Origin of the sequence: Cupriavidus sp. YR651 (genome assembly GCF_900101625.1) — a bacterium.
Classification (GTDB): domain Bacteria; phylum Pseudomonadota; class Gammaproteobacteria; order Burkholderiales; family Burkholderiaceae; genus Cupriavidus.
Map to the genome: position 1 here is coordinate 280304 of NZ_FMYZ01000001.1, position 57671 is coordinate 337974.

Consider the following 57671-nt stretch of genomic DNA (forward strand, 5'->3'; position numbering starts at 1 on the left):
GACAACGAATCGCGCCCGCCGCGCCGTTATGGTGATGACGAGCGCCGTCCGCCGCAGCGTGGTAGCGATGACAATCGCCCGCCGCGTCCGCGTAGCTTCGGTGACAACGACTCGCGCCCGCCGCGTCCGCGCAGCTTCGGCGACAACGAATCGCGGCCACCGCGCCGTTATGGCGACGACGAACGCCGTCCGCCGCAGCGTGGTTTCAGCGATGACAATCGCGCGCCGCGCCCGCGCCGTGCAGGTGGCGACGACTCGGCTCGCCCGGCCGCGCCGGCCCGTCGCTTTAGCGACAATGCGGATCGCGCACGCCCGGTCCGCACCGAGCGTCCGGCACCGCGCACCGAGGCCCACGAACAGCGCGAAGCGCACGAGACCGATGAAAGCGGTTTGGTTCGCCTCTCCAAGCGCATGTCGGAACTGGGCCTCTGCTCGCGCCGCGAAGCTGACGAATGGATTCCGCGCGGCTGGGTGCTGGTCGACGGCAAACCTGTCACCGAACTGGGCTCGCGCGTCCGCCCGGACGCCGAGGTCGAGATTCTGCAGGCCGCCCGCTCCGAACAGGGCGAACGCGTGACCGTGCTGCTGAACAAGCCGGTGGGTTACGTGTCCGGCCAGGCGGAAGACGGCTACGAGCCCGCCGCCGTGCTGTTCGCGCCCGAGAACCAATGGGCGGAAGACCCCACGCGCAAGCGCTTTGCGCCGTGGCAGCGCAAGAACCTGGCCCCGGCTGGCCGCCTGGACATCGACTCCACGGGCCTGCTGGTGCTGACGCAGGACGGCCGCGTGGCCCGCGCGCTGATCGGCGACGACTCGAACGTCGAAAAGGAATACCTGGTGCGCGTGGTCTGGGAATCGCCGGAAGGTCCGGTCGAGCGCAATATCAGCGCCGCATTCCCGGCTGACCAGTTGGAACGGCTGCGCCACGGCCTGTCGCTCGACGACGTCCCGCTCAAGCCCGCGAAGGTCAGCTGGCAGAACGAGGAACAGCTCCGCTTTGTGCTGCGCGAAGGCCGCAAACGCCAGATCCGCCGGATGTGCGAACAGGTGGGCCTGAAGGTGATCGGCCTGAAACGCGTGCGCATGGGCCGTGTGGTGCTGGGTGACCTGCCGCCGGGCCAGTGGCGCTTCCTGGGTCCGTTCGAGAAGTTCTGAGCCGTTTGGCCAACGGACGGCCGCGAGAAATGAAAAAAGCGGAACGCGCGTGCGTTCCGCTTTTTTTATGCGTCATCCCTTCTGGCCATTCCTGGAACCAGCTATCGCGGCCGTACGGGCGGCAGGCGACGCAGCGCTGCCTCGGTCGCCTCATCGGCAGGCACATAGACCAGCAGCCGCGCGCCGTTGCGCGGCGCCGTCCACCAGTTGGTCTGCGTCAGGCTCAGCACGCCCGTTTCCGGATGCGTGAACTGCTTCACGTGATTCTGGATGCCGCGCACCTGGTAGCGCTGCCAGAGATCGCGGAACAGGTCGGAAACCGCCAGGTAGCGCTGCAACTGGGCTTCCCACAGCGGGTCGTTCATATGCTCGGCCATGGCCGCACGGTACAACGCCACCATGTTGGCCACCATCCCCTGCCAGTCGACCACGATCGCCCGCCAAACCGGCTGTGTCAGCGCCAGATAAATGCAGTTGCGATCCTCGACGGGCAGGTTTGGCACGTCGATCTGGAGCAGTCGGCAGTAGGCGTCGTTGTGGGCAACGATGTCGAAACGCGCATTCTGGACCAGTGCAGGAATCGGATCGAGCTGATCGAGAATGCGCTGCGTGCTTGCCGCCACCGTCTCGCAGACAAAGGAAGCGGACGGCGGCACCGGACGCTGCATGCCCGCCAGCGTAAAAAGGTGTTCGGTCTCGGACTCGCTACATTGCAGCGCCGCCGCCACGGCACTCAACACCTTGACGGAGACCCGGATCGGGCGCCCCTGCTCCAGCTTGGTGTACCAGGTGATACCGATGTCCGCGAGCGCGGCCACTTCCTCCCGACGCAGACCCGGCGTGCGCCGCCGGCCGATACGGGCCATGCCGACCCGCGACGGGTCCAGGCTCTCCCGGCGGGCGCGCAGGAAGGCGCCAAGCTCCGCTTCCCGGCCGGTGGCCGTTGGCAGGTCGGCGTCGGCCGGATCGGCCAACTGCGCGGGATCGTGGCGAACGTTCATGATGCGGCACTCCGGATAGGGGCTGGGGCGGCCTGAAGGTGGGTCGAAGGTGGCTCGAAGGCAGGTAGACGGCTGCCCGACGGCTGGCTGAAGCTAGGCTGGCACCATTTATACCAGTCTATCCGGGCTCTTGTACCAGTCTCGATCGGCCACCATACTCCGGTCCTCTGTTTCTGTCGAGGCGCGCATCGCCATGCATTCCGAAGCATCTCCCACCACTCTCCGGCAGGCCGGGCTCTTTGTGCTGCTGGCCGGCCAGCTACTTCCGCAGATCGATTTTTCCATCGTCAACGTGGCGATGCATGCCATCGCGCACTCGCTGCATGCCACGGCCACCGAGCTGGAACTGATGGTGGCGGTGTACGGCGTCGCGTTTGCCGTCTGCCTGGCCATGGGTGGCCGTCTCGGCGACAACTACGGCCGCCGCCGGATCTTCAATATCGCCGTCTTCCTGTTCGGCGTGGCCTCGCTGCTCTGCGGCGTGGCCAACTCGATGTGGTTCCTGCTGGGCGCCCGGGTTCTCCAGGGCATCGCGGCCGCGTTGCTGATTCCGCAGATCCTGGCAACGATCCACGTCGGCCTGCGCGGCCACGCACACTCGCGCGCGCTGGCGCTGTTTGCATCGATCAGCGGGCTGGCGTTCATCATCGGGCAGGTGCTGGGCGGATTCCTGGTCGCGGCCGATATCGGCGGGCTGGGCTGGCGCAGCGCGTTCCTGATCAACTTGCCCGTATGCGCCGCGATTCTTGCCCTGTCGCGCCGGCTCATCCCGGAAACGCGCCGCGACAACGCGGCGGGCATCGACGTGCCCGGCACCATGCTGCTCGCGTTCGTCATTCTGGCCGTCCTGCTGCCGCTGGCCATGGGGCCGTCGATGCACTGGACGTGGCCGGTGCTGGCCGTGCTGGTGGCCGCCGCACCGCTCACGCTGTGGCTCTGGAAGACGGAGCTGCGCCAGGAGCGGCGCGGCCTGCATCCGTTGCTGCCGCCGTCACTGGTGCGGCTGCCCAGCGTGCGCTTCGGCTTCTTTGTCGCCATCCTGTTCTATGCGTGCTGGAGTGGCTTCATGTTTGTGCTGGCGCTGGCATTGCAGGCGGGGGCCGGCATGGCGCCGACGACTGCCGGCAATGCCTTTATCCCGCTGGGCCTGGCGTTCTTTGCCGGATCGCTGATGAGCCCGCGCCTGGTCGGGGCATGGGGCCGCACGCGCGTGCTGATCCTGGGTTGTCTGATCCAGATGGTGGGGATGGTCGCGCTCGGCTACACGCTGCACCATGTGTGGCCGCATCCGGACATCCTCGACCTGGCCGCGCCGACCATGCTGATCGGCATCGGCAATTCGCTGGTGGTGGGATGCTTCTACCGGATCGGGCTGGCCGATATTCCCGCCGATCAGGCGGGCGCCGGCAGTGCGACGCTGGCAACGGTGCAGCAGGCAGCCTTCGGACTGGGATCGGCGCTGCTGGGCTCCGTGTTCGCCCAGTCGCTGCACCAGTCGGCCCACCTTCCCACCGAACTTGTGGCCCGATACCTCGATGCCACGCTGGCCAGCCTCGGCGCCGAGCTTTGCCTGATGGCGATACTGGTGTGCGGCGCAATGGTCTATCACGTCCGCCACGGGCAGCCGGCGCTGGTGGCCGGTGCCGCCCCCGCTCAATCGTCGTAGTTCGGCGGCAATTCCGGGAACAGCACCTCGGTGAACCCGAAGCGCGTGAAGTCCTTGACGCGCATCGGGTACAGCACGCCGACCAGGTGGTCGCACTCGTGCTGGACCACGCGGGCGTGGAAGCCTTCGGCCACGCGCTCGATCGGGTTGCCCAGCAGGTCATAGCCGGAATACTTCAGCCGCGTATGCCGGGGCACCACGCCGCGCAGGCCGGGCACGGACAGGCAGCCCTCCCAGCCGTCTTCCATCTCGTCGGAAAGCGGCTCCAGCACCGGGTTGATCAGCACGGTCTTGGGCACCGTGGGTGCGTCCGGGTAGCGCGGATTGCGATCGAAACCGAAGATCACCACCTGCAGGTCCACGCCGATCTGCGGCGCGGCCAGTCCGGCGCCGTTGGCATGCTCCATGGTGTCGAACATGTCATCGATCAGCAGCCGCAACTCCGGCGTGTTGAACTGCGTCACCGGCCGCGCGATCTGCAGCAGGCGCGGGTCGCCCATCTTGAGAATGTCTCGGATCATTGTGCGTTCTCCGGTTCCGCACCGCCCTGTTGTTCCATCTGCGCCACCTCGGCCAGCAGCGCCAGCATGCCGTCCTCGTCCAGCACGGGCACGCCCAGCGCCTGGGCGCGTTCGAGCTTGCTGCCGGCTTCCGCGCCGGCCACCACGTAGTCGGTCTTCTTCGACACCGACCCCGCAACCTTGGCGCCCGCGGCCTCGAGCCGTTCCTTGGCATCCTCGCGCGACATCGTCGGCAGCGTACCCGTCAGCACAAAGGTCTTGCCGGCCAACGGCAGCGGCGCGCGCGCCATGGGCTCGGTCTCCGGCCAGTGTACGCCGGCGGCGCGCAGCTGTTCGATGACCTCGACGTTGTGCGGCTCGGCCAGGAAGCCGGCGATCGACTGCGCCACCACGGGGCCAACGTCGTTGACTTCCAGCAGCGCGGCCTCGTCCGCCGCCATCAGGTTGTCCAGCTTGCCAAAATGCTTCGCCAGATCCTTGGCCGTGGCCTCGCCCACATGGCGGATGCCCAGCGCGAAGATGAAACGGTTCATCGTCGTCTCGCGGGACGCCTCGATCGCGGCAAGCAGGTTGGTTGCGGACTTGTCCGCCATCCGGTCCAGCGCCGCCAGCTTGGCCACGCCGAGCTTGTAGAGATCGGCCGGTGTGTGGACGATGCCCTGGTCGACCAGTTGCTCCACGACCTTGTCGCCAAGGCCCTCGATGTCCATGGCGCGGCGCTGCGCGAAATGCAGCAGTGCCTGCTTGCGCTGGGCGGCGCAGATCAGGCCACCCGTGCAACGCGCGATGGCTTCGCCCTCCAGCCGCTCGATATGCGATCCGCATACCGGGCACGCGGTGGGCATCACGAATGCGCGGGCACCCTCCGGGCGGCGTTCGAGCACCACGGCCACCACTTCGGGAATCACGTCGCCGGCGCGGCGCACGATCACCGTATCGCCGACATGCACATCCTTGCGCCGGATTTCGTCCTCGTTGTGGAGCGTGGCATTGGTCACCGTCACGCCACCCACGAACACGGGGGCGAGCCGCGCCACGGGCGTGATCGCACCTGTGCGCCCGACCTGGACCTCGATGTCCTCGACGACCGTGGTCATCTCCTGCGCCGGGAACTTGTGTGCCAGCGCAAAGCGCGGCGCGCGCGAGACAAAGCCCAGTTGCTCCTGCTCCGGCACCGCATTGACCTTGTAGACCACGCCGTCGATGTCATACGGCAACTGGTCACGGCGCGCGCCGATTTCTCGATAGAACGACAGCAGGCCCTGGGCGCCCTTCACCACCTGGCGCTCGCCGCAGACCGGCAGGCCCAGCGTGGCAAAGCCGTCGAGCATGACGCTGTGGGTCGGCGGGCGCTCGGCGCCCTGCAGTTCGCCAATGCCGTAGGCGAAGAACGACAGCGGTCGCCTGGCGGTGATGCGCGGGTCCAGCTGCCGCAGGCTGCCAGCCGCCGCGTTGCGCGGATTGACGAAGGTCTTTTCGCCGGCCTCGGCCTGGCGTTCGTTGAGTTTGTCGAATTCAGCGCGATACATGAAGACTTCGCCGCGCACCTCCAGCACTGCCGGCGCCTTGCCACGCAGTTTCAGGGGAATCGCCTTGATCGTGCGGACGTTGACCGTCACGTCCTCGCCCGTTTCGCCATCGCCACGCGTTGCGGCCTGGACGAGCTTGCCGTCCTCGTAGCGCAGCGACATCGCCAGACCGTCGAACTTGAGCTCGCAGGCGTACTCGACGGCACTGTCAGCCACCTCGGCAGCGCTGAACAAATCTTCCGCGGGCGCGGCGGCCGCCGTACGGCCAAGACCCTGCGCGCAGCGACGGTCGAAACCGATCACGTCCTCGTCGTCGAAACCATTGTTCAGCGACAGCATCGGCACCCGGTGCCGGACGGTATCGAACGCGGACAGCGGCGCTCCGCCGACGCGTTGCGTCGGCGATTCGTCGGTCAGCAGATCGGGATGCTCGGTCTCCAGCGCCTGGAGTTCGCCGAACAGCGCGTCGTATTCGGCGTCCGGAATGGTGGGCGCATCGAGCACGTAATACTGGTAGTTGTGGCGTTCCAGCTCGTCTCGCAACCACTGCACGCGAGCGGCGGTGGCCGCGGGCGCGGCGGTGGCCGGCAAAGCGCCGGCTGGCGCGGAGGCCGGAGCCTGCGCGCCCTGAATCTTCGCGGTCATGGCAGGCTCCGTTACAGGCTGAACAGTCGAATGGCCACGGGTGACCCGGCTGGCATGCCGCGGGCATCCAGCGTCTCGTACAGCTTTTCCAGCTGGCCGAAGATCGCGACGAATGACGCCTCGGTCAGCGGACGCATGTTGTCGTCGACCAGTTGCGCGCCCATGCGCTGGGCCAGGCTGTAGCCGTACTCGCAGACCAGCTTGAACGGCTTGATCGACTGCGGCGCCTGGGGCACGTCCAGCAGCAGCGTGATCTGGCGGCCGGCATTGAGCGTCAGGTCATCGCGGAGGAAGTTGGTGTCGCCAAACTGCAGCGTAAACAGCGGCTTCTGCACGCCGTCGGCACCTGGCGCGTAGCGGATGAAGCGCGTGCCGTCGCGAGAGAGCACCAGCCCGTCCTGCGTGGCCACGGTCTGCACGTAGGCGGCGGACCACGGTGCGCCATCGGAAATCACGTTGACACCCAGCTGGACGTCGGACGCCGCCGCGAAGCCATCGAGCTCTCGCGCATTGGCCACGGTCTCGGTCATGTCCGGCAGTTCCGCCGATGCATCCAGCGCTTCAGCCAGCGCCTCGACGGCGTTGACGAACTCGGAGAACTCGAGCGCATTGAGCGGACCGCTGCGGCTGGCCAGCTGCACGGCCACCTGAATATCCTCGTACTGGTGGCCCGCGGTCACGGGTTCCCAGGCGTTGGCCTCGGCGCGCAGCCCCTCGATATGCACGGGCTTGGTGCCGGCGCGGCGCAGCCGGCCCGTCAGGGGCAGGATGCGGTCACCGGACGCCTTGCGCTCCAGGTGCATGGGCACGATGCAATCGATCAGCGGATCGATCATGGCCGGCGTGGGCTGGCCGTCCAGCAATGCGACGGGGGTCTCCACATCCGGCTGGGACTGGGGCTGGGCCGGGGTCGAAGACGAAGACGATACCGGCTGCGCGTGGGCCCGCGCCTCCAGTTCCGCGTCCGCCTCGGCTTCCGCTTCGTGAGCGGAGGCGCCGCGACTCACGGCCGGCGATGCGGCCACAGCTACTTCGTCAGCCACGATCTCGTCGGCATCGGCGGAACCCGCTGCCGCGCTCGCGGCGGCAGCCACCACCTCGTCGTCGTGCCGATGATCCTTGCCCGCGCCCAGCGTCGGCTCACGGCGCGAAACATGCTCCGGTGGCGTTTCCTGCAGCCTGGCCGCCGTGTCCGGATGGGTCGTCTTGCCGACCACCGGCTCGCGCATCGGCGGCAGGTCATCCTCCGGCATCAGCGGACGCACACGGCGCGCCTTGTGGATCTGCCAGCGGTTGTACGCCACCAGCAGCAACAGAAGAACAGCACCTGCGATGATCAATGCATTCTGCAGTTCCATCTTAAGCGGCCTCCGCCATCGACACTGCTGCATCCATATCCACCGCCACGATCCGCGACACACCCTGCTCCTGCATGGTCACGCCGATCAGCTGGTGGGCCATCTCCATCGCAATCTTGTTGTGGGAAATAAAGACGAACTGCGTCTTGTCGGACATGCGCGCCACCATGTTGGCGTAGCGTTCCGTGTTGGCATCGTCCAGCGGCGCGTCCACCTCATCCAGCAAGCAGAACGGCGCGGGGTTCAGCTGGAACATCGCGAACACCAGCGCGATCGCCGTCAGCGCCTTCTCACCGCCGGACAGCAGGTGAATCGTCGAGTTCTTCTTGCCCGGGGGCTGCGCCATCACCTGTACGCCGGCATCGAGGATTTCCTCGCCGGTCATGATCAGGCGCGCCTGGCCACCGCCGAACAGCGACGGGAACAGCTCGCCGAAATGATGATTGACCTGGTCGAACGTGCCCTGCAGCAGCGCGCGGGTTTCCTGGTCGATCTTGGCGATCGCGTCTTCCAGTGTGTTGATGGCGTCGTTCAGGTCGGCGGACTGCGCGTCCAGGAACGTCTTGCGTTCGCGCGCGGCGGCCAGTTCGTCGAGCGCGGCCATGTTGACCGGACCCAGCGCGTTGATCGCGTTGTTGATCCGCGTGACTTCGCCCTGGAGATACGACGGCTTCAGGTCGCCAGTCAGCTTGTCCGCCAGCGCCGCTTCATCGACCTGCGCGGTCGACAGCTGCTCGGTGAACTGCTCCTGGTTCAGGCGCGCGGCCTGCTCCTTCAACTGGCATTCCGTGATGCGGTCGCGCAGCGGCTGCAGGCTGCGTTCCGCAGCCAGGCGTTGCTCGTCGTACTGACGCAACTGCGCGGACAGCGCATCGAGTTCGATACGCGCGGCAGCCAGCTCTTCTTCCTTCTCCGCACGCACCTCGAGGGCGTCCTGCAGGCCGGTGTGGGCGGTCTGCTCGTTGATCGTTTCCAGCTCGACGCGCGCATTTTCCAGCGACTCGGCGATGCGCTCGGACTGGTCGGCGGCCATCTGGATATTGCGGCGCAGTTCGTCGATGCGACCCGACAAATTGCGCTCGGCAAACAGCGCCTCCTGCGCGGCACGTTCGAAATCGCGCAACTGGTGGCGGGCGGACGACAACTTGCTATCCAGCGCCTCGAAGGCCATCTGGTGGTCCTCGTGCGAGGCCTGCATCTCCGCCAGCTGGGTATCGTGCTGCTCGAAGCTCGCCTCGGATTCCGCGCGCACGGCGCGTTGCTCCTCGATCTGCGCGCCGATCTCGGCCAGTTCCTCGCGGATCTGGCCGCTACGCGCCGAGAAGCGCTCCATCGCCTGCGACAGCTTGAGCACGTCCATCTGCAGCGTATGGACGCGGCGCGTGGCCTGCTCGGCACGCGAGCGGGCGTCGGCCAGCGTCTGGCTGGATTGCGTGTAGGCAGCCTCGGCCCGCACGGCCTGGGTCTTGGCCTCGTCGGACAGCAGCGTCTGCGCGCGGGCCTGCTTCTGCAGGTTTTCGATTTCCTGCTCGCGGGCCAGCATGCCGGCCTGCTCGGAATCGGCGGCGTAGATCTGGATGGCGTTGCGGCCGACCAGGTGGCCATCCGCCACGACGAACTGCGCGCCTTCCGGCAGCGTATTGCGCGCAGCCAGTGCCTGCGCCATGTCGGTGGCCGTGTAGATATCGGCCAGCCAGTCCTGCATCACCGCGCGGATGCCGGGTTCGGTGATCTGCACCAGCGACATCAGCGGACGCAGGCCGGCCGGCGCCTCGATGGGGCGGGCGGCGGGCGGCGGGGAATAGAAGGCCAGCTTGGCCGGCGGCGCGTCGGACAGGAAGGCCTTGACCCAGTCCAGGTTCGAGACTTCCAGCGCGGCGAGCTTTTCGCGCAGCACCGATTCCAGCGCGTTTTCCCAGCCCGGCTCGATATGGACCTTCTTCCAGAGACGCGGCAACTCGGACAGGCCATGGCGTTCCAGCCACGGCTGGACCTTGCCTTCGGTCTGGACGTTTTCCTGCAGCTGGCGCAGTGCCGCCAGACGCGCTTCCAGCGAGGCGATGGTCGCGGCTTCGCGCTGCACGCGCTCCTGCGCGCCACGGCGCTCGGCGTCCAGGCGCGGCACGGTGTCCTCGCTGTCCATCAGCACGGCCTGCGCTTCTTCCAGCAAGGCTTCCTGCTCGGCCAGTTCGGCGCGCTGCTCTTCCAGGCGCGTCTCGTCCGGGCGATCCAGACCCTTCTCTTCCTGAGACAGGCGATCCTTGCGCTGCTCCAGCTGTTGCAGCATCTGATCCGCGCTGCGCTGCTGCGCGGCTTCCAGCTTCAGTGCCTGCTCGGCCTGCATGATGCCGGCGCGCTGCTCGCCCAGCAGTTGCTGGGCGTCGCGCCACTGGCCTTCCAGGGTCGGCAGCTCATCGTTCTTCACGGCGACCGCTTCCTGCGCCTCGATCGTGCGGGCTTCGGCCAGCGCCAGGCTTTCCTCGGCCTGGGCCAGTTCCTCGGTGGCCTGCTCCGCCTTGCCCTGCCACTGCTCGCGCTGCGTGCTCAGCGCCGCGATCTGGGCCTGCACGCGGTTGCGCGATTCCACCACGTAGCGGATCTCGGCCTCCAGCTTGCTGACCTCGGCGTTGGCCTCGTACAGCGCGCCCTGCGCGGTGTGCATGCCGTCGGACGCGGCATAGTGCGCCGCGCGCATGGTTTCCAGCTCGGCTTCGACGTGGCGCAGTTGCGCGGTCTGGGCCTCCAGGTCGATCTGCGCCGTTTCAATCGCGCGCGTGTGGCGTTCCTGCTCGGCCTGGGCTTCGCGTTTGCGCAGCAGCCACAGCAGGTGCTGTTTCTCTTCGCCATCGGCCTGCAGCGTCTTGAAGCGTTGCGCCACCTCGGCCTGCCCCTCGAGCTTGTCGAGGTTGCTGCCCAGTTCGCGCAGGATGTCTTCCACGCGGGTCAGGTTCTCGCGGGTGTCGCCCAGGCGGTTTTCGGTCTCGCGGCGGCGTTCCTTGTACTTGGAAACGCCGGCGGCCTCTTCCAGGAAGATCCGCATGTCATCGGGCTTGGCCTCGATGATCCGGGAGATCATGCCCTGCCCGATGATGGCGTACGCGCGCGGGCCCAGGCCGGTGCCCAGGAAGATGTCCTGGATGTCGCGGCGGCGGACCGGCTGGTTGTTGATGTAGTAGGACGACGTGCCGTCGCGCGTCAGCACGCGCTTGACGGCCACTTCGGCGTATTGGCTCCACTGGCCGGCGGCGCGGCCTTCGGCGTTGTCGAACACCAGTTCCACGCTGGCGCGGCCGGCCTGCTTGCGGGCCGTGGAGCCATTGAAGATGACGTCCTGCATGGATTCGCCACGCAGCTCGGAAGCACGTGACTCCCCCAACACCCAGCGCACGGCGTCGATGATGTTGGATTTACCGCACCCGTTGGGACCTACGATGCCGACCAGCTGGCCGGGCACTTGAAAATTGGTGGGATCGACGAAGGACTTGAAGCCCGCCAGCTTGATCGAGGACAGTCGCACGGTTGTCGTGTGGTTTGGGCAATACGAAGATAGGAAAAGCCGGGCTGTCCCGGGGCGCTCGGCGCGGCGTGACGCCTGCGACCCTTCCTGCCCCCGGTGCCCGATAGATTGGCGGTAATCATACCATCGCCATACCCTCGTCCGGCCGCTTTATCGACCGTTGCGCAGGCCCCGAAACGGCTCCGGCCGGAATTGGAAAAGCCTTGCCATTCCATCGCTTGCGGACGTTGCTGCAAGCATTTTCTAGGCACCCGGCCTGTTACGCGGAAACGTCACCGTGCCAGCGCCGGCGGAAATGTCTTAGGGTTTTTGCTAATCCCTTCCAATGCCCGCGTGATCCCGGAGACTCTCCGGGCAAGCGCCCTCCCCGCCGCTCCGCCGCCATCGTGGCCGTCACATGCCACGGCCGGGTGCGGCTTGCTGTACGGATGGCGACCCGCCCACCACGTGGGCGGCTGGCGGGCCGATGCTATCCGCCGCGCGCCTGGCGTGCCTCGTAGGCCTTCAGGTGGCCATAAGCGAGGCGCAGCAGCGACAGCCCGCCGCGCTGCCCCTGCGCCGCCGGCCCGCGCCGGATCAGGTCGCCGAGGATATGGTCGGCTTCCGTGCGCGAGCGATTCTCGACATCGCGCAGCATGGATGCCGTCAGCGGCGACGGCGTGAGAAGCATTCTGTTGGCGCGCACATCGAATTCCGGCGGCATGACGTGGCCATTCTCCTGCGCAACGGCACGGCATTCGTCCAGCAAGCCCTCGATGAACGCCTTGCCGTCCGGCGTGCCGAGGATATCGCCGACCGATGCCCGCATCAGGCAGGTGCTGCCTGCCAGCGTTGCGAGGAATATCCATTTCTCCCACATGCTTTGCACGATGTCCGGACTGACCGCGATATCGAATCCGGCCCCCGTCATCGTGTCGGCAATCGCCTGCACGCGCGGCGACACGCCTCCCGCCAGTTCGCCAAAGGTGATGCCGTGGATGTCGTTCAGATGATCGATTTCCCCCTCGGGATTCAGCGTCGCCGCAATCACGCACTGGCCGCCAAGCACCTGGTCGTTGCCAAAGCGCTGTTGCAGGACATCGATGTGCCGCATGCCGTTCAACAACGGCAGGATGACCGTCGACGGCCCCACCATCGGCGCGAACGATGCCATCGCATCGTCCAGGCTGTAGGCCTTGCAGCTCAGCAGGACCAGGTCGAATGCCCCGGCGGCGCCGCCGGTCTGGACCGTCCTGACCTCTCGCAACGCCAGGTCGCCGCGCGGGCTCCTGATCACCAGCCCGCCGTGACGCAGCGTCTCGGCCCGCTGCGGCCGCACCAGAAAGGTCACGTCCCGGCCGGCTGCGGCAAGGCGCCCACCAAAATAGCCGCCGACGGCCCCCGCTCCGACTACCAGCACTCGCATGATCCACGCCTCCTGAAACAAGCGGACAAAAAGTGATTCAAAATCAACTCTAAAGTACCGATCCCTATGCGGCCGCCTCCACGCCCGGCGCCGCCGCCGTGCTGGCGGGCTTCGCCCGGTGCACCAGTCCCGACAAGGCGCCGGCCGCCACGATGCACAGCCCGCCCGCCGCCTCCTTCCAGCTCAGTGTTTCCGTCGCCAGCCACCACGCCGACACGGCCGCCACCACGATCTCGAACAGCATCAGCAGCGACACCCGGTTGGCCGGCAACCGCTGCAGCCCGTACTGGACGATGGCATTGCTCACCACCAGCACGACGGCCAGGCCGAGCACCAGCGACGCCACGGACACGCCGGCACCGCGTGCCAGCACCACATGGCTGCCATCCAGCAACAGCGCACAGGGCACGCCGACCACCGTGCAGCCGACATAGACCACGACCGTACGCAGGCGGGCGTCCATCTCCGGAAAGCGCTGCCCTGCGCGGCGTGACAGCACATTGTTGACGGCAAAGCCCATGCCGCCGGCGAGGCCCGACCATTCGGCGGCATTGCCCGGCAGCGGCACCCCGACCTCCGGCGTCCACAGCATCAGCCCGGCGCCAAAGAGTGCCAGCGCCACCAGCAGCAGGCCGGCGGCGGACAGGCGTTCGCCCAGGAACATCCGGGCAAACAGCGCGGTCCAGACCGGCGTCAGGTAGAACAGCAGCAGCACGCGCATCACATGGCCATTGACGCTGCCCCAGACAAAGCCGGCATTGGTCACGCCCGCCGCCAGCCCGATCGCGGCGAACAGCCACGACCCGCGCAGGCCCGACAGTTGCCGGCGGAACACGATCAGCGAAATCAGGGCGGCGGTGCAACTCACCAGCGCCGCCGCGCTCATGCCGCCCAGCCCCCAGCCGTTCAGCACGCGATACGGAAACCAGGCGATGCCCCAGACCGAGGCGCCAAACAGGATGGACAGGGACGATTTGACGGAATGCGGGTCGGCGTGGACATGCTGCGCCGCGACGTTGGATGCGCTCATGGAAATGGGAAAAACGGGGAAAACACGGAAAACACGGAAAACAGGAAAAGATCGCAAGGCAAGCGGGCAGGCAAGCCGCCGCACGAAGCACACAGCATGGCGGGGTGGCGGGAGCGACGGCGGCCAGTGCGGTGGCCATCACCGGTTGCCGATGCCCGGCATCGGTGCGCGAACCGGGCGCCAGGGCCTCGCCGACGCACGGAATGCGGTGCCATTCCTCTATAATGCGTGGTTTTAACCGGCCCCCACCAGATGAATCCGCGCCTCGACCTGCTCCAGTCCTACCCCTTCGAGAAACTGCGGGTGCTCTTTTCGGATGTGAAGCCTGCCGACAAGCCTGCAATCAGCTTCGGCATCGGCGAACCCAAGCACCCCACGCCCGAATTCATCAAGACGGCACTGGCCGGGTCCCTCTCGGGGCTGGCGAATTATCCCACAACGGCCGGTTCCGACGCACTGCGACAGTGCATCGCCCGCTGGCTGGAACGCCGCTACGGCCTGCCCGGCGTCAACGCCGCGACCGAAGTGCTGCCGGTGACCGGCTCGCGCGAAGCGCTGTTCGCCTTCGCCCAGACCGTGGTCGACGGCACCCGTCCTGACGCGCTGGTGCTGTGCCCCAACCCGTTCTACCAGATCTACGAAGGCGCGGCCCTGCTGGCCGGCGCCCGCCCGGTTTTCGCCAACAGCGACCCGGCGCGCAATTTCGCCCCGGCGTTCGACCAGATCGACGCCGATGTCTGGCCGAAGGTCCAGTTGCTGTACGTCTGCACGCCGGGCAACCCGACCGGCGCGGTGCTGTCCCTGGAGGACTGGCGCCAGCTGTTCGAGTTGTCCGATCGCTACGGCTTCGTGATCGCCTCCGACGAGTGCTACTCCGAGATCTATTTCGACGAGGCCCAGCCGCCGCTGGGTGCGCTGGAGGCCGCCCACAAGCTGGGCCGCGGCTTCGAGCGGCTGGTCATGTTCTCGAGCCTCTCCAAGCGATCGAACGTCCCGGGCCTGCGCTCCGGCTTCGTGGCCGGTGACGCCGCGATTCTCAAGAAATTCCTGCTATACCGTACCTACCACGGTGCCGCGATGAATCCGGCCGTGCAGACGGCCAGCGTGGCCGCCTGGAACGACGAAGCCCATGTGCGCGACAATCGCGCCGCCTACGTGCGCAAGTTCGGCGAAGTCACGCCGCTGCTGGCCGAGGTGCTCGACGTGGCGTTGCCCGATGCGGCGTTCTACCTGTGGGCCGATGTTTCGCGCACCGGGCTGACCGATACCGAATTCGCCGTGCGCCTGCTGGCCGAGCAGAACCTGACCGTGCTGCCCGGCAGCTACCTGGCGCGCGACGCCCACGGCACGAATCCGGGCCGGAACCGCATCCGGATGGCGCTGGTGGCCACGCCCGAGGAGTGCCTGGAAGGCGCGCGCCGGATCGTCGAATTCTGCAAGTCGCTGGGCTGACCGGCGCGAACGTTTGACCCTGATTCACCAAATGTCCCGGCGCCGGGGCACGCAAACCCCGGCGCCGCCTCCGCAAATTCACCACTGAAGACACAAACATGACGCAAGCACTGCAAGCCCTGATCGACCAGGCCTGGGAAGACCGCGCCAGCCTGTCGCCGAAGTCCGCCCCGAACGACATCCGCGAGGCGGTGGCCAACGTGATCTCCCAGCTGGACACCGGCGCCCTGCGCGTGGCCGAAAAGCAAGGCAAGGACTGGGTGGTCAACCAGTGGATCAAGAAGGCCGTACTGCTGTCGTTCCGCCTGGAAGACAACGCGCCGATGAGCGCCGGCGGCTTCGCCCAGTTCTACGACAAGGTGCCGACCAAGTTCGCCAACTGGACCGGCGACGACTTCGCAAAGGCCGGCTTCCGCGTGGTGCCGCCCGCCGTGGCGCGTCGTGGCTCGTTCATCGCGAAGAACGCCGTGCTGATGCCGTCGTACGTGAACATCGGCGCCTATGTGGATGAAGGCACGATGGTCGACACCTGGGCCACCGTGGGTTCGTGCGCGCAGATCGGCAAGAACGTCCACCTGTCCGGCGGCGTGGGCATCGGCGGCGTGCTGGAGCCGCTGCAGGCCAACCCGGTCATCATCGAGGACAACTGCTTCATCGGCGCCCGCTCGGAAGTCGTGGAAGGCGTGATCATCGAAGAGAACTCGGTCATCTCGATGGGCGTGTACCTGGGCCAGTCGACCAAGATCTATGACCGCGAAACCGGCGAAATCCATTACGGCCGCGTGCCGGCGGGTTCGGTGGTGGTGGCGGGCAACCTGCCGTCGAAGGATGGCAAGTACAGCCTGTACTGCGCCGTCATCGTCAAGAAGGTGGACGCACAAACCCGCGCCAAGACCAGCCTGAACGACCTGCTGCGCGGCGACTGATCGCCGGCGAGCGGATCGCGCGACGCCGCCGGCCGGCCTGCTGGCTGGGCTGGCGGCGTCGAGACCTGCCGATGCCGCCAGCCAGTTTTCCGGCGGCATCGACATCTGCCAATGCCCTCCCTCCGCAAGCGACTCATGGCCCTGGACCCCGCCACCGTCAGCACCGTGCTCTCCCTGCTGCCGACCATTCTCGAACAGGCCAACAAGACCATCGAGAAGATCAAGAAAGGCAAGCGCAAGGGCGAGGCGCCCGGCGCCCCGGACCTCGTGGAAAACCGCGATCCGGCCGCCCGCATCGCCGAGCTGGAAGCGGCCGTGGTGCAACAGGCCGAAGCCGTCAAGATGCTGGCCGAGCAACATGCGATCACCATCGAGGCCCTGCGAAAGGAAGCGGCGCGGCTGGAACGCCGGCTGCGCCTGATGACCGGCGTGGCCATGGCCGGCGTGGCGCTGGGCCTGGGCGGGCTGGTCATCGCGATCAACCTGCTGTTCCGCTAGACGCCTGGCTGCGCTGACCCCTTGCAGGCGCCCTGGCGTCGCCCTGGCGTCGCCAGGGCAAAGCCCTTACCCAACCGGCCTTTCATGGCCCCAGACACCATGACCGTCCTGCTCTACGGCATTCCCAACTGCGACACCGTCAAGAAGGCCCGCACCTGGCTGGATGCCAACGGCGTGCCCTACACCTTCCACGACTTCAAGAAGCAAGGCGTGGACGAGACGATGCTGCGCGCCTGGCTTGGCCACGTGCCGCTGGCAACGCTGCTGAACAAGAAAGGCACGACGTACCGCGCGCTGTCCGATGCCGACAAGGCCCGGGCGGAAAGCGAAGCCGGCGCCATCGCCCTGATGCAGGCCAGCCCGTCGCTGATCAAGCGGCCCGTGCTGGATCGGGGCGGCAAGGTCAGCGTCGGTTTCTCGGCGGATGCGTACGCCACGTTGTTCTGATATCTGTTTGCTCCCCTCGCCCTATGAACCCCACCCTCGCCCTCACCGAAGACCTGATCCGCCGCCGTTCCGTCACGCCCGCTGACGAAGGCTGCCAGGCCGTGCTGGAAACCCGCCTGAAGGCGCTCGGTTTCGAATGCGAAAACATCGTCAGCGGCCCGGATGATTTCCGCGTGACCAACCTGTGGGCAGTCCGGCGCGGCACCCAGGGCAAGGCGGGCAAGCTGCTGGCCTTCGCCGGCCACACGGACGTGGTGCCCACCGGTCCGCTGGACCAATGGAAATCCGATCCGTTCGAGCCGACGCATCGCGACGGCAAGCTCTACGGGCGCGGTGCGGCGGACATGAAGACCTCCATCGCGGGCTTCGTGGTGGCCGTCGAGGAATTCGTCGCGCAGCATCCCGATCACGCGGGCGCCATCGCCTTCCTGATCACCAGCGATGAAGAAGGCCCCGCGCACGACGGCACGGTGAAGGTCGTGGAAGCGCTGCGCGCCCGCGGCGAACGCATGGACTACTGCGTGGTGGGCGAGCCGACTTCCGTCGACACGCTGGGCGACATGGTCAAGAACGGCCGTCGCGGATCGCTGTCCGGCAAGCTCACCGTCAAGGGTGTGCAGGGGCACATCGCCTACCCGCACCTGGCCCGCAACCCGATCCACCTCGCCGCGCCGGCGCTGGACGCCCTCGTGAACGAGGTCTGGGACGAAGGCAACGAGTACTTCCCGCCGACCACCTGGCAAATGTCGAACATCCACGGCGGCACGGGCGCGACCAACGTGATCCCGGGCCACGTGACGATCGACTTCAATTTCCGCTTCTCCACGGCCAGCACGCCGGACGGCCTGAAGGCACGGGTCCACGCGATCCTGGACCGGCACCAGCTCGAATACACGCTGGACTGGACGCTGGGCGGCGAACCGTTCCTGACCCCGCGCGGCGACCTGTCCGAAGCGCTTGCCGCGGCGATCTCCGCCGAGACCGGCGTGAAGACCGAGCTGTCGACCACGGGCGGCACCTCCGACGGCCGCTTCATCGCGCGGATCTGCCCGCAGGTCATCGAATTCGGCCCGCCGAACGCCAGCATCCACAAGATCGACGAACATGTGGAAGTGCGCTTCATCGAGCCGCTCAAGAATGTGTATCGCGGCGTGCTCGAACGCCTGATCGCCTGAGCGTTTCACCCGCCGGGCCTCACCGGGACCGGTTTTCAGAGGCGTCCGATGGACGCTTCCATACGGCCCGGCCCGGCGTTGTCGCCAGAGTTTGCTGACCGCACTGGCGGTCAGCGTCGTTTCATCCCGGCCTCCGATTCATCCGGCCGTCGTTTCATCCCAGCCAATTCCAGCGAGTCCTTCCATGGCCACCTCTCCCCTGCAAACCGTCCGTGACCTGCTGCGCCTGGCGGTCTCGCGCTTTACCGCCGCGAAACTGTCCTTCGGCCACGGCAGCGCCAACGCCTACGACGAGGCCGCCTACCTGGTGCTGCATACGCTGAGCCTGCCGCTCGACACGCTCGATCCGTTCCTGGACGCCCGCCTGCTGCCCGAGGAAGTCGACGCGGTGCTCAAAGTCATCGAGCGCCGGGTCACCGAGCGCGTGCCGGCTGCCTACATCACGCACGAGGCCTTCATGCACGGCCTGCGCTTCTATGTGGATTCCCGCGTGATCGTGCCGCGCAGTTTTATCGGCGAGCTGCTGCAGGAGGGGCTGGAACCCTGGCTCGGCGAGACGGCGCAGATCGGGCCGGTGCTGGAGCTCTGCACGGGCTCCGGTTGCCTGCCGGTCATCGCGGCGCACGTCTGGCCGAATGCGCGAATCGATGCCGTGGACATCTCCCCGGACGCGCTGGCCGTGGCACGGCGCAACGTGGCCGACTACAAGATGGGCGACCGGATCTCGCTGTACGAAGGCGACCTCTATGCGCCGCTGCCGGCCGGCGCCACCTATGACGTCATCCTGACCAACCCGCCCTACGTCAACGAGCAATCGATGCGCGACCTGCCGGCCGAATACCTGGCCGAGCCGCGCATCGCGCTGGCGGGTGGCGATGACGGCATGGACATCGTGCGCCGGATCATTGCGGGCGCGAAGAAGCGCCTGAACCCGGGCGGCGTGCTGGTGGTGGAGATCGGCAACGAAAAGGAAAACGTCGAGACCGCGTTCGCGGATCTGGACATCATCTGGCTCCCCGTCAGCGCCGGCGAGGAACAGGTGTTCCTGCTGACGTACGAGGCGCTGCCGGGCTGATTGACCAGCCGTTCCCTAAGATTTGGTGCGAAATTTTCGCCGAAATATAAACTCTCTTCGTTCAGCGCAAATTTTGTTGCGTCGAATAAATCACATCGAGGGGAAAGCGCAAAAAATGTGTCTGGTCGGAGTAGCACCGCTGCGGCAGCGGCCTCCCGATCCCGCATGAAAAAGGGCATGCCGTCGATCGCCGGCATGCCCGTTGTCTACACAATCCGCACCTTCCGCGCGGCTCGCGCGGGGACCGGGATCAGCCTCCCGGACCCACTGACCAGATCGTCCCGTTCGAGGACACCTGGTAGTAGTCGGCGCCCACGCCTACCCAGTGATAGCCCTTCTTGGGCGCAGGGAGGTTGTATTCCTTGTACTTGTCGATGACATATTGCCGGTCACGGAACTCCGCGGGCAAACGGTCGCCCTTGTTCCATTTCTGCGGGGCGTAGGGGGACTGCGCGCCCATCGGCGCCGCACTCGCCGAATCGGCTGGCATCTGTTGCTTCGACGTGCCATGCGGCTTCTGTCCTTGTTGGGAGAGAGCGAATGGCATGGTCAGCATGCCTGCCGCAACCAGCGCGGCGGATATTAACGTCTTCGTTTTCATCGTGATCTCCTCACGGATGGACCCGTCGGTTGCCCGGGCCCGGGCAACCTAAAACAGCTTAGTAGCAATTGCGGGGCCTGACCGGTCAGAGATCGGCCACTCGTGACGGATGCAAGCCATTTCCCGAACAATTCTTGCGCGCGGCCGGCGATTTGGTGCGATTGCGGCACCCCGGCGACGCTCCCACGCGCGCTTGCCGCATGTGCGACGAAGGCCCGCCGCATGCGTAGATTTGGCAGCGGGTGCGTGTAGCAAATGCCACCGTCGCCTGCTGCGGCGCGGCAAATGTTCTCCTTGCGGACCCTGTGAAAATTTCCTAAAAATTGGTCAGACCGCCTGACCTCCATGCCAACGAACCGGCCGGAGGCGGGTGCCGCCCCGATGCAGCGAATCCATCCAGGACCTCAGATCCGACATGCCGATTCAGCAGATCGAACCGCGCCGTCTTTACCGCCAGATCGCCGACCAGCTGCGCCGGCTGATCGAGGGTGGTGAATTTCCCGTGGGCTCCCGGCTGCCGCCGGAGCGGGACCTGGCGGCACAGCTTGGCGTATCGCGCCCGTCCGTGCGCGAGGCCTTGATTGCGCTGGAGGTGGAAGGTTTGGTCGAAGTCCGCATGGGCTCGGGCATCTACGCCTGCGCCGCGGACCTCGCGCCACTGGGCACGCCGGCGGGCAGCGTCATTGCCGAGCCGCCGCTCGACGTCATCCGTGCGCGCCAGACCATCGAAGGCGAGATGGCCGCCAATGCGGCACGGCACTGCACCCCGGCGCTGCTCGAGGCGCTGGCCGAGGCCATCGCGCTGATGGAAGAGGAAGCCGGCGCAGGTCACATCCCTGTGCGCGGCGACCGCCTGTTCCATCTGCGCATCACCGAGGTCTCGGAAAACTCCGTACTCCTGCGTCTGGTCGCCGAACTCTTCGACGAGCGCCACAACCCGCTGTTCGCGCAGTTTGGCAGTCATTTCGAGAACGCCGCCAGCTGGATGGCCGCGATTGCCGAACATCGCACCGTGGTGGCCGCCATCGCTTCCGGATCCGCCGATGCCGCACGGGCCGCCATGTGCGAGCACCTCGAGCTATCGCACAGCCGCTTCTATGCCGCGTGGCCGGGCAACGCGGAATCCCCGGCGGCCGCCGCCCCCGCCCGGCCGCGCCGCAAGAAGGCCGCGGGCACCGCCAATTCGCTAAGCGAGGAAACCTGATGTCGCTGACCTGCCATATCCACGCCAGCGAGGACCTGCGGTTCTCGGACATCGAGCCCGTTGCGCCCGGTCCCCACGAAGTCCAGGTCCGGCTGGGCGCGGCCGGCATCTGTGGCTCGGACATCCACTACTTCTTCCATGGCAAGGTGGGCGCATTCGTCATCCGGGAACCCCTGACGCCGGGGCACGAGGCCTCCGGCATCGTGGAAGCCGTTGGCAGCGCGGTCACGCGCGTCGCGCCGGGCATGAAGGTGGCGATCAATCCGTCCCATGCGTGCGGGCAGTGCGATTACTGCCGCGCGGGCCGCGACAACCTCTGCCGCAACATGCGCTTCCTGGGCAGCGCCAGCATCTACCCGCACGTGCAAGGCATGTTCCGCCAGCACTTCCTGATGCACGAGCGGCAGCTCACGCCGGTGGAATCCGACATCTCGCTCGGCGAGCTGGCCTTTGCGGAGCCGCTTTCCGTGGCCCTGCACGGCGTCAATCGCGCGGGCGAGCTGCTGGGCAAGACCGTGCTGGTGACCGGCGGCGGCACGATCGGCAGCCTGACCGTGATGGCCGCCCGGCTGGCCGGCGCCGCCCGCATCATCGTCTGCGACATCGCCGAACGGCCGCTGGAAGTCGCGCGCTCGGTCGGTGCGGATGAGACGATTCTCACCACCGGCACCGCTGCCAGCGCACTGCAGGACCTGGCGGACGTGAGCCTGGAAGCGGCGGGCAGCCCCGCCGCGCTGGCTACCTGCCTCACGGCCACACGCCGTGGCGGACGCATCGTGCAGGTCGGCACCCTGCCCGCGGAGGGCCTGCATTTCCCCGCCAACAACATCATGGCGCGCGAGCTGGACTACGTCGGCGCCTTCCGCTTTGGCCGCGAATTCGACTGGTCGGTGCAGTACCTGACCGGACGGCGGCTCGATGTCCGCCCGTTGCTTTCGGCGCAGTTGCCGCTGGCGCAGGCGGTGGAGGCGTTTCACCTGGCGGCCGACAAGGGCCGCAGTACGAAAGTGCAGTTGACCGGCTGAGGCCCCGGCCTCGCCCCGACCGGCTCCCTCTACTAAAAAAGGCCGGCGGGATTCCACCCAGAACCAGGAGACAACCAATGATGCGTCATCGCCGGCAGTTCTCGTCGTGCGTGCTCGGGGCGGCCATGCTGTTGGCCGGCTTCAGCCTGTCGTCCACCGCCCTCGCCCAGGCGCAGGCCCCGATCAAGCTCAAGTGGGCGCACGTCTACGAGACTTCCGAGCCGTTCCACAAGTGGTCCGTGTGGGCGGCGGAGGAAATCAAGAAACGCAGCAACGGCAAGTACCAGATCGATGTCTTCCCCGCCTCCCAGCTGGGCAAGGAAAACGACATCAACCAGGGCCTGGCGATGGGTACGGTCGACATCATCATCTCGGGCTCCAGCTTTGCCGCCAAGTCGTTCCCGCGCATCGGCGTGACGTACTACCCGTACACCTTCCGTGATGCCACGCACTTGCTGGCATACACCAGGAGCGACATCTACAAGGAACTGACGCGCGGCTACGAGGACAAGACCGGCAACCATATCGTCGCCACCACGTACTACGGCACGCGGCAGTCCACGTCGAACAAGCCGTTTTCTCATTGCACGGAAATGAAGGGCCTGAAGATGCGCGTGCCGGACGTGCCCGCCTACCTGGCCATGCCGCGCGCGTGCGGCGTGAACACCTCGCCGATTGCCTTTGCCGAGGTCTACCTGGCGCTGCAGAACGGCACGGTGGAAGCGCAGGAAAATCCGCTGACGACCATCGAGGCGAAGAAGTTCTACGAGGTGCAGAAGTACATCGTGCTGACCGGCCATATCGTGGATCACCTGAACACGGTGATATCCGGCGCGCTGTGGAAGAAGCTGTCCGAGCCCGAGCGGAAGATGTTCAACGAGGTGGCGCAGGAAGCCGCCGCCAAGGCGACGGAAGACGTGGTGGCGCGCGAGAAGGAACTGGTCGCCGTGTTCCGGCAGAAGGGCATCACGGTGACCCAGGTCAGCGTGCCCGAGTACCGCGACGCGGTGCTCAAGAACGTGACCTTCGAATCGCAGGGCTATCGCAAGGCCGACTGGGAAAAGATCCAGGCCGTTCAATGATGGCGGGCCGGTGGCGCCCCGCGCCACCGTGCTGAAGGGAGCTGAAGGGAGCCAAACGGAGCCGAACCCATGGAAATGCAGTCCCGCCTTGCCAACCCCGACGGCCCGCCGCCGCAGCCCGACCCCGAGAACCCGACGACGGACGGACCGCATATGTCCTCCGTCGCGGACCTCGTCCACAGCTTCGAGGAAGCCGACGCCCAGCCCGTGGTCCTTGACGACGTCGCCGCCGAGGACTGGTTCACCCTCGGCCTGTTCTGGGTGATGACGATCCTGGTCTTCCTGCAGTTCTTCACGCGCTACGTGATGAACGACTCGCTGGCGTGGACGGAGGAGCTGGCCACGTACTGCCTGATCGGCGTGGTCTTCATCGGCGCGTCGATGTGCATGCGCAAGTGCCGCCATATCCAGGTGGACCTGCTCTACCGCTACCTGCCGCACCGGCCGGCACGCGTGCTTTCCACGCTGGTCGACATCGTGCGCACGGCGTTCTTCGCCTATGCCGCGTGGCTGGTGTGGCGCTACATCGGCATCGTCGGCGACGAGCCCATGACTACCATCGAGTGGAACAAGAACCACGTCTACTGGCTCGCGCTGATCGGCTTCGTGCTGATGTTCGGGCGGTCCGTCCAGGTGAGCTGGCAGAACTGGCGACGCGGCTATTCGATCCTGGAGCGCCCGCAGGCGTTCGAATCGTTCGACAACTGACCCCCGCCGTCCCGAACCCGGAGCCGCAAGATGTCGATTCTCATTGTTTCGTTTCTGGCGTTGATGCTGTTCGGCGTGCCGGTGGCCGTGTCGATGGCGCTGGCGTCCCTGCTCTATATCTGGACCAGCGGCACCGTGCCTGACGTCATCCTGGCCCAGCGCATGATCGCCGGCGTGGAGAGCTTTCCGCTGCTGGCCGTGCCCTTCTTCATCCTGGCCGGCAACCTGATGAACGTGGCCGGCATCACGGGCCGCATCTACAACTTCGCGGTGGCGCTGGTCGGCTGGATGCGCGGCGGGCTGGGCCACGTCAACATCATCGGATCGGTGATCTTCTCGGGCATGTCCGGCACCGCCATCGCCGATGCGGCCGGCCTGGGCACCATCGAGATCAAGGCGATGAAGGACCACGGCTACGAGACCGAGTTTGCCGTGGGCGTGACCGCGGCGTCCGCCACGCTCGGGCCGATCATTCCGCCGTCCCTGCCCTTCGTGATCTACGGGATGATGGCCAATGTATCGATCGGCTCGCTGTTCCTGGCGGGCATCATCCCCGGGCTGGTGCTCACGCTGTTCATGATGGGCACGGTCGCCTGGATCGCGCATCGGCGCGGCTGGGGCGGCGACACGGCGTTCTCGTGGAAGCTGCTGAGCTCGGCGACCGTCGAGATCCTGGTGGTGCTGGCCTTTCCGCTCGCCATCTGGCTGGCGACGAAGATGGGCGTCTCCACCAACATGGCCGCGCTCGGCGCGCTGGTGGTGCTGCTGGCGCTGGACTGGTATTTCGACTTCTCGGCGGTGATGGCCCTGATGGCCCCGGTCATCCTGATCGGCGGCATGACGCTCGGCTGGTTCACCCCGACCGAAGCGGCCGTGGCCGCCGTGATCTGGGCGCTGTTCCTGGGGCTGGTCCGCTATCGCTCGATGACGATGCGCGCGCTGGTCCGCGCCACGCTGGACACCATCGAGACCACAGCCTCCGTGCTGTTCATCGTCACGGCGGCGTCGATCTTCGCGTGGCTGCTGACCACCAGCCAGGCCGCGCAGATGCTGACCGATGCCATCCTCGGCTTTACCCAGAACAAGTGGGTATTCCTGCTGCTGGCCAACCTGCTGATCCTGATCGTCGGCTGCTTTATCGACACCACGGCCGCCATCACCATCCTCGTGCCGATCCTGCTGCCAATCGTGCTCAAGCTCGGCATCGACCCGATCCACTTCGGGCTGGTGATGACCCTGAACCTGATGATCGGCCTGCTGCATCCGCCGCTGGGCATGGTGCTGTTCGTGCTGGCGCGTGTGGCCAAGCTGTCGGTGGAGCGCACCACGGTGGCCATCCTGCCGTGGCTGATACCGCTGTTCCTGACGCTGATCGCCATCACCTACGTGCCGGAAATCACGCTCTGGCTGCCGAACCTCGTGGGCAGCAAGTGAGCCGGCCCATGATCAAGGCAACCACGACGATCCGCGCCGTCGAACTGTTCCAGGTGGATCTGCCGCCACCGGTGCCGCGCTCCGACGCCATCCAGTCCTTCGTCACGCAGGAAACGCCGATGGTGCGAATCCGCTGCGCGGACGGGTCCGAGGGCACCGGCTACAGCTATACGATCGGCACCGGCGGTTCGTCCGTGATGGCCCTGCTGCGGGACCACCTCGCGCCACGCCTGATCGGCCGCGACCCGGCACATATCGAAGCCATCTGGCGCGACCTGCTGTTCGCCACGCACGCCACCTCGGTTGGTGCGATCACCAGCCTCGCGCTGGCCGCCATCGACACCGCCTTGTGGGACTGGCGCTGCCATCGCGACGGCCAGCCACTGTGGCTCGCCGCCGGTGGCGCCCAGGCGCGCGTGCCGGTCTACACCACCGAGGGCGGCTGGCTGCATCTGTCGCCGGCGGCGCTGGTGGAGGAAGCGATCGCCGCCCGGGAGGCAGGCTTCCAGGGCGCCAAAATCAAGGTCGGCAAGCCGCATCTGGCCGACGACCTTGCGCGCCTGTCAGCCGTCCGTCATGCCGTGGGCGACCGCTTTGCGCTGATGGTCGATGCCAACCAGTGCTTCACGGTGGCCGAGGCGATTCGCCGCGCCCCGCACTACGCCGAACTCGGCCTCGGCTGGTTCGAGGAGCCCTTGCCCGCGGACGACCTGTCCGGTCACGTCAGGCTGGCCAACGCCACCTCCCTGCCGATTGCCGTGGGCGAGTCGCTCTACTCGGCCGGCCAGTTTGCCGACTACGTACGCCAGGGCGCGTGCTCCATCGTGCAGGCCGATGTGGCCCGCATCGGCGGCATCACGCCGTGGCTCAAGGTGGCGCATCTGGCCGAGGCCGCCAACCTGGCCATCTGCCCGCACTTCCTGATGGAACTGCATGTTTCCCTCTGTGCGGCGGTGCCCAATGCCGCGTGGGTCGAATACATCCCGCAACTCGACGCCATCGCCACCAGCCGCGTCCGGATCGAGGACGGCCATGCCGTGCCGCCGGACACGCCGGGGCTGGGCATCGACTGGGACTGGGCCGAGATCGAACGCCGCGCGGCCGCCCGCGTGGTCGTTTCCTGAACATCCACAAGGAGTCCTCCATGACGCAACGACTTGCCGGCAAGATCGCCCTGGTGACCGCAGCCGGCCAGGGCATTGGCCGCGCCGCCGCGGAAGCGTTCCTGCGCGAAGGCGCCCGCGTGATCGCCGCCGATATCAACCCGGAGACACTTTCAGAACTGGCTGATTTGCCAAACTGCAGCGCGCGGCGCCTCGACGTCACCGATGCCGCCGCCGTGCAGGCCGCCGCAGCGGAGATCGGCCGGCTCGACGTGCTGTTCAACGGCGCGGGCTTCGTCCACCATGGGACGATTCTCGATTGCGACGAGGCGGCGTTCGATTTCTCGGTGAACCTGAACGTGCGAGCGATGTATCGCATGATGCGAGCCTTCCTGCCGGCCATGCTGGCCGCGCGGCGCGGATCGATCATCAACATGGCATCCGTGGCGGGCAGCATCAAGGGCGCGCCGAACCGCTTTGTCTATGGCGCGACCAAGGCGGCCGTCATCGGCATGACCAAGGCCGTGGCCGCCGACTACATCGGCCAGGGCATTCGCTGCAATGCGATCTGCCCCGGCACCGTGGAATCCCCGTCGCTGCGTCAGCGCATCGCCGACCAGGCCAGGACCAGCGGACGCACGCTGGCGCAGGTGGAAGCGGACTTTGTCGCGCGCCAGCCAATGGGCCGCATCGGCACCGCGGCGGAGATCGCCGCGCTGGCCGTCTACCTCGCCTCCGACGAATCCGCGTTCACCACCGGCACGGCGCAAGTCATCGACGGCGGCTGGTCGAACTGAACGGCCATCGAGGGTTCCCCATGCCAGCCGCCACCCCGCTCAGGCCCGATCCAGCGCAGGCCACCCAGGCCACCCCGGCCACGCCGGGCGCCCCTGCCGCCCCGGCCGTCATCCGCATCCATCCCGCCGACGACATCGTCATCGCCTGCCGCCAGCTGTTGTCCGGCACCGTGCTGCCGGAGGAAGGCGTGACCGTGACGGGGCTGGTGCCGCCCGGCCACAAGGTGGCCGTCCGCGCCATCCGGGCCGGCGCGCCGGTGCGGCGCTATAACCAGATCATCGGCTTTGCGCGGCAGGACATCGCGCCGGGCCAGCACGTCCATACGCACAACCTGGCGATGGGCGACTTTGCCCGCGACTACGCGGCCGGCGCGGACATCCACGCCACCGAATACGCCAGCCGTGCCGTGACGTTCGACGGCATCGTGCGTGCCGATGGCCGCGTGGCCACGCGCAACTACATCGGCATCCTGACCTCGGTCAATTGCTCGGCGACGGTCGCGCGCGCCATTGCGGACCACTTCCGCCGCGACATCCATCCGGAGGCGCTCGCGCCCTACCCCAACGTCGATGGCGTGGTGGCACTCACGCATGGCGCCGGCTGCGCCACGGACAGCGATGGCGAAAACCTGCGCGTACTGCGCCGCACCCTGGCCGGCTATGCGAAGCATCCGAATTTCGCGGCGGTGCTGGTGGTGGGCCTCGGCTGCGAAACCAATCAGATCGATGCGCTGCTCGCCGAGCCCGGCCTCGCCGACCTCGCCGCTGGCCCGCGTTTCCACAGTTTCAATATCCAGGACACCGGTGGCACGGCCAAGACCGTGGCGCGCGGCGTGGGTATCGTGCAGGCGCTGCTCGACGATGCCAACCGCGTGACGCGCCAGCCCGTGCCGGCCAGCCACATCATCGTCGGCCTGCAATGTGGCGGGTCCGATGGCTACTCGGGGATCACGGCCAATCCGGCGCTCGGCGCGGCCGTGGACCTGCTGGTGCGGCACGGCGGCACGGCGATCCTGTCGGAAACGCCGGAAATCTATGGCGCCGAACACCTGCTGACACGCCGCGCCGCGTCGCCGGCCGTGGCGGAGCGCCTGATCGCGCGCATCCGCTGGTGGGAGGATTACACCGCGCGCAATGCCGGCAGCATGGACAACAACCCGTCGGCCGGCAACAAGGCGGGCGGGCTGACCACGATCCTGGAGAAGTCGCTGGGCGCGGTGGCCAAGAGCGGCACGACCAACCTCGTCGATGTCTATGAATTTGCCGAGCCGGTGCGCGCCAAGGGCCTGGTGTTCATGGACACCCCGGGCTACGACCCCGTCTCCGCCACGGGCCAGGTTGCGGGCGGCGCCAACCTGATCTGCTTCACCACCGGGCGCGGATCGGCCTACGGCTGCGCGCCCTCGCCCTCGCTCAAGCTGTCCACCAACAACGCGCTCTGGCAGCGGCAGGCGGAGGACATCGACATCAACTGCGGCGACATCCTCGACGGCGCCACCAGCATCGCCGGCAAAGGCGAGGCGATCTTCCGGCTCATGCTGGAGACCGCCTCGGGGCGCAAGACGCGCAGCGAACTGCATGGCTACGGACAGAATGAATTCGTGCCGTGGTCGCTCGGCGCGGTGATGTAGTGCCGAAGCCTGAGTCGTCGGACTACCGGACTATCGATTCCACGAAACAACGGGCCACCGAATCACTGGCCGTCAATCAGACCATTCTCATATCGATGGGAGACCTGGCATGAAGATCACCAAGGCGCGCGTTATCGTCTGCAGCCCGGGGCGCAACTTCGTCACGCTGAAGATCGAGACCGACGAGGGCCTGTCCGGCATCGGCGACGCCACGCTCAATGGCCGGGAACTCGCCGTGGCCAGCTATCTGGAAGACCACGTGATTCCGTGCCTGATCGGCCGGGACGCGCACCAGATCGAGGATATCTGGCAATACCTGTACCGGGGCGCCTACTGGCGGCGCGGCCCGGTGACGATGAGCGCCATCGCCGCGGTGGACACCGCGCTCTGGGATATCAAGGCCAAGGCCGCCGGCCTGCCGCTCTACCAGTTGCTCGGCGGCAAGAGCCGCACCGGCGTGATGGTGTACGGCCACGCCAACGGCAGCGACATCGCCGCCACCGTGGATGAAGTGCTGCGCTACAAGGAAATGGGCTACAAGGCCATCCGCGCCCAGTCCGGCGTGCCGGGGCTCAACAAGGTCTACGGCGTGTCCAGGGATCGCCTGTTCTATGAACCGGCCGACGCCAACCTGCCGTCCGAACACGACTGGAGCACCGAGCGCTACCTCGACCACACGCCCCGGCTATTCGAAGCCGTGCGCGATGCCGTCGGGCCGGACATCCACCTGCTGCACGACGTCCACCACCGGCTCACGCCGATCGAGGCCGGGCGCCTCGGCAAGTCGCTGGAGCCGTATCGCCTGTTCTGGATGGAGGACGCCACGCCGGCGGAGGACCAGCGCGCCTTCCGCCTGATCCGCCAGCACACGGTGACGCCGCTGGCCGTGGGCGAGATCTTCAACAGCATCTGGGACTGCAAGACGCTGATCGAGGAGCAGCTCATCGACTATATCCGCGCCACCGTGGTCCACGCCGGCGGCATCACGCACCTGCGCCGCATCGCGGACTTCGCGGCCATGCATCAGGTGCGCACCGGCTGCCATGGCGCCACGGACTTGTCGCCGGTCTGCATGGGCGCGGCATTGCATTTCGACCTCTGGGTGCCGAACTTCGGCATCCAGGAATACATGCGCCACACCGACGACACCGACGCGGTCTTTCCGCACGCCTACACGTTCCAGGACGGCATGCTGTACCCGGGCGATGTGCCCGGCCATGGCGTCGAGATCGACGAAGCGCTGGCGGCGAAGTACCCCTACCAGCGGGCCTACCTGCCGGTGAACCGGCTGGCCCACGACGGCACGCTGTGGCACTGGTAGACCGGAGGATGCCCATGCCACGACTCCATCCCGACCAGCTCGACGCCCTGCCCCCCGAGGTCCGCCGGCCCCGCTATGCGCGCGAGCGGCTGCGCGCAGGCATCGTCCACCTGGGCATCGGCGCCTTTCACCGTGGCCATCAGGCCGAGATCACCGAGGCCGCCATCGAGGCCGGTGGCGAGGATGGCCTCGGCTGGGGCATTGTCGGCGTGTCGCTGCGCCGGCCCGATACCCACGACGCGCTGATGCCGCAGGGCGGCCTGTATACGCTGTCACTGCGCAGTGCCGGCGATGGCGGCGAGATCCATGAATCGCTGCAGGTCATCGGCGCGGTGATCGACATCCTGGTGGCCGAGCGCAACCCGGCCGCCGTGCTGGACCGCGTCTCCCATCCGGACACACGGATCGTCAGCCTGACCGTGACCGAGAAGGGCTACTGCCACGATCCGGCGACCGGCGCCCTGAACCGCGACGATCCGGGGATCGTGAGCGACCTCGCGCATCCTGACGGGCCAGTCACCGCCATCGGCTACCTGGCGCGCGGCCTGCAACGCCGCATGGCGCGCGGGCTCGGACCGCTGACGCTGCTGTCCTGCGACAACCTGGCCAGCAACGGCGACACGCTGCGCAAGGTGCTGCTGGCCTTTTGCGCGGAAATCGATCCGGCGTTGCAAGACTGGGTGGCCACCCGCTGCACGTTTCCGAATTCGATGGTCGACCGTATCGTGCCGAAGACCACGCCGGACGATGTGGCGCGGGTCGCCACGGCACTCGGGCAGCAAGACGCGTGGCCGGTCGTCGGCGAGCCCTTCTTCCAGTGGGTGATCGAAGACCGCTTCGCTGCGGGCCGGCCGCGCTGGGAAGCCGGCGGCGCGCAGTTCGTCGACGAGGCCCGGCCATTCGAGGTGCTCAAGCACCGATTGGTCAACGGCAGCCAGTCGATGATGGCGTACACGGGTGTCATGGCTGGCTGGCCGACCACCGATCGCGTGATCGCCCAGCCGGCGGTACGCACGTTCATCGCCACCACGATGGCGCGCGAGGTGCAGCCCACGCTGCCGCCGCTGCCGGGGCTCGACATCGACGCCTACCGCGACAGCCTGCTGCCGCGTTTCACCAATCCCGCGCTCGGCCACCAGACGCGGCAGATCGCCATGGATGGGTCGCAGAAGATCCCGCAACGGCTGCTGGCGCCGATCCGTGACCGCATCGCCGCCGGCCAGCCATTCCCCCGGCTGGCGCTGGGCGTGGCCGCGTGGCTGTATTTCCTGCGCGGCTATGACGAGGCCGGCGCCGCCTACCGGATCGAGGACCCACTGGCCGGGGCACTGGCGGGTGTGATGGCCGAAGCCGAATCGCAGGCGGAAAACCGGTTCGATGCGACCGAGCGAGAACGCGTCCGCGTGCGCGCGATCGCCGCATTCCAGCCGGTGTTTGGCGCGTTGGGCGAGTCGGACGTCTTCATCCAGGCCGTCGCGGAACAGCTCGAACGGCTACGGTCGCACGGCGTGGCCGGCGCCCTGGGCGCGATCAACGCCGCGCCGGACCCAGCCCAGGTTTAGAGGTTGTCTCAAAATGAAGCGAAGCGGTTCTGGCTAGGGCGCAGCAGGGATTTCGGATCGCATGCGATCCGCCTGCGAAGCGGTATGCGCCTACCGGCGCATACGCGCCCTGCAAGGGCGCGGCCGCAGACTCCATACAAGTGGTACGGCAAGCGAAATGGCAACCCCGGCAACGACGCCAGAATCATTTTGAGGCGACCTCTTAGAGCAGCTTCGGCACGGAGGCGATGAGCATCGCCGCGCCGGAGCACGTGAGCAGCGTCAGCACGATGCGCCGGAAGGCGACATCGCTGATGCCGATATAGACGCGCGTGCCCAGCAGCGTGGGAATCAGCATCGCCGGCGCGACGATCGCGAACATCGGCAGCATGTCCTTCGTGATGATGCCGGTGCCGATGTAGACCCCCATCGTCACCAGCAGCGCGCCGAGGTTGAAGTTCTGGATCACCACGCGCTGCGTGTCCTTGTCGAAGCCGCGCAGCGTGCACCACAGCGTGGGGGCGATGCCAGTGAATCCGCCGATCCCGCCCATGATCCCGCCAATCCCGCCCACGATGGCGTCGGCCACGCGTCCGCCGTGCCGGATCGGCGGCAGCTTGCCCGAGAACAGCATGATCGGGCACCAGATCACGAGGATGATGCCGAGGCAGAGCTTGAACAGGTGGACGTCGAGCATCGGCAGGATGGTGACGCCAATGGGAATGCCGACGATACCGCCCAGCAGGAAGGGCAATACGGTGGCCAGGTGGAATTTGCGCCGGACCGTGAACGCCGCGAGCAACTGGCCGGTCAGCGCGCCGAAGACGGACATCGCCGAGGCCATCCGGGGCTCCACGCCCCAGGCCCAGAACGACATGGCGACCATGCCGAAGGCAAAACCGGAAAGACCCTGGACAAAACCGGCGACGACGGCGCCGAGCGCAATGATGAGTACGACCGAATCGACATGCATGAACGCGTGAGCTGGGAGCGCTTCTTATGCTTCTTCTTTTTGCAGGCCCCGGCAGGTCCGCAACAGACCCGGCACCGGGGAACTCCGGCATTGTAGACCGATCGCACGCGGCGCCCCGCGGCAGCCGGCATGCATGCGCTGGCGTCATGGCCGCATGCGCAGATTTCGTTTCCCGCGTCATCGTGGCGCCCCTAACATCGGCCTCACCTGCCAGAACGGGAGAGAGACATGCAAGCCAGCGCCCCCACCTACGTTGCCGCCCCGCCTCATATCGGCGCCAGCCAACGCCGCCGTGCCATTATCGCCACGGTCATCGGCAACGGCCTCGAATGGTTCGATTTCACGGTGTACAGCTTCTTCGCCGTGATCATCGCCAGGCTGTTCTTTCCGACAGGCAATGACCTGTCGTCGCTGCTGCTGGCCGTCGCCACGTTTGGCGTCGGCTTCTTCATGCGGCCCGTGGGCGGCATCATCCTTGGCGTCTATGCCGACCGCGTCGGCCGCAAGGCGGCGTTGTCGCTCACCATCCTGCTGATGGCGCTGGGCACCACGCTGATCGGCATCGCCCCCACCTATGACCAGATCGGCGTGTTCGCGCCGTTGCTGATCGTCGTTGCCCGGCTGATGCAGGGCTTTTCCGCCGGCGGCGAGATGGGCGGCGCCACCGCCTTCCTGACCGAGTACGCGCCAGAGCACCAGCGCGCCTACTACTCCAGCTGGATCCAGGCCAGCATCGGCGTGGCGGTGTTGCTGGGCGCCGCCGTCGGCACCTTCGTCACGGCCTCGCTGAGCCCCGAGGCGCTCAACAGCTGGGGCTGGCGCCTGCCGTTCCTGCTCGGCATGGTGATCGGCCCCGTGGGCTACTACATCCGCCACCACCTCGACGAGACGCCCACCTTCCGCGCGGCCACGGACAAGACCGATTCGCCGCTGACCGAGGTGCTGCGCGACTATCCGCGCCAGACCGCGGCCAGCTTTTCGATGGTGATCCTGTGGACCGTGTGCACCTACGTGCTGCTGTTCTACATGCCGACCTACGCCGTCAAGGTGCTCAAGGTGCCGCAATCGACCGGCTTCATCGCCGGCATGGCCGGTGGCCTGGCCATCATGATCTTCGCCCCGCTCGTTGGCCTGCTGGCGGACCGCATCGGCCGGCGCGGCCTGCTGTCCGGCGCCGCCGCGCTGATCTTCGTGCTGGCGTACCCGATGTTCGTCTACATCAACCAGGCGCCCGGGCTGGCGTCGCTGCTGGTGTTCCAGATCGTCTTTGGTGTGCTGATCGCCACCTACACCGGCCCGATCCTGGCGGCCTTCTCCGAGCTGTTCCCGGCCAAGGTGCTGTCGACGGGACTCTCCGTCGCCTACAACCTGGCGGTGACCATCTTCGGCGGCTTTGCCTCCTTCTTCATCACGTGGCTGATCGCCACCACCGGCAGCACGATGGCCCCGGCGTTCTACGTGATGATCGCCGCCGCCATCAGTTTTGCCGGCACGCGCCTGGTGCGCGAACCGGCCTATCTTCAGAAGCGCTAAGCCATGACCCAGATCCTGCTCAAGGGCGGCAACGTCCTCGACCCCGCCCGCGGCACCGCGCTGCCGCGCCACGATGTGCTGATCGACGGCGACCGCATCGCCGACGTCTCCGCCGCGCCGCTGCACGCGCCGCTGGCCACCGTCATCGACGTCAGTGGCAAGACCGTCATGCCGGGCCTGATCGACTGCCACGTTCACGTGCTGGCGGCGCTGGCCAACCTGGGCGTGAACGCGATTCAGCCGAATGTGCTGGTGGCCTTCCGCGCCATGCCGATCATGAAAGGCATGCTGGAGCGCGGCTTCACCACCGTGCGCGATGCAGGCGGCGCCGACTGGGGCCTCTCGCAGGCCGTGGCCACCGGCCTGATTCCCGGCCCGCGCATCTTCCCCTCGGGCAAGGCGCTGTCGCAAACCGGCGGACACGGCGACTTCCGCCCGCGCGCGGACACGCTGGAGCCCTGCTCCTGCGCCTTCCGCGCGGGAGCCATCGCGCGCATCGCCGATGGCGTGGACGCCGTGCGGCTGGCCGTACGCGAGGAAATCCAGAAAGGCGCCACGCAGATCAAGATCATGGCGTCGGGCGGCGTTGCGTCGCCAACTGACCCGATCGGCAATACGCAGTACAGCGAGGACGAAATCCGCGCGATCGTGGCCGAAGCCGAAGCCGCCCAGACCTATGTGATGGCCCATGCCTACACGGGCCGCGCCATCACGCGGGCGGTGCGCTGCGGCGTGCGCACCATCGAGCATGGCAACCTCGTCGATGCAGCCGCGGCCCGCGTGATGCGCGATCACGGCGCGTTCGTCGTGCCGACGCTGATCACCTACGATGCCCTGGCGCGCGACGGCGCGCGGCTGGGCCTGCCGGCCGAATCGGTCGCCAAGATCGAAACCGTGCGGCAGGCCGGCCGCGATTCGCTGGCGATCTACGCCGAGGCCGGCGTGCCGATGGGTTTCGGCTCCGACCTGCTGGGCGAGATGCATCAGTACCAGTCCGAGGAATTCCGCATCCGCGCCGAATACCTCGGCAATCTGGAGGCCATCCGCTCGGCCACGTCGATTGCCGCCGCGATCCTGCAGCGCGAAGGGGAACTTGGCACCGTACGCGTCGGCGCGCTGGCGGACCTGATCGCGGTCGATGGCGACCCCCTGACCGATATCGGCGTGCTGGCGGGCCCGGATGCCCGCATCGGCCTCATCATGCAGGCTGGCAAGGTCCATCGCGCACCACGCTGACGCATGGAGACGCCGTGGCACGCCAGACGTGCCGCGGCGCGGGCGTCCGACTTATCATGGTGGCTTCCCCCGCCATCGGTCACGCCCGTCATGCGCATCTCCCCGCTCCCGCCGCTGCCATGCCTGGTCGCCTTCGAATCGGCGATGCGGCACGGCAGCTTTACCCGTGCCGCGTCCGAACTCCATCTCACACAGAGCGCCATCAGCCGGCAGGTGGCCCAGCTTGAGCGCTTTCTCGGCAAGAAGCTCTTTATCCGCGAGCCACGTGCGCTGCGGTTGACCGTCAGCGGCCAGGAATATGCCGAGCAGGTGCAGCGCCTGCTGGTGGGCTGCGCCGAAGCGACGGAAGATGTGATGAAGCGCAAGGGCCAGGTCGAGCTGACAGTGGCCTGCTCCTCAGGCGTCGCCGTGCTGTGGCTGGCGCCACGGCTGGCCACCTTCCGCGCGCGCCACCCCGATTTCCACGTGCGCATGATCGTCAACGACAGCCTCGCCTCGCTGGCGGGAACCGACTTCGACATCGGCCTGTACTACCTGCGCGAAGGCGCCCCGAGCGGGCTGGCGGCACGCCGGCTCTACGAGGAAGAGGTGTTCCCGGTGTGCGCACCGGACTACCTGCGCGGCAGGCACCTGAGCGTGGCGGACCTGCCGCGCGAAACGCTGCTGGTGCTGGAAGACGCGCAGCGGCAATGGATGTCCTGGCCGACCTGGTTCGCGCGCAACGGCCTGCGCGACGCCCGCATCGCGCATGAACTCGTGATCAACGCCTATCCCGTGCTCGTGCAGATGGCCATCGAGGGCCAGGGCATCGTTTTGGGATGGCGCCACATGATCGACCGTTGCATCGAAACCGGCGTGCTCGTGCGGGCGTGCGATGCCAGCGCTTCGCTCGGTGGCGGCTATTACGCTGTCTGGCCGAGCGACCGTGCAGAGCCGGCCGCGGCGCGCATGTTCCGGAACTGGCTCGTCGACGAAAGCGGCGCGGAACAGTAAGGCCCGCGAGATCGCTGTCGCAGCCATGCCACAGCGATAGTGCCCACCCTTGCCACCGCCCCGCAGACCGCCGTAGGATCACAACCCTCTTCCCCACCACTGCAAAGGAGATCGCCATGAAGCAGCAATCGGTTCCTTGCAGGCCGCGTCTGGGCTGACCGCATTCCCCGTTTCCGCACCTCGCGCGGGAACCCACACATGCGTTGCCCTGGCTCCGGCCTGCCCCATTCGGATGTTTCTTTTTCCCTATCTGGATATGGCAAATGGGCAACTGCTTCGTGCAATTGTCGGAGGCGATCTCGCTGATCGCTTCGGACGACACCTGGATCGAAGGTAACGCGATCCACCAACTTCACACTACCGCGGCACTTCAAGGCATGCGACAGGTCGTGGCGATGCCCGACCTGCATCCCGGCCGCGGCTACCCTGTCGGCGCCGCGTTCTTCTCGGTCAACCGACTCTACCCCGCACTCGTCGGCAACGACATCGGCTGCGGCATGGCGCTGTGGCAGACCGGGCTCGTCGCCGGACGTGTCGGCATCGACCGGCTCGACAAGCGGCTTGGCAACCTCGACGTCCCGCTGGGCGATGCCTGGGCCGAGGAAATCGCCCGGCTGGCACCTCCGGGCATCGGGCATGCCGACGCACTGGGCACGATCGGTGGCGGCAATCACTTCGCCGAGCTGCAACAGGTCGACAAAATCCACGACGCCGTGGCCATCGACAGGCTGGGCATCGTCGCGCGACAGCTCCTGCTGCTCGTGCATAGCGGATCGCGCGGACTTGGCCAGGCCATTCTGCGCGACCACGTCGACCAGTTTGGCCACCAGGGGCTGGCCGATGACGACGCGGCCTGCGCCGCCTACCTCGCCCGCCATCGGCAGGCACTCTCCTTTGCGCACGCCAATCGCGAACTGATCGCGCTGCGGATGCTCGACCGGCTCTGCGGCGGCGAAGGCCGGCGCGTGCTGGACGTCCATCACAACTTCGTGTCGCCGGCCGTGATCGACGGCGTATCGGGCTGGCTCCATCGCAAGGGTGCCACCCCCGCCGACGCCGGCCCGGTGGTCATTCCGGGTTCTCGCGGCGACTACAGCTACCTCGTCGAACCCATCGCCGACACGCGCAGCCTGCTGTCGCTCGCGCATGGCGCCGGACGCAAGTGGATGCGCAGCGAATGCAAGGACCGGCTGGTCAGGCGGTTCAGCGTCGAGCAACTGCGCCGGACGAAGCTGAACAGCCATGTGGTCTGCGAGCATCGCGACCTGATGTATGAGGAAGCTCCGGAAGCGTACAAGCCGATCGATAGCGTTGTCGGCGCGCTGCACGATGCCGGGCTGCTGAAGATCCTGGCGCGGCTGCGGCCAGTGCTGACGTACAAGACGCGCGGGGGGTGCTGCGAATGATCCTGTTGCAGATCTCCGCCACGCACGGCCCCGAGGAATGCGGGATCGCCGCAGCCAGGGCCCTGCATCGGCTGCTCCATGAGGCGGGCCAGTGCGGCGTCGATGCCTGCGTGCTCGAGCAGGTGGATGGCGCGTCGCGCGGCACACTGCGCTCCGCCCTGCTGAGCCTGGACGGCGACCAGGCAGAACCCCTGGCCGGCCGCTGGACCGGCACGATCCAGTGGATATGTGCCAGCCCCTGCCGGCCAAGGCATCCGCGCAAGAACTGGTTCATTGGTGTGGCACGCTGTGCGGCGCCGGCGCCGGTACTGGAGAGCGCCATCCGTTTCGAGGCCATGCGCGCATCGGGACCGGGCGGCCAGCATGTCAACAAGACGGCATCGGCGATCCGGGCGACGCATCTCGCCACCGGCATCAGCGTTCGCGTGCAGACCGAGCGCAGCCAGCATGCCAACAAGCGGCTGGCCATCGCGTGGATCGCGCACCGTCTGGCAGAGCATGCGGAAGCGCAGGATGCGGGCCTGCGCGCGCAGCGCCGGCAGATGCATCACGAAGTCGAGCGCGGCAAACCGGTGCGGATCTTCCGGGGGGGAGATTTCGTACCGGACTAGGTCGTCAGGCGGAGACGGAGACGAAGACGGAGACGGAGGCGCGGGCGTGCCCCGCTTCGATGATCAGATCCCGGCGCCTCGCCGGACGGCTTCCGTCACCTGCGCCACCACGCCGTCGCGCCAGTCGTCGGCATCGCCATAGAAGGCGCGCCAGACCGCCTGCTTGATCAGGGTCCGCTGGTTTTCATCGGCCTCCGGGTGACGATGCAGCCAGTGATCGCCACGCAAGGCTTCCAGCACCTCGCCCAGCGGCAGCGTGCCGAATTCGAGCGCGATGCCCGCATAGTCGATGGCGGGCAGCGTCTGCGGCACGGCCATCCACGCCAGGCCGGTCAGGTTGGAGGAGGTCGAGGAGCCGTCGTAGATCGAGGTCACGCTGTTGCCCCAGATCGCGCGCACCTTGCCGATCTGGTCCGCATGGTCCGGCCCCATGTAGATCGGCTCGCCGTAGCCCCAGGGGCCCAGCCCCGTATGGATATCGATCCAGCGCAGGGTGTCGCGGCCGGCGCCAAAGCGCGCCAGGATGCGGCGCAACGTGTAGTTGCTCCACGTCGCCTTGTGTCCGCCGAAGAACAGTCCTCCCGGATCCTGGTACTGGCCGCCGCTGACCGCCGCCTGATACCACGGCATGCCCTTTTCGGCCACGATCTTCATCAGCGCAGCCTGGTCTTCGCCGGATGGCGGCCAGTGGGGCGGCAGCAGAAACGGCGCCACCTCGGCATACGGCGCGTTCTGCGGCAGGGGCGCGTCGAAGTCCATGAAATTCCGGTTCAGGTCGACGTTTTCCTCGTTGACGCGGCGCAGGTGCGAGAAACCGTAGGGATTGACCGCGTGAACCAGCACGAGCGCCACGCCCGCGGCGCGGCAGTCGGCATGCAGGGCGGTATCGCCCAGCATCGCCACCTGCGCGCCCGATCCGCAGAATCCCTCCGCGCCATGTGTGCCCGATGTCACCAGCACGACGTGCCGCGCATCGTCCGCGCCAACCCAGGCAACATCCATCGCGAGCGTCTCGCCCTCGTGGCCGGTCTGGGTGGGATGTGGGAATTCGGTCAGCGTGGCACCGGTCTGGCGCGCCGCGGTCAGGAACTTCTGGCGGGCTTCCGCATAGCTTCGGGCGAAGCAGCGGGCAATCGGACTGGCGCTGGCAGGCATGGCAAAGGGGGCCTGGGCCGAGTGGGGATGGGCAGATTAAACGCCATTTCGCGCCGGCTTGCCACCTCGGCGCGGCAATTCCGCTAGAAGAGCTCGCCGCTCCCCTCCTGCGGCCAGGCGGAGCGAAAGGCGTGGGGGTGCATGACGATGCCAGCGGCCTCGATCTGCGCGGCCGACAGCACCAGATGTCTGGCCAGCCAGTCATGCAGGCTGCGCAGGAAACGTATGTTCTCGACGTTGTTCGACGCCGCGATCAGCCACTCCAGCTTGATATGCGCGGTATAGACATCGAGCAGGTTCAGGCCCTTGAGCTTGGCCGGCGTGGCCGCACTGCGCTCGATGGCCAGCACCCGCTGGACCTGTGCGCTGCCGAGCACGCCGCCGGCCGCGACCTGCTGGTAGAGGTCCTCGAGCGCCGGAAAGCGCACGGTCGGCTGCACGCGTGGCACCGCCGCCACCTTCTCCATGCGCAGGATCACGTAGCGCGTGGCGGCATTGCGGCGGGCGAGTTCCTGCTCTGCCGCGCTGGCCTTGCGGCTGCGGCGTGGCGGGGGCACATCGGTGAAGTCGGGGAGCCGCTTGACGGCGTCGCGCTCGGTGTAGTCCGGCACGCGGTCGAGCCAGGCCGGATCGGCCAGCAGGGCGCGCGCGCATTCCGGGCCGAACGGGTATTCATGGCCGGCCGGGTCGCGCAGGATATAGGCGTGGCCTTCCGGAAAGCCGTGGTGCCGGCCGCCCTTCGCCCCGCGCGCGTGGCAGCGTGTGGTGGCCGGGTCGACGAAATCCTTGCGTACGGGCACCCAGCCCCCGTGCATGGCGTCAATCATGGTGTGGCGAGAAAGGGAACGGCCGCTATTGTCCCACTATTCGCGCCACGGCCCGCGCTACTTCAGCATGAACGACATCGCCGAGCAGCAATTCAGCATCCGCACGGCGGACTGGACGGTCGGCGCGTTGAAGGACAGCGTCACGCCATCCACCCGCTCGAAGGTCGGCCACTGGCAGAACAGGTCGGCATGGGCCGAGGTCACGGTCTGCAGGCGACAGTTGATCGGGCCGTCCAATTCGAAGCAGCGCGCCTCGGGCCGCGCCATCGCGTCGCGCGTCACGGCCTCCGCCGCCTGCGCGATGGCCTCGCGCGCGGCGGCGGGCGACAGCGTCACGCCGCTGCCCTGCCCTCCGGCGGTCTTGGTCTGTACATAGCGCACCCACGGCATCAGCGGCTGCGTTTCGGCGATGAACACGTCGTCCCCGCTGGCCAGCAGCACCGGCACATCGAACTCGCCCGCCAGCGCCGCATAGATGCCGGCCTCGCCCAGTTCCAGCCCATTGAGCCAGACCCGCGCGAACGCCCCGCTATTGATCGTATGCGCCAGCACCCCGCGACTTTGCGCGCGGCCGTGGTAGCCGATCATGAACACGCCGTCGCAGTCGTCCTCCACCCCGGCCATCATGCTCAGGTAACGCGGCTTGCCAAGCACCAGTTGCGCGCGCGGATCGATCTGGTCCGGCAGCAGGTTGCGAAAGCCGCCGTGCGAGTCATTGACCAGCACCGCGGAGGCGCCACCCGCAAACGCCCCCTGCACGGCCGCGTTGGCCTCGGCGGTCATCCAGGCGCGGGCCCGTTCGTATTCGCCATTGCCGGCGCGCGTCTGTTCGGCGTGGAAAACGCCAGCCACGCCTTCGATATCGGTGGAGATCAGGATCTTCATGCGGTCAGGTCTTGCAGCAGGTCGCGCAGGGCATGGCGGCGGTGGCCGTCGCGGCCCTCCACGGCTTCGGCATGCCACAGCGCGCAAACGATGGCCGCCTCCACGCTGTCCGCTGCGGCGCGGAACAGCGGGTCGAGGCGGGATTCATGGACCATCGGGATGGCAGGCATGGGCACATCGGCCAGGTGCGGCACCGTATATGCCGTGGAAAACGCCAGCGCGATGTCACCGGAGCCATGACCGAACACGGAACCGGTACGCGCCAGCCCGGCCCCGGCGCGGAGCGAGAGCCGGCGCAGTTGACGGCTATCGAGTGGAGCGTCGGTGGCGATGATCATGATGATCGAACCCTTCTCCGGCGTGGCGTCCTGTTTCAGCCGCGCCGCCAGCTTCGCGCCGAGCGGCTGGCCGGCAAGGATCAGCGACTCCGGCGTGCCGAAATTCGACAACACCAGCGCGCCGACCGTATAGCCACCGGCCACGCGCGATGCCGTGCCGATGCCGCCTTTCAGTCCGAACGACGACATGCCGCGCCCGGCACCGACCGCACCTTGCGCAACGTCGACGCCGCTGGCGGCCAGCGCGGCGGCATAGTGTGCCTCCTGCACCGCCATCGCCTGGATGTCGTTCAGGAAGCCGTCGTTGCACTCGAACACCAGCGGATTGACAGTCGGCCAGCGCCTGCCGATCTCCGGGTTGGCGGCGATCGCCTCGCGAATCTGCGCCTGGGCGACGGCGCCGACCGAGAACGTATTGGTCAGCGCGATGGGCGTTTCCATCACGCCGAGTTCGTCGACCTGCACCAGCCCGATGCTCTTGCCAAAACCATTCAGCACCGTGGCGGCGGCCGGCACCTTGTCCGTGTAGACGTTGCCGGCATGGGGCCGGATCACGGTCACGCCGGTCTGGCACGCGCCGTCGGCCAGCGTGCAGTGGCCGACGGTCACACCCGGCACATCGGTGATGGCGTTGCGCGGGCCGGCCGGCAGGTCGCCGACATGCGGCGCGGGCGGGATGCGAGCGCCGGACACGGCGGGATCGATGGCGGTCATGCGTGTATCAGCGGCGGTCGATCTTGGGGTCCAGCGCGTCGCGCAGCCCGTCGCCGAGCAGGTTGAACGCCAGCACCGTCAGGAAGATCGCCAGGCTCGGGAAGATGGCCACATGCGGCGCGGTGACCATGTCGGCGCGGGCCTCGTTGAGCATCGCGCCCCATTCCGGCGTGGGCGGCTGGGCGCCAAGGCCCAGGAAGGACAGGCCAGCGGCCGTGATGATCGAGGTGCCAATCCGCATCGAGAAATACACGACGATCGACGACACGGTGCCCGGCAGGATGTGCCGCATCAGGATGGTCCAGTCCGACGCGCCGATGCTCTTGGCGGCCTCCACATAGGTCAGGCGCTTGAGCATCAGCGTATTGCCGCGCACCAGCCGCGCGAACGCCGGAATGCTGAAGATGGCCACGGCGAAGATCACGTTGGTCATGCCGTTGCCCAGGATCGCCACGATGCCGATGGCCAGCAGGATGCCGGGGAACGCGAACAGCACGTCGGAGAGACGCGTCACGACGCGGTCCCACCAGCCTTCGTAGTAGCCGGCCAGCAGGCCCAGCACCGTGCCGATGATGGCGCCGATGATCACCGAGAAGAAGCCCGCGGCCAGCGAGATCCGCGTGCCGGCCAGGATGCGGCTGAAGATGTCGCGACCCAGCGAATCCACGCCCATCCAGTGGGCGGCGGACGGACCCGCGTTCAGCGCGTCGTAGTCGAAGAAGTTCTCGGGGTCGTACGGCACGATATGCGGTGCCAGGATGGCGATCACCACGAGCAGCAGCACAAAGGCGCCGGCGGCCAGCGCCAGATGCTGCTTGCGGAACTTGCGCCAGAACTCGCTCCAGGGCGTGCGGACGGCCTCGGGGGCGGCGGCGGTTGCGGCCTCGGGGGCGGCGGGCGTGGAAAGCTCAGTCATGCCGGCCTCTTATTTGTAGCGGATGGTGGGATTGATCACGGTGTAGAGCATGTCCACGACCAGGTTGATCAGGATGAATTCGAGCGAGAACAGCAGCACCTCGGCCTGGATCACGGGGTAGTCGCGCATTTCCACGGCGTCCACCAGCAGGCGGCCCAGACCGGGCCAGTTGAATACCTTCTCCACGAGGATCGAGCCGCCCAGCAGGAAGCCGAACTGCAGGCCCATCATCGTCACCACGGGAATCATGGCGTTGCGCAGCGTGTGCTTGGCCACGACGACCGTCTCGCGCACGCCTTTGGCGCGGGCCGTGCGGACAAAATCCTCCTGCAGCACCTCGATGAACGACGCGCGGGTGAAACGCGCCATGACGGCGGCCACGGCGGCGCCCAGCGTCAGCGAAGGCAGGATGTAGTGCTTCCAGCTATCGGCGCCAATCGACGGCAGCCAGCCCAGCTGGACCGAGAAGACTTCCATCAGCAGCATGCCGAGCGCAAAGGCCGGGAACGAGATACCGGACACGGCCAGCGTCATGCCCACGCGATCCGGCCACTTGTTGCGCCACACAGCCGAACAGATGCCGATGGTCATGCCGAAGATCACGGCCCAGACCATCGACGCCAGGGTCAGGTACAGCGTCGGATAGAACCGCTCGCCGATTTCCTCGGCAACCGGCCGCTTGGTGCGCAGCGACGTGCCGAATTCGCCGCGAACGGCATTGGTGAAGAAGCGCACGAACTGCTCGTGCATCGGCCGATCCAGGCCCAGGTCCTTGCGGACCAGTTCCACCGTGGCCGTGTCGGCCTCCGGGCCGGCAGCCAGCCGTGCGGGATCGCCAGGCAGCATATGGACGAACAGGAACACCAGCACCGCCACGAGCAGCAGTGTGGGGATCACGCCCAGAAATCGTTTGATGAAGTAATTCAGCATCTGGCACCAGAAATTAAGACCGTTGGCCACCCGCCCATGCCCCCGCATACCGAGCGGGCGGCCATCACGGTTTACCGCGTACAGCTTTTTATAGGACTACTAACCGCGACTTCAGAACATCCACTTCAACTGCAACTGCCACTACCACTGCAACTACACCTGCACCCGCAGGTACCGCTACCACTTCACTGAAACACCCCGTCTCAGTTCGGTGCCGGCGACGTCGGGTATCGGGGCTGCCTCGCTATCCATGGCAGCCCCGAAGTCCCGCATGCCTTATTGCTTGATGTCGATCTCTTCGAAGTTGAACGAGCCGTCAGGCATCACGTAGGCACCGGTCAGGCGCTTGGCGCGCGCATACAGCACCTTTTCCGTGACCAGGAAGGCCCACGGTGCGTCCTTCCAGATACGTTCCTGGGCATCCTTGTACAGCCTGGCCTTCTCGGCGCGGTCCGTCGTGCGCAGGGCCCCGGCGATGTCCGCGTCCACCTGGTCGTTCTTGTAGTAGGCCGTGTTCAGCAGCTTCGGCGGCATCGATTCCGACGCCAGCAGCGGACGCAGCGCCCAGTCCGATTCACCGGTCGACGACGACCAGCCCACGTAGTACAGGCGCACGCCGGCGTCTTCCGGCTTCTGCACGGACTCCACGCGCTCCACGCGCTGGCCGGCTTCCAGTGCCTGCACCTGGGCCTTGATGCCCACTTGCTGCAGCTGTTGCTGGACGAACTGGATCACCTTCTGCGCGGTGGTATGGTTGTAGGCCGACCACAGCGTGGTCTCGAAACCGTTCGGATAGCCGGCTTCCTTCAGCAGCTCGCGCGCCTTGGCCGGGTCATACGGCCACGGCCCGAGCTTCTCGGCAAAGTCCACGCCCGGCGGCACCACGCCTTGCGCCGGCACCGCGTAGCCGGCAAACGCCACCTTGGCCAGCGCGTCCTTGTTGATCGCGTAGTTGATGGCCTGGCGCACCTTCGGGTCGTTGAACGGCTTGACCATCGTGTTGAACGACACGTAGCGCTGGATGATCGACGGCGAGTCGATCAGGTCCACCTTCGGGCTGGCCTTCAGCACCGCGGCCTGCTCGAACGGAATGCTGAACGCGAAGTCCGCCTCGCCCGTCTGCATCACGGCCGAACGGGTGTTGTTGTCCACCACGGGCTTCCAGGTGATCGTGTCGATCTTCGGATAGCCGGTCTTCCAGTAGCCCGCAAACTTCTTGCCCTTCAGGTAGTCGGTCTGCTTCCACTCGACGAATTCGAACGGGCCCGTGCCCACCGGGTGGAACGCGATCTCCTTGCCGTACTTCTTCAGCGCGGTCGGGCTGATCATCACGGCCGACGGGTGGGCCAGCACGTTGATGAACGGCGAGAACTGTTCCTTCAGCGTGATCTTCACCGTGTTCGGGTCCACCACGTCGGTCTTGGCCACGCGGTTGAACAGCGTGTAGCGCTTGAGCTTGTTGGCCGGATCGATCACGCGGTCGAGGTTGGCCTTGACGGCCGACGCGTCGAACGTGGTGCCGTCGTGGAACTTGACGCCCTTCTTCAGCTTGATGGTGTAGACCAGGCCATCCTTGCTGACGTCATAGCTTTCAGCCAGCACGTTGACCAGCTTCAGGTCCTTGTCGAAGCCGAACAGGCCCTGGTAGAACGACTTGGTGGCTGCCTGGGACAGCGTGTCGTTCGCATCGTACGGGTCCAGCGTGGTGAACGTGGAATACACGGCCATCACCGCATCCTTGGCGGCAAAGGCGGGCGTGGCAGCCAGCGTACCAATGGCGCCCACTGCGGCGGCACCGGCCAACAGGCGGAAGGAAACCTTAGACATCTCTTCTTCTCCTCTGAGGGAAATACAAGACTTCAGTACAACAGGATCAATAGGCGCCGCCGACGGCGTGCCGGGCTACAAAATGACCGTGCGCGCCGCTGCCGGCCACGGCGACCAGCGGCTGCACCACCGGTTCGTCGCCCACCGCGCGGATCGGGCTGGGAATCTCGTCGGACAACGGCTCGCGCTTCATGTGACGGCGCGCCGGGTCGGCGATGGGCACCGCGGACATCAGCTTCTTGGTGTACGGGTGCTGCGGGTTTTCAAAGATGGCGCGGCGCGGGCCGATCTCGACGATCTGGCCCAGGTACATCACCGCCACGCGGTGGCTCACGCGCTCCACCACGGCCATGTCGTGCGAGATAAACAGGAACGCCACGCCCAGTTCGCGCTGCAGGTCCAGCATCAGGTTGACGATCTGGGCCTGGATGGAAACGTCCAGCGCGGACACCGACTCGTCGGCGACCACCACCTTGGGGTTCAAGGCCAGGGCGCGCGCGATGCAGACGCGCTGGCGCTGGCCGCCCGAGAATTCATGCGGGTAGCGCGCGGCGTGGGCGGGCGTCAGGCCCACCTTCTCCAGCAGCCACGCCACACGGGCTTCCGCTTCCTTGCCGCTGGCCACCTTGTGCACCAGCAGCGGTTCCATGATCGAGTAGCCGACCGGCACGCGCGGGTCCAGCGACGCGAACGGGTCCTGGAAGATGAACTGGATATTGCGGCGCAGGGCCTGCAGCGCCGGGCCGTGCATCTGGCTGATGTTCTGGCCGGCGAATTCGATCGTGCCGCTCTGGGCATCGACCAGCCGCAGCAGCGACCGGCCCGTGGTGGATTTTCCGCAGCCCGATTCGCCGACCAGCGCCAGCGTCTCGCCCGGGTAGAGGTCGAAGCTGACCTGCTCCACGGCGTGCACGCGGCGCGTGACGCGGCCGAACAGTCCACCGGGAACGTCGAAGCGCGTGACCAGGTCGCGCACGCGCAGGATCGGCTCGACGCCTGCCGCGACGGTGTCCTGCGGCGTCTCGGCGACGGGCGCCGCCAGGTCGCTGACCTGCACCAGCGGGAACTTGGCCGGCAGGTCCGTACCCGACATCGCGCCCAGCTTTGGCACGGCGGACAGCAGCGCGCGCGTGTAAGGGTGGGCCGGCGCGTGGAACACTTCGTCGGAGGTGCCCTCCTCCACTTTCTCGCCGCGGTACATCACCAGCACGCGGTCGGCCACCTCGGCCACCACGCCCATGTCGTGGGTGATGAAGACCACGCCCATGTCCATCTCGGACTGCAGGTTGCGGATCAGTTGCAGGATTTCAGCCTGGATGGTGACGTCCAGCGCCGTGGTCGGTTCGTCAGCGATCAGCAGCGCCGGCTTGCACGACAGCGCCATGGCGATCATCACGCGCTGGCGCATGCCGCCGGACAACTGGTGCGGAAAACGGTCCAGCACGCGGCGCGCCTCGGGAATGCGCACGAGTTCCAGCATGCGCAAGGCCTCGGCACGCGCGGCGGCGTTGCTCTTGCCCTGGTGCAGGCGGATCGACTCCGCGATCTGCTCGCCCACCGGGAACACCGGATTCAGCGAGGTCATCGGCTCCTGGAAAATCATCGCCACGTCCGCGCCGCGCACCGTGCGCAGCGTCGAATCGGGGGATCGCGCCAGGTCCAGCACCTCGCCGCCGCGCCGGCGCAGCAGCATGCTGCCGCTGGCGATCTTGCCGCCGCCGTGTTCCACCAGGCGCATCAGCGCCAGCGAAGTCACGGACTTGCCCGACCCCGATTCGCCGACGACGGCGAGCGTTTCGCCGCGATCCACGTGGAAGGACAGGTTGCGCACGGCCTCGACGGTGCGCTCCGACGTAGCAAAGCGGACGGTCAGGTTGTTGACCGCGACCACGCGTTCTGGCGGCAATACGATGCCTTGTTGAGTTGAGCTAGTTGCCATGCGGCCCCCGGTTTCCTGCTGAATACGGTTTGATGCTGTGGTGTCTCGTGTCTCTTCGGCTGAAGTCGCGCGCTCGCGCTCAGCCGTAGATCAGGACGCTGACGGGTTCGCCGACCCGTGCCACGCCGCGGTACATCCCTTCCGTGTTGAACGGCAGCGTGACGTTGCCGTCGCGGTCCACGGCGATCAGGCCGCCCCGGCCGCCGATGGCGGGCAGCTTTTCCATGACCACGCGGCGCGCGGACTCTTCCAGCGACAGGCCGGCGTAGCGAATCTGCGCCGCCACGTCGTGCGCGGCCACGGTGCGGATAAACATCTCGCCGGTGCCGGTGGCGGAGACGGCGGCCACATCGTCGGCATAGCATCCGGCGCCCACCACGGGCGTATCGCCCACACGGCCGACCTGCTTGTTGGTCACGCCACCCGTCGACGTGGCTGCCGCCAGGTTGCCGTTGGCATCGCACGCCACGGCGCCCACGGTGCCGAACTTGCGATCCGGATCGATCGGCTCCTCCTTCTTGGCCATGGCGGCCAGCGCGGCGGCATCGTGATCGAGCAGCGCCATGCCGGCCGATGCGCGGGCCCGCTCCCATTGCTCCTGGCGCGCCTGCGTGAAGTAGTAGTCGGGCGTGACCAGCTCCAGCCCCTGCGCCTCGGCAAACGCCTCGGCGCCTTCGGCGGCAAACAGCACATGCTCGCTGCGCTCCAGCACGGCGCGTGCGGCCAGCACCGGATTGCGCAGGCGCTTGACGCACGCCACGGCGCCCGCGTTCAGCGTGGCGCCATCCATCACGGCGGCGTCCAGTTCATAGGTGCCGGCATGCGTCAGCACGGCGCCCTTGCCGGCGTTGAACAGCGGGCAGTCTTCCAGCAGACGCACGGCCTCGGTCACGGCATCCAGCGCGCTGCCGCCTTCGGCCAGCACGCGTTGGCCGGCCAGCAGCACATGTTCCAGGGCGGCGATGTATTCGCGCTCGCGGTTGGCATCCATGGCCGCACGGGTAATCGTGCCGGCGCCGCCGTGGATCGCAATGACAGCTTGGGTCATATCGGACTTCAACTTCACTCGGAGGATTTGGGGGCGGCCTGGCGCTGCGCGCGCGGCCGGGATCGGGGACTGGCCGTGCCATTTTTGGCGGGCAGCGGTGCCGCCTGGCTGTCACGCGCACCGGGCGCGCCGTATAGCCATGGCAGCAGGAATTCGGTCATCTCGGCCGCCGCCTTCACGGAACGGGCCGAGCGGTAGGCCACGGCCCCGCACAGCGCTTCGATCAGCGCCAGCACGGTGGCATCGGAATTGGCGGACAGCCGGTTGCGCGCGTTGGCATACAGCGCGATATCGGCCAGCGGCGCCAGCGGCGAGGTCGGGCCATCGGTCAGCGCCAGCAGGCGTCCGCCGTGCGCCTTGACGCGCTGGGCCAGCAGCATGGTGTCCGTCACGTAGCGCGGAAACGCGATAGCAATCACCAGGTCTTGCGGCTGCAGCTTGAACAGCTGGCGCGCCGAGTGGGAGGCGCCGCCGGCATTGGACACCGACGTCACCATGCGGCAATGCATTTCCAGCCCGTGTTGCAGCAGGCCGGCCAGGAAACCGCTGGCGCCGAAGCCCATCACGTAGACGCGCTCGGCTTCCAGGATCGCCGCCACGGCGCGTTCGCAGGCGTCGGCATCCAGCGCGCGGCGCGTGGCTTCCAGGTTGCGGGCGCCATCTTCCAGCGCGGCGGCAAACACCTCGGACACCGTCGTCGGCCGGGCCAGCTCGTCGCGCAGGCGTTCCACCGGGGCCAGCGTGGCCTCGAAGCCGCGCACCAGCTCGGCGCGGAATTGCGGATAGCCCTCGAAGCCGAGCGCGCGCGCAAAGCGGTTGGCGGTGGCGACCGATACGTCCACGGCGGTGGCGAACTCGTCGATGCGCATCGTGGCCGCGCGAAACAGGTTGTCCAGCACGTACTGCGCCATGCGCTGGTGCGCGGGCGTCAGCGTGGGCAGGCTGCGCGCGATGCGTTCGGAAATCGACTGGCCGTCGGGCATGTCAGAGGTTTGGGTTCGATTTGGGGACCCCCGCACCACACTGGAATTCAGCGCCTGATGAAAAGGCACTTTCCCGGTGCGCGGGTCGATGTAAATAAATTTACACGCAAATCATGTACCAGGAGAACCTGGAAGTGCTCGATTACGGGTAATCCCTCAATACATGGGGCCGGACATAGGCGCGGAGTCGGGGTCCCGGGCCAGCCGCGCTACAATGCCGGCCTGCCCGCTTCCGGGCGCGTCCCAGCCTTCTCCGCACCTCCCTCGTGATCCGAATCGACCAGCTTGTCCTCCAGCGCGGCACCAAGGTGCTGTTCGACCACACCAGCGTGACGCTCAACCCGGGCGAGCGCGTGGGCCTTGTCGGCGCCAACGGCAGCGGCAAGTCCACGCTGTTTTCCATGCTGCGCGGCGATCTGCACCCGGACGGCGGCGATGTCTTCGTGCCCGCGCAATGGCGCATCGCGCACGTCGCGCAGGAAACGCCCGCGGTCGACCGCACGGCCGTGGACTACGTGATCGACGGCGATGCGCGCCTGCGCGAGATCGAGGCGCGCATCGCCGCGACCCAGGCCAGCGGCGACGGCAGCGCCGAGGGCGAGGCCCATGCGGCGTTTGCCGATGCCGACGGCTACACCGCGCCGGCCCGCGCCGAGGCGCTGCTGCTGGGCCTGGGCTTCACGCTGCCGCAGGTGTCGCAACCGGTGGCGTCGTTTTCGGGCGGCTGGCGCATGCGCCTGAACCTGGCGCAGGCGCTGATGTGCCCGTCCGACCTGCTGCTGCTTGACGAACCGACCAACCACCTGGACCTGGACGCCATCGTCTGGCTGGAAGACTGGCTGGCCCGCTACCCGGGCACGCTGGTGATGATTTCCCACGACCGCGAATTCCTGGACGCGATCTGCAACGTCACGGTGCATATCGAGAACCAGCAGTTGCGCCGCTACGGCGGCAACTACACGCAGTTCGAGACGCTGCGGCTCCAGCAGATGGCCCTGCAGGCATCGGCCTATGTCCGCCAGCAGAAGGAAATCGCCCATCTGGAATCGTTCATCAACCGCTTCAAGGCCAAGGCGACCAAGGCCCGTCAGGCGCAGAGCCGCGTCAAGGCGCTGGAGAAGATGGAGCGGCTGGCCCCGGTGCACGTGGCGGCCGGCTTCGCGTTCGAGTTCCGCGAGCCCGATTCCGCGCCGAACCCGATGATGGTGCTCGACGGCGTGGACTGCGGCTACGCCGAGGCCGATCCGCCCGTCACGATCCTGCACAACCTGACGCTGTCGATCCAGAACGGCCAGCGCATCGGCCTGCTGGGCGCCAACGGCCAGGGCAAGTCGACGCTGGTCAAGACGCTGGCCGGCACGCAGGCGCCCATGACGGGCACGCTGCGACTGGGCAAGGGTCTGGTCATCGGCTACTTTGCCCAGCACCAGCTGGAAACGCTGCGCGACCACGACTCCCCGCTCCAGCATCTGGCGCGGCTGGCGCCGGATACGCGCGAGCAGGAACTGCGCGACTTCCTCGGCAGCTTCAATTTCCGTGGCGACATGGCCACCGCGTCCATCGAGCCGTTCTCGGGCGGCGAAAAAGCCCGGCTGGCCCTTGCACTGATCGTCTGGCAGAAGCCCAACTTCCTGCTGCTCGACGAACCGACCAACCACCTGGACCTGGACACGCGCGAGGCGCTGACGATGGCGCTGGCCCAGTTCGAAGGCACGCTGATCCTGGTGTCCCACGACCGGCACCTGCTGCGTGCCACGTCGGACCAGTTCATGCTGGTGGCCGACGGCACGATCCGTCCGTTCGATGGCGACCTCGACGACTATCGCGACTGGCTGCTGCAACAGGCGGCCGCCAAGCGCAACGCGGCCACGGCGGCGCATGCCTCGGAGGCGGCCGGCATCGCGGGCGACGCGAGCGCGGCGGTCAACCGCAAGGACCAGCGCCGCGCCGAGGCGGACGAACGCCAGCGGCTGTCCGTCCTGCGCAAGCCGCTGACCAAGGAAATCGAGAAGATCGAAAAGCGCATGGCGGCACTGCAGGCCGACAAGGAGGCGATCGACGCCTTCATGGCCGATGAGTCGAGCTATGCCGAAGCCAACAAGGCAAAGCTGATGGAGATGCTCAAGCGCCAGGGCGAGGTGACCGGGGAGCTGGGTCAGCTGGAAGAACGCTGGCTGGAGCTTCAGGAACAGATCGAACAGATTGCCTGAGGCAGTGCCGGCCGCCGGTCGTCACGACCGGCCACGCCCCGCAAGCACGAAAAAGCCGACGCATGCGTCGGCTTTTTCGTTGGGAACGCTTCTATCGATAATGCTTTTCGCGGCGGATCAGCCCGACGGCCAGCGTGAGCGTCAGGATCACCAGCCAGATCAGCGACCACGCCGGGATCGACAGGCCCAACAGCGGCGGCAGCGGCGCCGTGCACAGGCCGTCCGAATAGAACACCTGCGGCAGCAGCTTGGCCGTGGGCAGCGCGTTGACCCAGTTCTCGAGCGGGTCGATGCCGCACGATGCCTTGGGATTCAGCAACAGCGACACATGGTAGCCAGCCACGGCGATGCCGGCCACGCCGGACAGCATGCCCAGCCCCTGCCACAGCGTGCGGGTGTTCTGGGCGATGGCCGCCAGCAGCGAGAAGATGCCGATGCCGACGAAGGCAAAGCGCTGCATGATGCAGAGCGGGCATGGCTGGTAGCCCTCCACATACTGCATGTAGAGCGCGGCGCCAAGCATCGCGAACGACACAATGGCGATCAGCAGGAAGTAAGCACGGGAATTGGCTTGCATAGGCGTCGATGACAAATATAGGTCACGGCGAACCATGACGGTGTGGCAGCGCCGCCCGCCCTGTCGGGCCGGCGTGCTGCCTTCGACGCGAATTATTACCGATTTTCCCCCTGCGCATGATCGCGCCCGAACAATCCGTCGCGGTGCCGGCTGTGGCCGATTGCCGCAGGCGCCACCATCAGGAAATCAGGCGCTCCGGAGGCCGGGGATTTCAGGCCGCGGCCGGCGTCGCCAGATAGCGGCGGCGCCACGGCTTGAGCACCGCGATGGCCAGCAGCGCGGTCAGGATATCGAGCGTGATCGCCACGCCGAACACCGGCATCCAGCTGCCCAGGCGCTCGTGCATCAGCGCCGCCAGCGGGCCGCCGAAGATCGAGCCGATGCCCTGCGAGATGTAGAGCCAGCCGTAGTTGGTGGTGGCGAACTTCGTCCCGAACGTGTCGGTCAGCGTCGACGGGAACAGCGAGAAGATTTCCCCCCAGCCCAGGAACACCACGCCGGAGAGCAGCACGAACAGCACCGCGTTCTCGCGCGTCAGCAGCCACAGCGTCATCGCCACGGCCTCCAGCGCGAAGGCGAAGCACATCGTGTTCTCGCGACCCCAGCGATCCGAGACCCAGCCGAACAGCGGACGCGTCAGGCCGTTGGTCAGCCGATCGATGGTCAGCGCCAGCGGCAGCGCGGCCATGCCGAACACGACGGCGTTGGACACGCCGAAATCCTTGGCGAAGGCCGCCATCTGCGACGTCACCATCAGGCCGGAGGTCGACATCATCGTCATCATCGCGAACAGCAGCCAGAACAGCGGGGTCCGGAGCATCTTGCGCGTCGGCACGTCGGCGACCGTGGAGGGGGTATAAGACGGCCGCAGCGGCAGTTGCTCGCCGGCAGCCGGCGCGCGCAGGCCCTGCGAGGCCAGGAATCCGATCACCGCGAACACCAGGCCGAACTGCCACAGCGTGGTTTCCAGCCCCTTGCCCGCCAGCGCGGCCGCGATCGGGAACGTGGTCACGATCGCACCCATGCCGTAGCCGGCCGCCACCATGCCGACGGCAAACCCGCGGCGATCCGGGAACCATCGCACCATCTGGCCGACCACGCCGACGTAGACGATCCCGGTGCCCAGCCCGCCGATGACGCCGTAGGTCAGGTACAGCATGCCCACGCTCTGGACCGATGCGGCCAGCACCCACGACAGGCCCGCCATCACCGTGCCCGCCGCGATCAGCCGGCGCGGGCCAAAGCGCTCGATCAGCGCGCCCTGGAACGGCGAGAAGAACGTCTGCAACACGATCAGCAGCGAGAACGTGATCTGCAATTCCGACAGCGGCACGCCCAGCTTGGCCGACAGCGGTTTCGTGAACAGCGTCCACACATACTGCGGACTGGAAATCGCCATCATGCACACGATGCCCAGCAACAGCTGCAGCCAGCGCGTGCGCGCCAGCGGCATGGCCTGCGGCACGCCAAGGGCCGCGTTATCAGCAACGGTACGCATCGAACCACTCCTTGAGACACACTTCGAGAGAGACACGCGGCCGGGGGCGGCCACGCGTTGTTGGAATACCGGCTTGCTATCAGGTCACTACCAGCCCACTACCAGGCCGCCACCGCGCCGTCGCTGCGCGGGTCGCTGCCGCCCTGGTAAAGCCCGTCCGCCTGCAGCACGATGGCGCCCGCGTGGCCCATCGTTTCGTCGTAGGGGCGCAGGATCTCCACCTCGTGGCCCAGCGTGCGCAACGCGTCCTGCGTGGCGCGGGGAAAGCGCGATTCGAGCTTGAGCGTGTCGCTGGTCTGGCCCCAGGTGCGGCCCAGCAGCCAGCGCGGCGCGTCGATGGCGGCCTGCGGGTTCATGCCGAAATGGACGATCCGCGAGAACACCGCGCTCTGCGACTGCGGCTGGCCATCGCCGCCCATGTTTCCGTAGACCAGCGTGCGGCCGTCGGCCAGCCGTGCCATGGCCGGGTTGAGCGTGTGGAACGGCTTGCGGCCCGGCATCAGCGGATTGCGCGCGCCCGTATCCAGCGAAAAACTGCAGCCACGGTTTTGCCAGTTGACGCCCGAGCCGGGCAGCACGATGCCGCTGCCAAACTCGTGATAGATGCTCTGGATGAAGCTCACCGCCACGCCGTTGCCGTCCACCGCCCCCATCCAGACGGTATCGGCCGGGCCCATGCCCTCTCCCCACGGCAGCACGCCATCGGGCCGGATACGCGCGGCCGCCGCATCGAGCCACGGCGGCGCGAGCAGGTCCTGCGGATCGATCTCCATATGGGCCGGGTCCGTGATATGGCGGTCCCGCACGCGGAACGCCTGCTTGGTGGCTTCCACGCAGGCGTGGACGAAGTCAGGCCCCAGCGGGTCCATGCCACGTTCGAGGAGGCGGTCGAGCTGGCCGAGGATCAGCAGCGACACCAGTCCCTGCGTGGGCGGCGGCATGTTGTAGACCGTGCCGCGCGAATGGGCCAGCGTCAGGGGTGGCTTCCATGTGGCGCGATGCGCCTGGAGGTCCGCCAGCGCAATCGGACTGCCGGCGTTGGCCAGTTCGCGCGCGAGGATGCGGGCCAGATCGCCCTCGTAGAAATCGCCAAGTCCCGCGCGAACCATCTGCTCGAGCGTTGCCGCCAGACGCGGATGACGGAAGCGGCTGCCCGGCGCCGGTGCCTTGCCGTCGACCAGGAAGGTCTCGGCAAACCCGGCGATGCCGGCAAGTTCATCGGCCTTGGCGGCCACGCAGGCGGACTGGCTGTCCGTGACCGGCACGCCGATGCGCGCGTAGTCGATGGCATCGGCCAGCAGGCGTGACAGCGGCATGCGCCCGCCGAGCGCGTCGCGGGACCAGTCCAGCGCGGCCTTCCATCCCGATACCGTGCCGGCCACGGTATTGGCCGCCATGCCACCGCGTGCAGGGATCGCCGACAAGCCGGCCTCCCGGTAGCGCGCGATCGTCGCCGCGCCGGCGGCAGCCCCGCAGGCATCCAGCGCACGCGGCGCCTCGCCCGGGCGGGCAATCAGCCAGAAGCTGTCGCCGCCCAGGCTGTTCATATGGGGGTAGACCACCGCGATGGTGGCGGCCGCCGCGACCATCGCCTCGACGGCATTGCCGCCCTCGCGCAAGACCGCCAGCGCGCTCTGCGATGCCAGCGCGTGCGGTGCCACGGCCATGCCCCGGCTGCCACGAATCGGATTCAGATGAAGACTCACACGACCTCTGCGATTTATGTATACATAAAATTCCCTGGAGAACCATCGCAATAGGCATGCCACGACGCCGCCCCACGGAGGGGTGGCATGGGGCGATACGGGGGAAAAGTAAGAGCGACCCGCCGGCAAACCCGCGTCGGTGCGCGGTTGGCGGGAAATCGAAGAGGAACGATCAGGGGTGCCGGATCATGGGCGCCGGGCGCGCCGGGGGAGGCGCGACCCGTGGCTAACCTTGGCTGAACCCGTGTTCAGCCGAAGCGCCTGCGCCGCCGGGGTGCGCTGGTCACGGCCGGTCGCACAAGGCTGGTGCGGGCCTGCTCCAGGCGTTCCATCGTCAGCCGGCTGACTTCGGCGCGGCCATCCTCGATGTGGGTCGAGAGCAAGGCCACCGCGCGGGGGCCGTCGCACGCGTCCAGCGCATCGAGGATCGCGGCATGCTCGTCATAGGTGAGCGAGATCCGCTCGCCATAGGCAAAGTCGAGCCGGCGGATGATGCGGATGCGGTCCGTCACCTGCTGATGAACCGCTGCCGACTCCGGGTTGCCGGCGGCATGCACGATGGCAAGGTGGAACGCCTCGTCGAGCCGCGCCACGTGATGGCCATCGGTCAGTCGTTCCGCGACGGGCACGCGCCAGATCGCGTCGAGCCGGGCCACCAGTCCCGCGCGGTCAAGATGCGGCGCGGCCGACTGCTGGCACAGCCGTGTCACCGCATGGGTCTCCAGCAGCGTGCGGAGTTCGTAGAGGGCTTCGAAGCGCGCCAGGTCCAGCGGCACGACTTCCCAGCCGTTGCGGTAGTAGCCGCGCACCAGACCATCGGCCTGCAGGCGCAGCAGCGCCTCGCGCACGGGCGTGCGGGAAATGCCGAGCCGCTCGGCCACGTCGTTTTCGGTAAAGCGGTCACCGGGCAACAGGCGGAACGCGAAGATATCGTCGCGCAACGTCCGGTAGGCGGCCTGCGAGCGCGAAGCCCGCGAGGATGTGCCCCCACCCGTGCCCTCGCCCGAGCCCTCACCCGAGCCCTCACCCGTGCCCCCACCCGAGCCCTCGCCCGCGCCGTCTTCGGGCTCCGTGGTTGCCGTGGCCGCCGTCATTGCCGTTATTTGCCTGTGTTGGCCCGTTGTGCGGGGTCAGTCCAGATGCCGCACGCGGTCGATGGCGTGCTCGAGGCGATCCACCGCGATGACTTCCAGCCCGTCGATCCGCTGCTTGGGCGCGTTGGCTTTCGGGATCACCGCCACCGTGAAGCCGAGCTTGGCGGCCTCCTTCAGGCGCTCCTGGCCACGCGGGCTCGGCCGGATCTCGCCAGCCAGCCCCACTTCGCCAAAAACCACCAGCCCGCGAGGCAGCGGCTTGTTGCGCATCGACGAATGAATCGACAGCAGCACGGCAAGGTCGGCCGCAGGCTCCGTGATCTTGACCCCGCCCACGGCGTTCAGGAATACGTCCTGGTCGAAGCACGCGATGCCCGCATGCCGGTGCAGCACGGCCAGCAGCATCGCCAGCCGGTTCTGCTCCA

The 57671-nt window shown here is 67.2% G+C and carries 48 protein-coding genes (1 of these 48 cut by a window edge); 24 read left to right on the forward strand and 24 right to left on the reverse strand.

Annotation, left to right across the window (positions count from 1 at the left end; translation table 11 throughout):
* A partial coding sequence (locus BLR29_RS01215) for a pseudouridine synthase (protein WP_143018417.1) occupies nucleotides 1-1155 on the forward strand: 1155 nt, incomplete at its 5' end.
* A 101-nt stretch (nucleotides 1156-1256) separates the two neighbouring features.
* Here the strand turns inward: BLR29_RS01215 and BLR29_RS01220 are convergent.
* Nucleotides 1257-2156 carry a helix-turn-helix transcriptional regulator gene (locus BLR29_RS01220; protein ID WP_092133975.1) on the reverse strand — a complete coding sequence of 300 codons (900 nt, stop codon included), beginning with the start codon at nucleotides 2154-2156 and terminating at the stop codon, nucleotides 1257-1259.
* Between the two features lie 193 nt (nucleotides 2157-2349).
* Here BLR29_RS01220 and BLR29_RS01225 point away from each other — a divergent pair, with 193 nt between their 5' ends.
* On the forward strand, nucleotides 2350-3822 hold the full coding sequence (locus BLR29_RS01225) for an MFS transporter (protein ID WP_092133977.1): 1473 nt from the start codon (nucleotides 2350-2352) through the stop codon (nucleotides 3820-3822).
* On the opposite strand, the gene def is transcribed toward BLR29_RS01225, so the two are convergent.
* The 6 genes from def to BLR29_RS01255 all read right to left on the reverse strand — a co-directional run bounded on the left by def (nucleotide 3810) and on the right by BLR29_RS01255 (nucleotide 13827).
* Nucleotides 3810-4343 carry a peptide deformylase gene (gene def, locus BLR29_RS01230; RefSeq protein WP_092133979.1) on the reverse strand — a complete coding sequence of 178 codons (534 nt, stop codon included), beginning with the start codon at nucleotides 4341-4343 and terminating at the stop codon, nucleotides 3810-3812. The genes BLR29_RS01225 and def overlap by 13 nt on opposite strands.
* A complete protein-coding gene (gene ligA, locus BLR29_RS01235; protein ID WP_092133981.1) occupies nucleotides 4340-6517 on the reverse strand; it encodes an NAD-dependent DNA ligase LigA in 2178 nt (725 codons plus the stop codon). The genes def and ligA overlap by 4 nt, the downstream gene beginning before the upstream one ends.
* 11 nt (nucleotides 6518-6528) lie before the next feature.
* Complete coding sequence (locus BLR29_RS01240; RefSeq protein WP_092133983.1) at nucleotides 6529-7875, reverse strand: cell division protein ZipA C-terminal FtsZ-binding domain-containing protein; 1347 nt, start codon at nucleotides 7873-7875, stop codon at nucleotides 6529-6531.
* Between the two features lies 1 nt (nucleotide 7876).
* Nucleotides 7877-11392, reverse strand: coding sequence for a chromosome segregation protein SMC (smc, locus tag BLR29_RS01245; RefSeq protein WP_092133985.1), 3516 nt, complete (start codon nucleotides 11390-11392; stop codon nucleotides 7877-7879).
* Nucleotides 11393-11861: 469 nt separating this feature from the next.
* Nucleotides 11862-12797, reverse strand: a complete 936-nt coding sequence (gene panE, locus BLR29_RS01250; protein WP_092133987.1) for a 2-dehydropantoate 2-reductase — start codon at nucleotides 12795-12797, stop codon at nucleotides 11862-11864.
* Between the two features lie 64 nt (nucleotides 12798-12861).
* On the reverse strand, nucleotides 12862-13827 hold the full coding sequence (locus tag BLR29_RS01255) for a DMT family transporter (RefSeq protein WP_092133989.1): 966 nt from the start codon (nucleotides 13825-13827) through the stop codon (nucleotides 12862-12864).
* A 252-nt stretch (nucleotides 13828-14079) separates the two neighbouring features.
* Here BLR29_RS01255 and dapC point away from each other — a divergent pair, with 252 nt between their 5' ends.
* The 6 genes from dapC (at nucleotide 14080) to prmB (ending at nucleotide 19400) form a co-directional block, all read left to right on the forward strand.
* Nucleotides 14080-15279: a succinyldiaminopimelate transaminase gene (dapC, locus tag BLR29_RS01260; protein WP_092133990.1), complete on the forward strand. Its 1200-nt coding sequence runs from the start codon at nucleotides 14080-14082 to the stop codon at nucleotides 15277-15279.
* Between the two features lie 98 nt (nucleotides 15280-15377).
* Nucleotides 15378-16205, forward strand: coding sequence for a 2,3,4,5-tetrahydropyridine-2,6-dicarboxylate N-succinyltransferase (dapD, locus tag BLR29_RS01265; protein WP_092133992.1), 828 nt, complete (start codon nucleotides 15378-15380; stop codon nucleotides 16203-16205).
* A 111-nt stretch (nucleotides 16206-16316) separates the two neighbouring features.
* On the forward strand, nucleotides 16317-16703 hold the full coding sequence (locus tag BLR29_RS01270; protein WP_092133994.1) for a hypothetical protein: 387 nt from the start codon (nucleotides 16317-16319) through the stop codon (nucleotides 16701-16703).
* Nucleotides 16704-16802: 99 nt separating this feature from the next.
* The gene (locus tag BLR29_RS01275) at nucleotides 16803-17150 is read left to right on the forward strand and encodes an arsenate reductase (protein ID WP_092135356.1); all 348 of its coding nucleotides are present in this window, start codon (nucleotides 16803-16805) and stop codon (nucleotides 17148-17150) included.
* Nucleotides 17151-17173: 23 nt separating this feature from the next.
* Nucleotides 17174-18325 carry a succinyl-diaminopimelate desuccinylase gene (dapE, locus tag BLR29_RS01280; protein ID WP_092133996.1) on the forward strand — a complete coding sequence of 384 codons (1152 nt, stop codon included), beginning with the start codon at nucleotides 17174-17176 and terminating at the stop codon, nucleotides 18323-18325.
* Between the two features lie 184 nt (nucleotides 18326-18509).
* On the forward strand, nucleotides 18510-19400 hold the full coding sequence (gene prmB, locus BLR29_RS01285) for a 50S ribosomal protein L3 N(5)-glutamine methyltransferase (protein WP_092133998.1): 891 nt from the start codon (nucleotides 18510-18512) through the stop codon (nucleotides 19398-19400).
* A gap of 250 nt (nucleotides 19401-19650) precedes the next feature.
* Here prmB and BLR29_RS01290 read toward each other — a convergent pair whose 3' ends face one another.
* Complete coding sequence (locus tag BLR29_RS01290; protein WP_092134000.1) at nucleotides 19651-20001, reverse strand: RcnB family protein; 351 nt, start codon at nucleotides 19999-20001, stop codon at nucleotides 19651-19653.
* Between the two features lie 415 nt (nucleotides 20002-20416).
* Between BLR29_RS01290 and BLR29_RS01295 the strand changes: the two genes are divergently transcribed.
* From BLR29_RS01295 to BLR29_RS01340, 10 genes are all read left to right on the forward strand, one after another.
* Entirely contained in the window at nucleotides 20417-21205 is a 789-nt protein-coding gene (locus BLR29_RS01295) for a FadR/GntR family transcriptional regulator (RefSeq protein WP_092134002.1), read from the forward strand.
* Nucleotides 21205-22230: an L-idonate 5-dehydrogenase gene (locus tag BLR29_RS01300; protein ID WP_092134004.1), complete on the forward strand. Its 1026-nt coding sequence runs from the start codon at nucleotides 21205-21207 to the stop codon at nucleotides 22228-22230. Before BLR29_RS01295 ends, BLR29_RS01300 begins: the two co-directional genes overlap by 1 nt.
* A 77-nt stretch (nucleotides 22231-22307) precedes the next feature.
* Nucleotides 22308-23312, forward strand: coding sequence for a sialic acid TRAP transporter substrate-binding protein SiaP (locus BLR29_RS01305; RefSeq protein ID WP_218132678.1), 1005 nt, complete (start codon nucleotides 22308-22310; stop codon nucleotides 23310-23312).
* A gap of 69 nt (nucleotides 23313-23381) precedes the next feature.
* Nucleotides 23382-24020 carry a TRAP transporter small permease gene (locus tag BLR29_RS01310; protein ID WP_369804542.1) on the forward strand — a complete coding sequence of 213 codons (639 nt, stop codon included), beginning with the start codon at nucleotides 23382-23384 and terminating at the stop codon, nucleotides 24018-24020.
* 30 nt (nucleotides 24021-24050) lie between these two features.
* On the forward strand, nucleotides 24051-25454 hold the full coding sequence (locus tag BLR29_RS01315) for a TRAP transporter large permease (RefSeq protein WP_092134006.1): 1404 nt from the start codon (nucleotides 24051-24053) through the stop codon (nucleotides 25452-25454).
* 8 nt (nucleotides 25455-25462) lie between these two features.
* Complete coding sequence (locus BLR29_RS01320) at nucleotides 25463-26578, forward strand: mandelate racemase/muconate lactonizing enzyme family protein (protein ID WP_092134008.1); 1116 nt, start codon at nucleotides 25463-25465, stop codon at nucleotides 26576-26578.
* A 20-nt stretch (nucleotides 26579-26598) separates the two neighbouring features.
* Nucleotides 26599-27354 (forward strand): SDR family oxidoreductase, encoded by a 756-nt coding sequence (locus BLR29_RS01325; RefSeq protein ID WP_092134010.1) that lies wholly within the window; start codon nucleotides 26599-26601, stop codon nucleotides 27352-27354.
* A gap of 20 nt (nucleotides 27355-27374) precedes the next feature.
* On the forward strand, nucleotides 27375-28985 hold the full coding sequence (locus BLR29_RS01330) for a UxaA family hydrolase (RefSeq protein ID WP_092134012.1): 1611 nt from the start codon (nucleotides 27375-27377) through the stop codon (nucleotides 28983-28985).
* A 109-nt stretch (nucleotides 28986-29094) separates the two neighbouring features.
* Nucleotides 29095-30306 (forward strand): D-mannonate dehydratase ManD, encoded by a 1212-nt coding sequence (gene manD, locus BLR29_RS01335; RefSeq protein ID WP_092134014.1) that lies wholly within the window; start codon nucleotides 29095-29097, stop codon nucleotides 30304-30306.
* Nucleotides 30307-30320: 14 nt separating this feature from the next.
* On the forward strand, nucleotides 30321-31868 hold the full coding sequence (locus BLR29_RS01340) for a mannitol dehydrogenase family protein (RefSeq protein WP_255371061.1): 1548 nt from the start codon (nucleotides 30321-30323) through the stop codon (nucleotides 31866-31868).
* Between the two features lie 202 nt (nucleotides 31869-32070).
* Here BLR29_RS01340 and BLR29_RS01345 read toward each other — a convergent pair whose 3' ends face one another.
* A complete protein-coding gene (locus BLR29_RS01345; RefSeq protein ID WP_092134017.1) occupies nucleotides 32071-32820 on the reverse strand; it encodes a sulfite exporter TauE/SafE family protein in 750 nt (249 codons plus the stop codon).
* Nucleotides 32821-33048: 228 nt separating this feature from the next.
* Between BLR29_RS01345 and BLR29_RS01350 the strand changes: the two genes are divergently transcribed.
* The 5 genes from BLR29_RS01350 to prfH all read left to right on the forward strand — a co-directional run bounded on the left by BLR29_RS01350 (nucleotide 33049) and on the right by prfH (nucleotide 38599).
* Nucleotides 33049-34353 carry an MFS transporter gene (locus tag BLR29_RS01350; RefSeq protein WP_092134019.1) on the forward strand — a complete coding sequence of 435 codons (1305 nt, stop codon included), beginning with the start codon at nucleotides 33049-33051 and terminating at the stop codon, nucleotides 34351-34353.
* Between the two features lie 3 nt (nucleotides 34354-34356).
* A complete protein-coding gene (locus BLR29_RS01355) occupies nucleotides 34357-35589 on the forward strand; it encodes a metal-dependent hydrolase family protein (protein ID WP_092134021.1) in 1233 nt (410 codons plus the stop codon).
* A gap of 90 nt (nucleotides 35590-35679) precedes the next feature.
* Nucleotides 35680-36582 carry a LysR substrate-binding domain-containing protein gene (locus tag BLR29_RS01360; protein WP_092134023.1) on the forward strand — a complete coding sequence of 301 codons (903 nt, stop codon included), beginning with the start codon at nucleotides 35680-35682 and terminating at the stop codon, nucleotides 36580-36582.
* Between the two features lie 263 nt (nucleotides 36583-36845).
* Complete coding sequence (locus tag BLR29_RS01365; RefSeq protein ID WP_092134025.1) at nucleotides 36846-37988, forward strand: RNA ligase RtcB family protein; 1143 nt, start codon at nucleotides 36846-36848, stop codon at nucleotides 37986-37988.
* Entirely contained in the window at nucleotides 37985-38599 is a 615-nt protein-coding gene (gene prfH, locus BLR29_RS01370) for a peptide chain release factor H (RefSeq protein WP_092134027.1), read from the forward strand. The genes BLR29_RS01365 and prfH overlap by 4 nt, the downstream gene beginning before the upstream one ends.
* Nucleotides 38600-38662: 63 nt before the next feature.
* Here prfH and BLR29_RS01375 read toward each other — a convergent pair whose 3' ends face one another.
* The 10 genes from BLR29_RS01375 to BLR29_RS01420 form a co-directional block, all read right to left on the reverse strand.
* Entirely contained in the window at nucleotides 38663-39754 is a 1092-nt protein-coding gene (locus BLR29_RS01375; protein WP_092134029.1) for a M14 family metallopeptidase, read from the reverse strand.
* An 83-nt stretch (nucleotides 39755-39837) separates the two neighbouring features.
* Nucleotides 39838-40581 (reverse strand): hypothetical protein, encoded by a 744-nt coding sequence (locus BLR29_RS01380; protein WP_092134031.1) that lies wholly within the window; start codon nucleotides 40579-40581, stop codon nucleotides 39838-39840.
* A gap of 57 nt (nucleotides 40582-40638) precedes the next feature.
* The gene (locus BLR29_RS01385) at nucleotides 40639-41466 is read right to left on the reverse strand and encodes a M55 family metallopeptidase (RefSeq protein WP_092134034.1); all 828 of its coding nucleotides are present in this window, start codon (nucleotides 41464-41466) and stop codon (nucleotides 40639-40641) included.
* On the reverse strand, nucleotides 41463-42518 hold the full coding sequence (locus BLR29_RS01390; RefSeq protein WP_092134036.1) for a DmpA family aminopeptidase: 1056 nt from the start codon (nucleotides 42516-42518) through the stop codon (nucleotides 41463-41465). Before BLR29_RS01390 ends, BLR29_RS01385 begins: the two co-directional genes overlap by 4 nt.
* 7 nt (nucleotides 42519-42525) lie before the next feature.
* Nucleotides 42526-43434 carry a glutathione ABC transporter permease GsiD gene (gene gsiD, locus BLR29_RS01395; protein WP_092134038.1) on the reverse strand — a complete coding sequence of 303 codons (909 nt, stop codon included), beginning with the start codon at nucleotides 43432-43434 and terminating at the stop codon, nucleotides 42526-42528.
* A 9-nt stretch (nucleotides 43435-43443) separates the two neighbouring features.
* The gene (gene gsiC, locus BLR29_RS01400) at nucleotides 43444-44364 is read right to left on the reverse strand and encodes a glutathione ABC transporter permease GsiC (RefSeq protein WP_092134040.1); all 921 of its coding nucleotides are present in this window, start codon (nucleotides 44362-44364) and stop codon (nucleotides 43444-43446) included.
* Between the two features lie 276 nt (nucleotides 44365-44640).
* A complete protein-coding gene (gene gsiB, locus BLR29_RS01405; protein WP_092134042.1) occupies nucleotides 44641-46191 on the reverse strand; it encodes a glutathione ABC transporter substrate-binding protein GsiB in 1551 nt (516 codons plus the stop codon).
* Nucleotides 46192-46237: 46 nt separating this feature from the next.
* Complete coding sequence (locus tag BLR29_RS01410; RefSeq protein WP_092134044.1) at nucleotides 46238-48130, reverse strand: dipeptide ABC transporter ATP-binding protein; 1893 nt, start codon at nucleotides 48128-48130, stop codon at nucleotides 46238-46240.
* A 79-nt stretch (nucleotides 48131-48209) separates the two neighbouring features.
* Nucleotides 48210-49178, reverse strand: coding sequence for an isoaspartyl peptidase/L-asparaginase family protein (locus BLR29_RS01415; protein WP_092135361.1), 969 nt, complete (start codon nucleotides 49176-49178; stop codon nucleotides 48210-48212).
* A gap of 14 nt (nucleotides 49179-49192) precedes the next feature.
* Nucleotides 49193-50161: a MurR/RpiR family transcriptional regulator gene (locus BLR29_RS01420; RefSeq protein ID WP_092134046.1), complete on the reverse strand. Its 969-nt coding sequence runs from the start codon at nucleotides 50159-50161 to the stop codon at nucleotides 49193-49195.
* 266 nt (nucleotides 50162-50427) lie between these two features.
* Between BLR29_RS01420 and BLR29_RS01425 the strand changes: the two genes are divergently transcribed.
* The gene (locus BLR29_RS01425; RefSeq protein WP_092134048.1) at nucleotides 50428-52371 is read left to right on the forward strand and encodes an ATP-binding cassette domain-containing protein; all 1944 of its coding nucleotides are present in this window, start codon (nucleotides 50428-50430) and stop codon (nucleotides 52369-52371) included.
* A gap of 91 nt (nucleotides 52372-52462) precedes the next feature.
* Here the strand turns inward: BLR29_RS01425 and BLR29_RS01430 are convergent, their stop codons facing one another.
* The 5 genes from BLR29_RS01430 to radA form a co-directional block, all read right to left on the reverse strand.
* On the reverse strand, nucleotides 52463-52948 hold the full coding sequence (locus BLR29_RS01430) for a disulfide bond formation protein B (protein WP_092134050.1): 486 nt from the start codon (nucleotides 52946-52948) through the stop codon (nucleotides 52463-52465).
* A gap of 211 nt (nucleotides 52949-53159) precedes the next feature.
* Nucleotides 53160-54446 carry an oxalate/formate MFS antiporter gene (gene oxlT / locus BLR29_RS01435; protein WP_369804543.1) on the reverse strand — a complete coding sequence of 429 codons (1287 nt, stop codon included), beginning with the start codon at nucleotides 54444-54446 and terminating at the stop codon, nucleotides 53160-53162.
* A 98-nt stretch (nucleotides 54447-54544) separates the two neighbouring features.
* Nucleotides 54545-56113 carry a gamma-glutamyltransferase family protein gene (locus BLR29_RS01440; protein ID WP_092134052.1) on the reverse strand — a complete coding sequence of 523 codons (1569 nt, stop codon included), beginning with the start codon at nucleotides 56111-56113 and terminating at the stop codon, nucleotides 54545-54547.
* 287 nt (nucleotides 56114-56400) lie between these two features.
* Nucleotides 56401-57246 (reverse strand): GntR family transcriptional regulator, encoded by an 846-nt coding sequence (locus BLR29_RS01445; RefSeq protein WP_092134054.1) that lies wholly within the window; start codon nucleotides 57244-57246, stop codon nucleotides 56401-56403.
* A gap of 36 nt (nucleotides 57247-57282) precedes the next feature.
* Nucleotides 57283-57671, reverse strand: the final stretch of a protein-coding gene (gene radA / locus BLR29_RS01450) for a DNA repair protein RadA (RefSeq protein WP_092134056.1). It continues 979 nt past the right edge of the window; only the last 389 of its 1368 coding nucleotides appear in the window; the start codon falls outside the window, past its right edge; its stop codon occupies nucleotides 57283-57285.

Coding starts and splice junctions, on each gene's coding strand:
- BLR29_RS01220 (WP_092133975.1), bottom strand. CDS start 2,156: ATGAACGTTCGCCACGATCCCGCGCAGTTGGCCGATCCGGCCGACGCC.
- BLR29_RS01225 (WP_092133977.1), top strand. CDS start 2,350: ATGCATTCCGAAGCATCTCCCACCACTCTCCGGCAGGCCGGGCTCTTT.
- def (WP_092133979.1), bottom strand. CDS start 4,343: ATGATCCGAGACATTCTCAAGATGGGCGACCCGCGCCTGCTGCAGATC.
- ligA (WP_092133981.1), bottom strand. CDS start 6,517: ATGACCGCGAAGATTCAGGGCGCGCAGGCTCCGGCCTCCGCGCCAGCC.
- BLR29_RS01240 (WP_092133983.1), bottom strand. CDS start 7,875: ATGGAACTGCAGAATGCATTGATCATCGCAGGTGCTGTTCTTCTGTTG.
- panE (WP_092133987.1), bottom strand. CDS start 12,797: ATGCGAGTGCTGGTAGTCGGAGCGGGGGCCGTCGGCGGCTATTTTGGT.
- BLR29_RS01255 (WP_092133989.1), bottom strand. CDS start 13,827: ATGAGCGCATCCAACGTCGCGGCGCAGCATGTCCACGCCGACCCGCAT.
- dapC (WP_092133990.1), top strand. CDS start 14,080: ATGAATCCGCGCCTCGACCTGCTCCAGTCCTACCCCTTCGAGAAACTG.
- dapD (WP_092133992.1), top strand. CDS start 15,378: ATGACGCAAGCACTGCAAGCCCTGATCGACCAGGCCTGGGAAGACCGC.
- BLR29_RS01270 (WP_092133994.1), top strand. CDS start 16,317: ATGCCCTCCCTCCGCAAGCGACTCATGGCCCTGGACCCCGCCACCGTC.
- BLR29_RS01275 (WP_092135356.1), top strand. CDS start 16,803: ATGACCGTCCTGCTCTACGGCATTCCCAACTGCGACACCGTCAAGAAG.
- dapE (WP_092133996.1), top strand. CDS start 17,174: ATGAACCCCACCCTCGCCCTCACCGAAGACCTGATCCGCCGCCGTTCC.
- prmB (WP_092133998.1), top strand. CDS start 18,510: ATGGCCACCTCTCCCCTGCAAACCGTCCGTGACCTGCTGCGCCTGGCG.
- BLR29_RS01290 (WP_092134000.1), bottom strand. CDS start 20,001: ATGAAAACGAAGACGTTAATATCCGCCGCGCTGGTTGCGGCAGGCATG.
- BLR29_RS01295 (WP_092134002.1), top strand. CDS start 20,417: ATGCCGATTCAGCAGATCGAACCGCGCCGTCTTTACCGCCAGATCGCC.
- BLR29_RS01300 (WP_092134004.1), top strand. CDS start 21,205: ATGTCGCTGACCTGCCATATCCACGCCAGCGAGGACCTGCGGTTCTCG.
- BLR29_RS01305 (WP_218132678.1), top strand. CDS start 22,308: ATGATGCGTCATCGCCGGCAGTTCTCGTCGTGCGTGCTCGGGGCGGCC.
- BLR29_RS01310 (WP_369804542.1), top strand. CDS start 23,382: ATGGAAATGCAGTCCCGCCTTGCCAACCCCGACGGCCCGCCGCCGCAG.
- BLR29_RS01315 (WP_092134006.1), top strand. CDS start 24,051: ATGTCGATTCTCATTGTTTCGTTTCTGGCGTTGATGCTGTTCGGCGTG.
- BLR29_RS01320 (WP_092134008.1), top strand. CDS start 25,463: ATGATCAAGGCAACCACGACGATCCGCGCCGTCGAACTGTTCCAGGTG.
- BLR29_RS01325 (WP_092134010.1), top strand. CDS start 26,599: ATGACGCAACGACTTGCCGGCAAGATCGCCCTGGTGACCGCAGCCGGC.
- BLR29_RS01330 (WP_092134012.1), top strand. CDS start 27,375: ATGCCAGCCGCCACCCCGCTCAGGCCCGATCCAGCGCAGGCCACCCAG.
- manD (WP_092134014.1), top strand. CDS start 29,095: ATGAAGATCACCAAGGCGCGCGTTATCGTCTGCAGCCCGGGGCGCAAC.
- BLR29_RS01340 (WP_255371061.1), top strand. CDS start 30,321: ATGCCACGACTCCATCCCGACCAGCTCGACGCCCTGCCCCCCGAGGTC.
- BLR29_RS01345 (WP_092134017.1), bottom strand. CDS start 32,820: ATGCATGTCGATTCGGTCGTACTCATCATTGCGCTCGGCGCCGTCGTC.
- BLR29_RS01350 (WP_092134019.1), top strand. CDS start 33,049: ATGCAAGCCAGCGCCCCCACCTACGTTGCCGCCCCGCCTCATATCGGC.
- BLR29_RS01355 (WP_092134021.1), top strand. CDS start 34,357: ATGACCCAGATCCTGCTCAAGGGCGGCAACGTCCTCGACCCCGCCCGC.
- BLR29_RS01360 (WP_092134023.1), top strand. CDS start 35,680: ATGCGCATCTCCCCGCTCCCGCCGCTGCCATGCCTGGTCGCCTTCGAA.
- BLR29_RS01365 (WP_092134025.1), top strand. CDS start 36,846: ATGGGCAACTGCTTCGTGCAATTGTCGGAGGCGATCTCGCTGATCGCT.
- prfH (WP_092134027.1), top strand. CDS start 37,985: ATGATCCTGTTGCAGATCTCCGCCACGCACGGCCCCGAGGAATGCGGG.
- BLR29_RS01375 (WP_092134029.1), bottom strand. CDS start 39,754: ATGCCTGCCAGCGCCAGTCCGATTGCCCGCTGCTTCGCCCGAAGCTAT.
- BLR29_RS01380 (WP_092134031.1), bottom strand. CDS start 40,581: ATGATTGACGCCATGCACGGGGGCTGGGTGCCCGTACGCAAGGATTTC.
- BLR29_RS01385 (WP_092134034.1), bottom strand. CDS start 41,466: ATGAAGATCCTGATCTCCACCGATATCGAAGGCGTGGCTGGCGTTTTC.
- BLR29_RS01390 (WP_092134036.1), bottom strand. CDS start 42,518: ATGACCGCCATCGATCCCGCCGTGTCCGGCGCTCGCATCCCGCCCGCG.
- gsiD (WP_092134038.1), bottom strand. CDS start 43,434: ATGACTGAGCTTTCCACGCCCGCCGCCCCCGAGGCCGCAACCGCCGCC.
- gsiC (WP_092134040.1), bottom strand. CDS start 44,364: ATGCTGAATTACTTCATCAAACGATTTCTGGGCGTGATCCCCACACTG.
- gsiB (WP_092134042.1), bottom strand. CDS start 46,191: ATGTCTAAGGTTTCCTTCCGCCTGTTGGCCGGTGCCGCCGCAGTGGGC.
- BLR29_RS01410 (WP_092134044.1), bottom strand. CDS start 48,130: ATGGCAACTAGCTCAACTCAACAAGGCATCGTATTGCCGCCAGAACGC.
- BLR29_RS01415 (WP_092135361.1), bottom strand. CDS start 49,178: ATGACCCAAGCTGTCATTGCGATCCACGGCGGCGCCGGCACGATTACC.
- BLR29_RS01420 (WP_092134046.1), bottom strand. CDS start 50,161: ATGCCCGACGGCCAGTCGATTTCCGAACGCATCGCGCGCAGCCTGCCC.
- BLR29_RS01430 (WP_092134050.1), bottom strand. CDS start 52,948: ATGCAAGCCAATTCCCGTGCTTACTTCCTGCTGATCGCCATTGTGTCG.
- oxlT (WP_369804543.1), bottom strand. CDS start 54,446: ATGCGTACCGTTGCTGATAACGCGGCCCTTGGCGTGCCGCAGGCCATG.
- BLR29_RS01440 (WP_092134052.1), bottom strand. CDS start 56,113: ATGGCCGTGGCACCGCACGCGCTGGCATCGCAGAGCGCGCTGGCGGTC.
- BLR29_RS01445 (WP_092134054.1), bottom strand. CDS start 57,246: ATGACGGCGGCCACGGCAACCACGGAGCCCGAAGACGGCGCGGGCGAG.